Below are 56,900 nucleotides of genomic sequence, written 5' to 3'. Positions count from 1 at the left end.
CTTCCAGTGCGCGCAGCTGCCAGTTGGCCAGCCAATGATGCATGCCCTGTAGGCAGTACGGATCGTCGAGTTGCGCGGCAACCACCGGGGTGATGCCGAGAGTGACCAGGTGCGTGCGGTTCTCGGCGGCCAAGCCGCGCAGCACGCGGGTCAGCGACACATAGCAGGCCGCCCAGGACTGGTACAGCCATTCCTCGCCGACCGGCCAGCGGCCGTGGTGGGCCAGCCACGGCAGATGGGTGTGCAGGACGAGGGTGAACAGTCCCGGGACAGGGTCGTCGCCGGTGGTCGTCACGGCCGCACCGCGATCGCTACCAGGTCCAGGCTGTCATCGATGTCGCGGCCGGGTCCGTGCGGCACCACGTCGAAATCGTCGACGTCCACCGAGGCGACGTCGGCCAGCAGGTCGGCGGGCCAGGGGGCGTCGGCCAGGGCACGGGCGATCTGGGCGTCGATGATCGAACCACCGTGGCGCGCATCGAGTTCGGCGAGACGGGCACCGTGGAAAACGCCCAGCATCGACTCCATCCGCAGCCCCGCCGACTCGATCAGATCGGTCAGCTCCGCGGCGTTGAGTTCGCGGGTGTGGAACGGGTTGACCGGGGTGTCCCGGCCGGGGGAGAACGTGATCCGGTTCGGGGTCGACATCAACAACACGCCACCGGGCCGCAACACGCGTCGGCATTCGGCGACGAACTGCCCCTGGTCCCACAGGTGTTCGATGACCTGGAAGTTGACCACGACGTCGACGCAGGCGTCCTCGAGCGGCAGTTGTGCGAGATTGCCGTGACGCATGTCGACGCGCGGGTAGCGAGCGCGGACGTGCGCGACGGCGGACTCGTCGTAGTCGAGTCCGATCACCGCGCGTGCGACGTCGGCGATGAGATCAGCCCCGTAGCCCTCGCCGCAGCCCGCTTCGAGCACGACCCGGTCACGGCAGTGGTCGACCAGACGCCGGTAGACCACTTCGTGGCGACGGAACCAGTAGTTCTCCTCGGCGATGCCGGGGACGGTCCGTTCACCGGTCAGGGCCATGGGTGCCTCGGCGGGCTGGTCTCCACGGGAGCTGTTGGCAACAGATGCGCTCATCGGAAGGCAGGCTAACCCGTAACCGTCCGATGACGAATAGTTCGCTCATCTATGGGCTGACAGAAACCCGAAGCCGACCAGTTATGGTGTTCTGGCGAACCACCGCAAGTTACCCGCGGGTAACATGGTGGTGATTGCTCCAAGCGTGGTATTGCAGGCCGAACTTTTCGGCCCCTTCGAGGAGGACGAACCAGAGCTATGACGAATATCGTGGTCCTGATCAAACAGGTCCCTGACACCTGGTCCGAGCGCAAGCTGTCCGACGGTGACTACACGTTGGACCGCGAAGCCGCCGACGCGGTGCTCGACGAGATCAACGAGCGCGCCGTCGAGGAAGCGCTGCTGATCAAGGAGCGCGAGGGCGGCGACAGCACGGTCACCGTGCTGACGGCCGGTCCCGAGCGCGCCACCGAGGCGATCCGCAAGGCGCTGTCGATGGGCGCCGACAAGGCGGTGCACCTGGTCGACGAGGGCATGCACGGTTCCGACATGGTCCAGACCGGGTGGGCACTGGCCCGCGCGCTGGGCACCATCGAGGGCACCGAGCTCGTCATCGCCGGCAACGAGGCCACCGACGGTACCGGCGGCGCCGTCCCGGCCATCATCGCCGAGTACCTGGGCCTGCCCCAGCTCACCCACGTGCGCAAGCTGACCGTGGAGAACGGCAAGGTCGTCGCCGAGCGCGAGACCGACGACGGTGTGTTCACCCTCGAGGCTTCGCTGCCTGCGGTGGTCAGCGTCAACGAGAAGATCAACGAGCCGCGCTTCCCGTCCTTCAAGGGCATCATGGCCGCGAAGAAGAAGGAAGTCACCAAGCTCACGCTCGCCGAGATCGGTGTGGAGGCCGACGAGGTCGGCGTCGACAACGCCGGTTCCAAGGTGCTCTCGTCGACCCCGAAGCCGCCCAAGACCGCCGGCGAGAAGGTCACCGACGAAGGCGACGGCGGCAGCAAGATCGCCGAGTACCTGGTCGGCCAGAAGATCATCTAGCAGAACTTTTCCGTTACCTCCAGAAACGAGAGACATTTCCATGGCTGAAGTACTCGTGCTCGTCGAGCACGCTGAGGGTGCGCTGAAGAAGGTCACCCAGGAACTCATCACCGCCGCCCGCACGCTGGGCGAGCCCGCCGCGGTGGTCGTCGGCAAGCCCGGCACCGCCGAGGGCCTGACCGACGGGCTCAAGGCCGCCGGTGCGGCCAAGATCTACGTCGCCGAGTCCGACGACGCGGAGAACTACCTGATCACCCCGTATGTCGACGTGCTGGCCTCGCTGGCGGAGTCGGCCAGCCCGGCTGCCGTGCTGCTGGCGGCCAACGCCGACGGCAAGGAGATCGCGGGCCGCCTGGCCGCCCGTATCGGATCCGGCCTGCTCTCCGACGTCGTGGAGGTCAAGGAGGGCGGCAAGGGCGTCCACTCGATCTTCGGTGGCGCGTTCACCGTCGAGGCCGAGGCCGTCGGGGACACCCCGATCATCACGGTGCGTGCCGGTGCCATCGACGCCGAGCCCGCCGACGGCGCCGGTGAGGTCGTCTCGGTCGAGGTGCCCGCGCAGGCCGAGAACGCCACCAAGATCGTCTCGCGTGAGCCCGCCGTGGCGGGTGACCGTCCCGAGCTGACGGAAGCCACCGTCGTCGTGGCCGGTGGCCGCGGTGTCGGCAGCGAGGAGAACTTCAAGATCGTCGAGGAGCTCGCCGATGCACTCGGCGGCGCCGTCGGTGCGTCCCGCGCCGCCGTCGACTCGGGTTACTACCCCGGCCAGTTCCAGGTGGGTCAGACCGGCAAGACGGTCTCGCCGCAGCTGTACATCGCGCTGGGCATCTCCGGAGCGATCCAGCACCGCGCCGGCATGCAGACCAGCAAGACGATCATCGCGGTCAACAAGGACGAAGAGGCGCCGATCTTCGAGATCGCCGACCTCGGCATCGTCGGCGACCTGTTCAAGGTCACCCCGCAGCTGACCGAGGCGGTCAAGGCTCGCAAGGGCTGAGTCCTCCTCGCCACCAGACGCAAAGTCGCCCTTTTCCTCCGGGAATTGGGCGATTTTGCGTCTGCTCGGCCGAAAAGGCGGGCCCGACTCGTCACCTGACGCTCATCGACACGTCACTGCGCCGACAGCGCGCGGTGACCCCGCTGCGCGACCGTGCTGAGCGTGAGCACCGCCTCTGTCCTCATCCGATCCGACAGTCCTGCGCCACAGACCCCCGCACCGAGCTACTCGCTGCTGCTGAGCAGCGACGGCGACGACATCGCGGCGGCCCAACGGCTGCGCCATCACGTCTTCTCCACCGAACCCGGATTCACCCTCGCCGGCGACACCGACCGCGACGCCGACCCGTTCGACGAGTTCTGTGACCACCTGCTGGTCCGCGACGACGCGACCGGCGATCTGGTCGGCTGCTACCGGATGCTGCCGCCACCTGCGGCGATCGCGGCGGGCGGCCTCTACATGTCCACCGAGTTCGACGTCACCGGTCTCGACGAGCTGCGACCGACGCTGGTGGAGATGGGCCGCGCGGTCGTGCGGGCCGACCACCGCAACGGCGCGGTGATCCTGTTGATGTGGAGCGGGATCCTGGCCTACCTGGACCGCTGCGGCTACGACCACGTCGCGGGCTGTGTGTCGGTCCCGTTGCACGACCCCGCCGGCGACGGTGCACCGGGCAGTGCGCTGCGCGGGGTCCGCGACTTCGTGCGCCGACGCCACGCCGCGCCGGTCCGCCACACCGTCTTCCCGCACCGTCCCGTCGTCCTCGACGGCCGCACCCTCGACGACATCGCCGCGCCGCCGCGGGTGACGGTGCCTCCGCTGTTGCGCGGTTACCTGCGGTTGGGTGCGCAGGTGTGCGGGGAACCGGCGCACGACCCGATCTTCGGCGTGGGCGACCTGCCTGCGCTGCTGGACAAACGTCGCGCCGACATTCGCTACCTGCGCAGACTGCGGTCCGTTCAGCACGCCGCGGGTGCGCGATGACCTCGCACGCCTGGTTGCCGACCGCGACGTGCGGCCGGGACTGCGTCGCCGCCCGCCCGGGTGGTCGGCGCCTGCAGATCGTCACCCGGGTCGGGCTCCGCGCTGCCGCGCTGACGCTTCTGCTGCCGTTGATGCCGCTGCTGGCGGTGCCGGCGCCGGGGCGCCGCGCGTGGCAACGGCGCTACTGCCGCGCCGTGTTGCGCTGCCTGGGGATCCGGGTCTCGGTCTCCGGTGGACCGATCCGCAACGTGACGGGCGTCCTGGTGGTCGCCGGGCACGTGTCGTGGGCGGATGTCTTCGTCATCGGGGCGGTGCTGCCCGGCGCGTTCGTCGCGAAGGCCGAGATGCTGCGGTGGCCCGCGCTGGGTCTGGTGGCCCGCCTGGTCAAGGTCATCCCGATCGACCGGGCCGAACTGCGCAGCCTGCCCGACGTGGTGTACGCGGTCGCGGATCGCCTGCGTCGGGGCCGCACCGTGGTCGCCTTCCCCGAGGGCACCACCTGGTGCGGCCGGGCGCACGGTGACTTCCGGCCCGCGCTGTTCCAGGCCGCGATCGACGCACAGCGGGCCGTCCAGCCGCTGCGGTTGAGCTATCACGACAGCGACGGTGCGCTGTCGACGGTGCCCGCCTACATCGGCGACGACACCCTGTTCGCGTCGCTGCGCCGGATACTCTCGGCCCGCCGCACGGTCGCGCGAGTACACGTCGAGTCGTTGCAACTGCCGGGTTCGGACCGCCGCGAACTCGCGCAGCGCTGCCAGCGGGTGGTGCGCGGCTCCGACGTCGAGCCGGTGCGTGCGCCGGCACACCCCCGACGACGCGCCCCGGTCGCCTGACCGGCGTCGAGCTGCGGTGACTGAGGTCCGACCGTCCCGGACGGCTATCCTGGAACGGCTATGTCCCTGCCCGCGCCGGTCTATCTCGACCACGCCGCCACCACTCCGATGCGTCCCGTCGCCATCGAGGCGATGAGTGCTGTGCTCGGCACGGTCGGTAACGCATCGTCACTGCACGGTTCCGGACGCGTGGCCCGGCGTCGGCTCGAGGAGTCGCGGGAAGCGCTGGCGCACCTGCTGGGGGCGCGCCCGTCCGAGGTCATCTTCACCGCAGGCGGCACCGAGAGCGACAACCTCGCGATCAAGGGGATGTACTGGGCGCGGCGCGACGCCGATCCGCGGCGCCGCCGCATCATCACCACGCCGGTGGAACACCACGCGGTTCTCGACGCGGTGCAGTGGCTGGTGGAACACGAAGGCGCCGAGGTGACCTGGCTTCCGGTGGACGCGGTCGGCGCTGTGAGCGCGGCCTCGTTGCGTGCGGCCCTCGACGACCCCACCGACGTGGCCCTGATCTCGGTGATGTGGGCCAACAACGAGGTCGGCACGGTGCTGCCGATACATGAATTGGCCGCGGTGGCAAGAGAATTCGGCATCCCCATGCACAGCGACGCCGTCCAGGCGGTGGGGCAGCTGCCGGTGGACTTCGCGGCCAGCAATCTGTCGGCGATGAGTGTCACCGCCCACAAGTTCGGTGGCCCCACCGGTGTCGGCGCACTCCTGCTGCGCCGCGACGCCGACTGTGTGCCGCAGTTGCACGGCGGCGGTCAGGAACGCGACGTGCGATCGGGCACCCAGGACGTCGCCGGCGCGGTGGCGATGGCGGCCGCTGCGCGCGATGCGGTCGAGACGATCGACGCCACGGCCGCACGGTTGCGTTCATTGCGTGACCGGCTGGTCGACGGCGTGCTCGGCGCCGTCGACGACGTGTACCTCAACGGTGCGCGCGGGGCGGGACGACTGCCGGGCAACGCGCACTTCACCTTCCGTGGATGCGAGGGCGACTCACTGCTGATGTTGTTGGACGCCAAGGGCATCGAATGTTCGACCGGCTCGGCCTGCACCGCCGGGGTGGCGCGGCCGTCACACGTGTTGACCGCCATGGGCGCCGAGTCGGCCAGCGCCCGCGGGTCCCTGCGGTTGTCTCTGGGGCACACCAGCACCGACGGCGACGTCGATGCCGCGCTCGCGGTACTCCCGGCCGCGGTCGAACGGGCGCGCCAGGCCGCGCTGGCCGGAGCCGGCGATCGATCCGGAGCAGGCCGCCCGTGAAGGTCCTCGTCGCGATGAGTGGGGGCGTCGACTCCTCGGTGGCCGCCGCCCGGATGGTCGACGCCGGCCACGACGTCACCGGTGTGCACCTGGCGTTGTCCTCGGCGCCGGGGACCCTGCGCACCGGATCGCGGGGCTGCTGCTCGAAGGAAGATGCCGGCGACGCCCGTCGCGTCGCGGACGTTCTCGGAATCCCGTTCTACGTCTGGGATTTCGCCGAGCGGTTCCAAGAGGACGTCATCGACGACTTCGTCGAGTCCTACGCTCGCGGCGAGACGCCGAACCCATGTGTGCGCTGCAACGAGCGCATCAAGTTCTCCGCGCTGGCGGCCCGGGCACTGGCGCTGGGCTTCGACGCGCTGGCCACCGGCCACTACGCGCGGCTGTCCGACGGTCGACTCCGTCGTGCCGTGGACGCCGACAAGGATCAGTCCTACGTGCTGGCGGTGCTGAGCGCAGAACAATTGCGGCACGCGCTGTTCCCGATCGGTGACACCCCGAAGACGCAGATCCGCGCCGAAGCGGCCCGGCGGGGTCTCGCGGTCGCCGAGAAGGCCGACAGCCACGACATCTGTTTCATCCCGACCGGGGACACCCGCGCGTTTCTCGGCGCGCGGATCGGCGTCCGCCGCGGCTCGGTGGTCGACGCAGCCGGCGTCGTACTGGCCGAACACGACGGGGTGCACGGATTCACCGTCGGTCAACGCAAAGGGCTCGGTATCGCCGGGCCGGGACCCGACGGTCGGCCGCGCTACGTCACCGGCATCGACGCCGCCACCGGCACCGTGCGGGTCGGTGACATCACCGATCTCGACGTCACCACGCTGGTGGGCGACACCCCGGTGGTCACCTCCGGCGTGGCGCCGGACGGACCGCTGGAATGCCAGGTGCAGGTGCGCGCGCACGGGGGTGTCGTCGACGCGGTCGCCCACGTCGCCGAGGACAGCGTCACCGTCGACCTGCGCACACCGCTGCGCGGTGTGGCGCCGGGCCAGACGCTGGTGCTCTACCGCCCCGACCCCGACGGGGACGAGGTGCTGGGCTCCGCGACCATCCGCGCCGCCGGCTAGCGGGGGATATTGCTCATGATGTTGGTCATGACGGTGTCGGACACGGAGTCGGCGAAGGCGCAGAACGTGATCTCGGCCAGCACTTCGGCTTTGATCCGGTAGTCCCGCCCGCAACTGCCGGGCCGGGTCCGTGCCGTGTCCTCGGTGGTCGTCACCGGGCCCACCAGGGCCGGTCCTGCGGGCGTGTCCGCGCAGCGTCGGATCGAGTCGACCAGCCCCCCGAACGCGCGCCGAGCGGTGTCGACGTCGCGGTACCCGGCGGCCGCCTGGGAGATCAGCGCCCCGTCGGGTGGGTTCTGGTAGGACGTCTTGTGGAACTCCTCGACCTCGTCGCCGAACACCTGGGTCTCGGCCACCAGCCAACTGCATTGCGCGGGAACGGTTCCCAGGAGATGGTCGACATCGACGGGCATCTTGGACTCCATGCCGGGAATCGGGGTCAGGTCGGCGCCCGCGCCGGTGAGCGCCTGCATCTGTTGCCGGTCGAGAAGGACGGTGTCCACGTCGACGGGTGACCGGGATTTCTCGTCGGGCAGCGGGGCCGTGCGTGCCGCTGTCCCGCCGACGGTGTGGGTGCATCCGGCCAGCAGTACCGCCGCCGCCACCGCCGGCGACCACCGACGCCATCTGCCGCGGGCCGTCATGGCTCGACTGTAGTGGGTGCAATATCGTCGGGCGGTGACTGTCTTCGCCACCGCGACCGGCATCGGATCGTGGCCCGGTACCTCCCCGGCCGAGGCCGCCGAGGTGGTGATCGGAGAACTCCACCAGATGCCCCACCTCGTGGAGTTGCCCGCGCGCGGCGTGGGCGCCGACCTGATCGGACGCGCCGGCGCGCTGCTCGTCGACCTGCCCCTCGACACCGTGCCGCGGGGCTACCGGATCGCGTCGGGACGCAGCTCGGCGATGCGGCGCGCGGCCAGCCTGCTCGACGAGGACCTCGACGCGCTCGAGGAAGCCTGGGAGAAGGCCGGTCTGCGCGGCGGGGAGCGGGTCGTCAAGGTTCAGGGTCCGGGCCCGGTGACGCTGGCGGCGCAGCTCGAACTGGCCAACGGGCACCGCGCCATCACCGATCGCGGTGCGTTCCGCGATGTGGCGATGTCACTGGCCGAGGGTATGGCTGCGCATCGTGCGGAGGTCTCGCGACGGCTGCAGACCCGCGTGGTGGTGCAGCTCGACGAGCCGTCGCTGCCGGCCGCGGTGGCGGGAGACCTCTCGGGGGTGACGAGTCTGAGCCCGGTGGCCGCGGTCGAGGAGTCGTCGGTCACCGCGCTGCTCGACGACTGCGCCGCGATCATCGGCCCGGACATCGCACTGCACTGTTGTGCTTCCGGTCTGCCCTGGAATGCGTTGCGCGACTGTGTGGTCGACGCGATCGCGGTGGACATGCACACCCTGAGGACTGCCGACCTCGACGGTATCGGCGAGTTCGTGGAGACCGGTCGGACCGTGCTGCTCGGTGCGGTGGCGTCCACCGAACCCGCCGGGCGCCGGTCGGTCGAAGAGGTCGCCGCCGCGGTCGCGACGATCACCGACCGCCTCGGATTCCCGCGCTCGGTGCTGGCCGAGCGCATCGGGATCACCCCGGCCTGCGGGTTGGCCGCGGCGACCCCCCGGTGGGCGCGGACGGCGGTCGAACTCGCGCGCAAGACCGCAGAAGCCCTCCGCGCCGATCCGGACGCCATCTGACCGCTGGGCCGCGACGGAAAACAAGTGTTCAGCAGCTCCCGATCCTGCTCTATTGTCGGAAGCAACTGAGCCGACCCGATGTGCGGAAAGGGGAGACGGCAGCCGATGAGCGTGGGGTCTGCGCGTCCCTCCGACGCCGAGCACCTGCAGGTGCTGCGTTCCTACGACATTCTCGACACCCCGGCCGAGACCGCGTTCGACAACCTCACCGCACTCGCCGCCGAGGTCTGCCAAGCACCGATGGCGGCATTGAGCTTCCTCGACGTCGACCGGGAATGGGTGAAGTCCGGTGTGGGTGTCGAACTCACGGAAATCCCGCGCGCGCAGTCGCTGTGCGCCCATCTGATCGGCCCGGCGGTACCGGCATGGGTCACCGATGTCCTCGACGACGCCCGCACAGCGCAGTTGATCAGTCCGGCTCCCGGCGCGCGCTTCGTCGCCGCAGTACCGATCCTCAGTCCCGCAGGGTTCGTCGTCGGGGCGCTCAGCGTCATGGACGTCATGCCGCGGCCGGTGCAGTCGGCCACCCACAGGCACCTTCAGACGGTGGCCGACCAGGTACTCGCGCTGCTCGAGTTGCGTCGCCGCAATCGGGACGGCGCCGAGAGGTCGGCGTCGCGCCGGTCGGCGTCGGCGGCGCTGCGGCGCCAGCTGAGGTTGCTCGACGGGGTGCTCAAACACGCCGACGTCCTCATCTACGCCAAGGACACCGACGGCCGGATCCTGATGGCGAATCCGGCGCTCGAACACGTCACCCGCAATGCGAGTCTGATCGGGCGCACCGACCACGAGCTGTTCCCCCGCATGGTCGCCGACCGCTTCCGCCGCAGCGACGTCGAGATCATGACCACGCAGCGGTGGCAGGTGTTCAGCGAGGAGGTCGTCCATCCTGACGGCACGACCCACACCTACCGCACGACGAAGTTCCCGTTGATCGGCGACACCGGAGAGGTGATCGGTGTCGGTGGGATGTCCACCGACGTCACCGAACTCGCGGCCGCCCGGGCCGCCCATGCCCAGGCCGAGCAGCGCTGGCGGGCATTGATCGAACAGTCACCGGTCGCCGTGGTCGTGGTCGACGACCGCGGACAGATCCTGTACGCCAACCCGGCGGCCGACGCGCTGTGCGGCACCGCGCTGGCGTCGACACCGGGGCTCGAGCTGGTGCATCCGCAGCTGCGCGACGCTGCGCAGACCATGCTGCGAGAGATCATCGGTGGCGGGCCGGCGCTGCGCGGGCAGCGCGGCACGCTGCTCCGTTCCGACGGTGCGGAGCTCACGGTCGAATTCAGTGCCACCGCGGTCAGTCACGAGGGCATCCCGAGCGTGCAGCTCGAAGTGCGCGACATCTCCCACCTGGCCGCCGCCCATGCCGCCCTGAAACAGTCGGCCTCCACCGATGCGCTGACCGGCCTGTGGAACCGGCAGGCGTGGGACGAGCAGGTGTCGCAGATCCTCGACAAGTCGACCGGCGCCGCGCTCACCATCGCGGTGATCGACCTCGACAACTTCAAGTACTTCAACGACACCCGCGGCCACACCGCCGGTGACGCGCTGCTGCGGCGTTTCGCCGCCGAGGCCGAGAGTTCGCTGCGGCGCGATGACGTGCTGGCCCGTTGGGGCGGGGAAGAGTTCATCGTCGCGATGCCGTCGACCACCCCCGCGCAAGCCGAAACAGTCCTGCAGCGCATCCAGCGCTGTGTGCCGTCGGGCCAGACATGTTCTATCGGCTACACCGCCCACGACGGTGCAGAACCGTTGACCGACACGGTTGTTCGCGCGGACACGGCGCTCTATCAGGCCAAGCGCCGGGGACGCAACCAGCTGTCGCGTCTGTGACGACCGCTCACTGCGAGCGCAAGTCCTTGCGCAAGATCTTGCCCGCCGCCGACTTCGGGACGGCGTCGATGAAGGCCACCCGGCGCACCTTCTTGTACGGGGCCACCTGACCGGCGACGAATTCGATGACCTCCTCGGCGGTGAGCTCGCTTCCGGGTTGGGTCACCACGAAGGCCTTCGGAACCTCTTCGCCGTCGTCGTCGGGTACGCCGACCACGGCGGCGTCAGCGATCTGCGGATGCGTCAGCAGTACCGCCTCCAACTCGGCCGGCGGCACCTGGTAGCCCTTGTACTTGATCAGCTCTTTGAGCCGGTCGACGATGTAGACGCAGCCGTTCGCGTCGACCTGCGCGAGGTCCCCGGTGTGCAGCCAGCCCTGCGCGTCGATGGTCGCGTTGGTGGCCTCCTCGTTGTTGAGGTAACCGGCCATCACGTTCGGCCCTTTGAACCACAGTTCACCGGTTTTGCTCAGACCCTCTGCGGGCGGGTCGATTTCGTCGCCGGTCTCGGGGTCGACGATCTTGGAGGCAGCGTTGGACACCGTCCAGCCGACCGAGCTCAGTGGTGCCTCGATGAGCATGTTGACCCGGCCGCCGTCGAAGGGAGTGATGTGGCTGACCGGGCTGAGTTCGCTCATGCCGTATCCTTGAACCACCTTGCAGCCCAACCGTTGTGCGACCGCATGTCCGAGGTCGGCGTCCAGGGGAGCGGCCCCGGACATCACCACCTTCAGCGACGACAGGTCGTAGTCGTCGACCAGCGGGTGTTTGGCCAGTGCGACGGCCACCGGCGGGGCGATGAACGCGATCGTGCACCGGTGTTCGGCGATGTTGCCCAGGAACTCGGCGAGGTCGAAACTCGGCATGATGACCAGCTGGGCGCGCGCATGCACCGCGGCGTTGAGCAGCACCGTCATCCCGTAGATGTGGAAGAACGGCAGCACGGCCAGGACCACGTCGTCGGGTTGCATGCCGTGCAGCGGACGAATCTGCGCCACGTTGGCCACCAGGTTGCGGTGGGTCAGCATCACGCCCTTCGGGTTCCCCGTGGTTCCCGAGCTGTAGGGCAGCACCGCCAGGTGAGTCGACGGCGCGAAGTCCACCCGCGGCGCGGCGGGCGCGCCGGCCAACAGCTCCTCGGCGTTCGGATGGCCGTCGACGTCGCGGCCACCGCCGTCGAGCACCACGAGGTCCTCGTCGGAGATGCCGGCCTGGGCTGCACCCTCCTTGGCGGCCGCCAACAACGGTGTGACCGTGATGAGCATCCTCGCCTTCGCGTCACGGAGTTGTTTGGCGACGTCCTTGCCGGTGAACAGCGCATTGATCGTGGTCGCGGTGGCCCCGCAGCGCAGGATGCCGTGGAACGCGATCGCGAAGGCGGAGCTGTTCGGCGCGAGCAGCCCGACCACGTCGCCGACACCGACCCCACGCGCGGCCAGCGCCCCGGCGAAGGTGTCGATCCGGCCGATCATCTCGCGGTAGGTGGTGTGGCGGCGGGTCTTCGCGTCGACGAGGGCGACACGGTCGAGGGTGGCGTCGTCGATGCCGTCGAACAGGTAGTCGAAGACGCTGGCTGTGGGGATGTCCACTTCGGGGAACGGGCTGGAGAAACTCATGATGGTCCGATCGAAGCACGTTCGGTGCCCGCCCGGGTCAACGTTGGTCGAGCTCCTTGAGCAATTTCTTCGACGCCACCATCCGGTAGGACGCGTCGAGCAGTTCGCCGACCTCGGTCCAGTCCACGGCGGCCGCGGTCAGGTCCAGACCCAGCCAGCCGAACGGGCCCAGGTAGGCGGGGAAGAAGAAGCGGCGGTCCTGCTCGAGTGCCCGACGGTCGGACTCGTCGACCTTGACCAGGACGGCATGCGGGAACTGGCGATGTTCGCGCGAGCCGTCGACCTTGAGGCTGCCGCCGTAGACGGCGAACATCTTCGGGGCGCAGAACACCGGCCGCCCCCACGAGACCTTCTCCGTGGCGCCGGGAAACCCCAACGCAATCTCGCGCACCTGCGCGAGTCCCGGATCGTCGTCACCGAACATGATCGGGTGCGGCATGGAAGAGCAGCCTACGGCGTCGGCAGGCTGTCGGGACAGCGCGATAGCCTGCCAGGGTGAGTCGCGAGGTGACCCCGGATCCCGAGGCGGTGCTGGCCGAACAGGCCGACGACGCCCCCGACGCCGACCTGCGCCGCCGATGGCAGGAGCTCGCCGACGAGGTCCGTGACCATCAGTTCCGCTACTACGTGCGTGACTCGCCGATCATCTCCGACGCCGAGTTCGACGCCCTGCTGCAGCAGCTGCAGACCCTCGAGGACGAGCACCCGGAGCTGCGCACCCCCGATTCGCCGACGCAGCTGGTGGGAGGCGCCGGGTTTTCCACCGACTTCGCCGCCGCCGAGCATCTCGAGCGAATGTTGAGTCTGGACAACGTCTTCACGCCCGACGAGCTGGCGGCATGGGCGGCACGCATCAAGACCGAGATCGGCGCCGACGCGCACTACCTGTGCGAGCTGAAGATCGACGGGGTGGCCTTGTCGCTGGTCTACCGCGACGGTCGTCTGGAACGCGCCGCGACCCGCGGCGACGGCCGCACCGGCGAAGACGTGACGCTCAATGCCCGCACCATCGACGACATTCCCGAAAAGCTCAGCGGCACCGAGGAATTCCCGGTCCCGAAGGTGCTGGAGGTCCGCGGTGAGGTGTTCTTCCGGGTCAGGGATTTCGAGGACCTCAACGCCGGGTTGGTCGCCGAGGGCAAGCCGCCCTTCGCCAACCCGCGCAACAGTGCCGCCGGGTCGCTGCGGCAGAAGAACCCCGCGGTCACCGCACGACGCCGCCTGCGGATGATCTGCCACGGGGTCGGGCGCGTCGAAGGCGCCGGAGCGACCCCGTTCGCCACGCTGCACGACGCCTACCGCGCGCTGAAGACGTGGGGGCTGCCGGTGTCCGACCACACCACCCGGGTGCAGGGGCTCGAAGCCGTCACCGAACGCATCGCCTACTGGGGTGAGCACCGCCACGAGGTGGAACACGAAATCGACGGCCTGGTGGTCAAAGTCGACGAGGTGGCGCTGCAGCGGCGTCTCGGCGCCACCTCCCGGGCGCCGCGCTGGGCGGTGGCTTACAAGTACCCGCCCGAAGAGGCGACCACCAAGCTGCTCGACATCCGCGTCAACGTCGGCCGCACCGGACGCGTCACCCCGTTCGCCTACATGGAGCCGGTGAAGGTCGCGGGCTCCACCGTCGGGCTGGCCACCCTGCACAACGCTTCCGAGGTCAAACGCAAAGGTGTCCTGATCGGCGACACCGTCGTCATCCGCAAGGCGGGCGACGTCATCCCCGAGGTGCTCGGACCGGTCGTCGACCTGCGTGACGGCACCGAGCGCGAATTCGAGATGCCCACCCACTGTCCGGAGTGCGGCACCGCGCTGGCCCCCGCCAAGGAGGGCGACGCCGACATCCGCTGCCCGAACTCCCGCACCTGCCCCGCGCAACTGCGCGAGCGGGTGTTCCACGTCGCCGGGCGCGGTGCCTTCGACATCGAGGGGCTCGGTTACGAGGCCGGGATCGCGTTGCTGCAGGCGCAGGTGATCACCGACGAGGGCGACCTGTTCGACCTCACCGAGGACGACCTGCTGCGCACCGACCTGTTCACCACCCAGAAGGGTGAACTCTCGGCCAACGGGCGCCGGCTGCTCAACAACCTCGGCAAGGCCAAGAGCCAACCGCTGTGGCGGGTGCTGGTGGCGCTGTCCATCCGCCACGTCGGGCCCACCGCCGCGAGGGCGCTGGCCACCGAGTTCGGCAGCCTGGACGCGATCGTCGCCGCATCGGAGGAACAGCTGGCCGCCGTGGAAGGCGTCGGCCCGACCATCGCGGCCGCGGTCACCGACTGGTTCACCGTGGATTGGCACCGCGCGATCGTGGAGAAGTGGCGCGCTGCCGGGGTGCGGATGGCCGACGAACGCGACGCGAGCATCGCCCGTACCCTCGAGGGCCTGTCGATCGTGGTGACCGGCTCGCTGGCGGGCTTCAGCCGCGACGACGCCAAGGAGGCGATCATCGCCCGCGGCGGTAAGGCGGCCGGCTCGGTGTCGAAGAAGACGGCCTACGTGATCGCCGGTGACGCACCGGGTTCCAAGTACGACAAGGCGATCGAGCTGGGTGTGCCCGTGCTCGACGAGGACGGTTTCCGCCGGCTGCTCGAGGGTGGACCCGACGCCGTCTGAGAAAGCCCTCAGCTGTAGCCCCGCCGGATGTCCTCGACGACGCGGGGATGCTCCAGAGTCGACGGCGGCAATGAGAGCGGCGGCCGGTCGTCGGGGAACACGGTGGCCGCGTCGAGCACCCGTCGGTCCAGGAAGCGCAGCGCCGGGGAGTTCGCCGGCACGGTCGGTCGCGGCGCCTCTCGGCCGCGGTGGGCCAGCACGAAACCCCAGTCGCCGAACGTCGGTACGTGCACGTGGTAGGGCGTCGTGCCGAACCCGGCCGAGCCGACGGTGGACACGGTGCGCCAGAACGCCGTTGGTGTGGAGTAGGGGCTGCCGGCCTGCACGACCATCCGGCCGTCCGGGGCGAGCACCCGGGTGATCATCACGTAGAACTCGGTCGAATAGAGCCGGCCGAGCGCGGGGGTGTCGGGGTCGGGGAGATCCACGATCACCGCGTCGAACCCGCCTGGCGGCCGGGCGTGGGGTGCGCGCAGCCAGGTCATCGCGTCGGCGACCACCACGTGCACCCGCGGGTCGTCCAGCGCACCGCGGTTGACCGGGCGCAGCGTGGTGCGCCCGAGATCGATGACGGCGGGGTCGAGTTCGACCTGCACGATCCGCTCCAGGGTGGGGTGCCGCAGCAACTCGCGGGCCGCCAGCCCGTCACCGCCGCCGAGCACGAGCGCCGTACGGGTCCGCTCGTCCAGCGCCGGGTACACCAGACTCTCGGTGTACCGGTGTTCGTCGCGCGTCGAGAACTGCAGTCCGCCATCGAGATACAACCGCATGTCGTCACCGCGGCGGGTCAGGACGATCTCCTGGTAGGCCGAGCGTTGGTAGGCCACGATCGGATCGGTGTAGAGCCGCTGGCGGGTGGTGGTTTCGATGCCGTCGGCGCGCACCATCAACGTGGCGAGCAGACCCAACGCCGCGGCCAGCACGCCCAGCGCCGCGGCCAGTTCGCGTCGGCTGATGATGTGCCGCAACAGGAACACCGCGACCACGGCCGCGGCGACGAGGTTGATCATGCCGGTGACCGCGGCGCCGCGCATCATGCCCAGATGCGGCAACAACAGGAACGGCCAGGTCAGCCCGCCGAGCAGCGCGCCGAGGTAGTCCGCGGCGTTGAGATTGGCCAGCACCCGGCCACTGTCGGTGGCACCGGCGACGCGGCCCCGCTGCAGCAGCGTCATCAGCAGCGGCACCTCGGCCCCGACCAGGCATCCGATCACGACCGTGCCGATGACCAGCACCCACAGCGAACCACCGATGAAGGCGAACGCGACGTAGAGAGCGGCCGCCGAGAGTCCACCGATGATGCCGAGCAGCGTCTCCACCGCGATGAACGTGATGGCCGCCCGGCCCAGCAGCGGTTTGACGAGCAATGCGCCCACCCCGAGCGCCGCGACGTAACCGGCCACGATCAGCGAGGTCGCGACGATACCGCCACCGTGCACGCTGGCCGACAGTGTCAGCAGCGCCAGCTCATAGATGAGCCCGCACGCCGCGCACGCCGCCACCGCCGCGAGCAGCAGCGCCCGCCAGCGTGTGCCGGGCGGGGCGACCTCCTCCCCGGTGATGCCGCCGCCGGTGCGTTCCGGGGAGGCCGAGGTCATGACAATGCGGCGGCGTTGACCGCTCCCACGGCCAACAGCACCACCGCGGTCGCGATCGCCGCCGGGTGCAGTCGTTCGTCGGTGATCAGGTCCCGGAACCGGCCGGGCACCACGACCTCGAGCACCACCAGCGCGACCCCCTGCAGGGCGACGCCGACCAGACCGTAGACCGCGGCGTCGACGAGTCCCTGCCCGAGATCAGCCGAACTGGCAACGATCGCGGTGGCGACCACCGCGGCGAGCGCCAGGTACATCCCCGAGGCGACGGCGACCGCGTTGGGCCGACGCTCGACGAACACCAACTGGCGCAGGTTGCCAGGGGTGAGTAGGTCGACCATCACGAAACCGGCCGCCAGGACGACGACGCCGACCACGAAGTAGAGCAGCGCAGCGACCACGTTCTGGGCGAGGGCGTCGCCGCTGACTGTGCCGAACTCGATCGCGGCCTGATACATGCGGATCTCCTTTGACTGGTTGTCGTGGGGTCATTTCCCGCCGCCAGGGCCGCCGGTACTGCCGCCCGAGCCGCCTGACGGAGCTCCGGGGAAGAAACCGGGGCCCAGGAAGATGAAGCCGCCCCCGGTGTAGCGGCTCCCTTGGACGTCCTCGACCCGGATGGTGCACGGCCGCGCGCCGTCGGGTCCGACGATCACGATGTCGTCGTTGTAGCGCAGGTACTCCACGCCGCCGTCGTTGGCCCGGGCCTCGGGCCGCTGGTAGTTCGCCAACTGCTCGGCCACGCGCGCCGGGGACCCCGAGCACTCGTAACTCGACGCCTCGGAGCCGTGTGAATAGGCCGGGTAGTTCTCGGCGACGTGTGTCCGAATGTCCTTGTCGATCATGGAGATTCCGAGCACCAGGCACAGGATGCCGCCGATCGCAAGTGCGCCGGACAACAAGAAGAGTCGGGTGCTGCTCAAGGACACCACCGGCTCTCGGTGTACACCACGGTCCCGCCCGTGGCTTCCGGATACAGGTGCCATGTCTGCCACCGCCAGCCGGCACCGTCGGGCTCGGCGGTCAGCGCGGTCAGGGCCGCGTCGTCACCGGGGAAGGCGCCGCCTAGCCACGCCGCGTCGGTCGCGCAGCGGTCCCGGAGGTGGTTGGCGAGCCTGCGGAAGTCCGGCTCGTCGTGGGTGGTCATGCGGGACTGCAGTCGGTAGCCGGGGGCGTCGGCCCGCTGGGGGAGGGCGCCTTCGGCGGCTCGGACCGCACACGAAACCTCTTCGGAGAACGACACTTCGGAGTCCTCCACGGTGATCACGTGCGACGCGCCCAAGACCCCCAGCTGCAGCGCGCTGCCGGTGGGATGGCGCAGGCGCAGCGTCGCCAGCGGTGGTGGGGCGGGCGCGTTGAGTGCCAGGCCCAGGCCCGTGCCGCTGACGTCGGTCGGCGACACGGCGAGCTCGTGCAACGGCAACAGCGGTCCTATGCGTCCGGAGAAGGCGCGGGATACACGGTCAGCTCACCGGGCGACATCGACCTGCCGTGCGAGATCTCCCACTGCATGCCGGCACCCCACCGTTCGAAGCCCAGGAACGTCGTCCCGTCGGCGGCGGCGTAGTCGACATAGTCCATGTCACCGCCGGCCGGCAGCCCCGTCGTCCCTTCGGTCGTGTAGGACGCCTGGCCGCGTTCGGTCTCGGTGAACGTCACACCGTCGACGGTGTGGGGTCCGCCGGGCTGCAGCGCGAGGTCCTTGCGGCGCAGCCACCAGGTCAACTCGAGGCGGCCTTCGTCCTCCTCGACGCTGAACCAGACCGGCTCCGGACCGCCCTCCAGGAGATGCTCCCACCAGACGAACGGACCTTCGCGCAGCGTCACCGATCCGCGCACGACGTAGTCGATGCCGCCGTGGCTGACGATGGCGCCCGGCGCGAGCTGTCGGGGCCCGAACGTCTGCATCTGGCCCGCTTTGAGCGGATCCTGCCGCTGGGCAGGCTGCTTCGGTTCCTTCGCCCGGCGCATGGCTTTGACGAAGACGACGACCGCGGCGATGAGCAACCCGATCGCGAGCAAGATCAACAGCGTTTCCACGCGAACCCTTTCGTCGTTTTCGACGCTAGCAGCTGAGCTCAGCGCAGGATGGTCGCGACGATCCCGGCCAGGTAGCCCAGGCGCGCGACCTCGCTGGGACGGAATGCCGGGCCGCCGGGGCGGCCCAGCACGACCGCGGTGTGCGGATCGCCCAGCGGTGCCGCGGCGAGCGTGGTGTCCATGTCGCGCCAGACCTGAGGCACCCACGGAGCCGTCTCGTCGAGCGCCTGGGCACGGTCCAGCGGCAGCCACGGGGTGTCGGCGGCCACCGTCTCCGGAGCGCCGGCACTGCCCGCGATCCGCTGCGGCCCGGTGTCGGTCAGCGCGGTCACCGTGCACCACCCCACGCGCAGCACCCGGGGCGCCTCGTCGGCGAGCACCTGCAGGCGGGCGGCGCGGCCGTCGACGGCGGCGACATGGTCGATCAGCTCGAGTTCGCGGTGCGCCTCCAGCAGCCCGGTGTGCGGGCGGACCGAGTCGACGTAGACGCCCTCGAGTCGTTCGGCGGCGGTGATCAGCATGTCGGGCATCGCGCCGGCGGGCAGTTCGACCACCAGGTCGTCGACGGCGTAGCCGCCGGTGCGTTCCACCACGTCCAGCGACAGGATGTCCGCGCCCGCGGTGCCGAGCGCCACGGCCAGCGAGCCCAGGCTTCCCGGCCTGTCCTCGAGCTCGACGCGCAACAGATAGGTGGGCACGGCGAACACTGTGTCACGGGAAGGCGCCGGTGGGCGACTCGACGGAGGGCACGGAGACCAGCGTCAACTAGGCTGCGTGGTCGTGTCCCAGATCTCTCGCGACGAGGTTGCCCACCTGGCGCGGCTGGCTCGGCTCGCCCTGACCGACGACGAACTCGACAGCTTCGCCGGTCAGCTCGACGCCATCATCGGTCATGTCGGCCAGATCGCGGCGGTCGACGTCACCGGCGTCACGGCCACCGACAACCCGCTCAAGGACGTCAACGTGTTCCGACCCGACGAGGTGACGCCCGGGCTGAACCAGGACGAGGCGTTGGCGTCGGCGCCGCGCGCCGAGGACGGCCGCTTCGCGGTGCCGCGGATTCTCGGGGAGGCGGAATGACCGACCTGATCAGGCAGGACGCGGCCACACTCGGCGCCCGGATCGCCGCCAAGGAGGTGTCGTCGACGGAGGTGACCCAGGCGTGCCTGGACCAGATCGCCGCCACCGACGACCGCTACAACGCGTTCCTGCACGTCGCCGGTGACGAGGCGTTGCAGGCGGCCGCCGCGGTCGACAAGGCGCTCGCCGACGGCGTGGAGCTGCCGTCGCCGCTGGCCGGGGTGCCGCTGGCGCTCAAGGATGTCTTCACCACCGTCGACATGCCCACCACCTGTGGGTCGAAGATCCTCGAGGGGTGGACGTCGCCGTACGACGCGACGGTCACCGCGCGGCTGCGCGCCGCCGGGATCCCGATCCTGGGCAAGACCAACATGGACGAGTTCGCCATGGGCAGCTCGACGGAGAACTCGGCGTACGGGCCCACCCGCAACCCGTGGGACGTCGACCGGGTGCCCGGCGGGTCCGGTGGCGGCAGCGCCGCCGCGCTGGCGGCCTTCCAGGCGCCGCTGGCCATCGGCTCCGACACCGGCGGATCCATCCGCCAGCCGGCGGCGCTGACCGCCACCGTCGGGGTCAAGCCGACCTACGGCACGGTCTCGCGCTACGGCCTGATCGCGTGCGCCTCGTCGCTGGACCAGGGCGGACCCTGCGCGCGCACGGTGCTCGACACCGCGCTGCTGCACGCCGTGATCGCCGGGCACGACCCGCGCGACTCGACGTCGATCCACGCCGCCGTCCCCGACGTCGTCGGTGCCGCGCGGGCCGGAGCGGGCGGTGACCTGGCCGGGGTACGGATCGGTGTGGTCAAGCAGCTGGCTCAGGGAGAGGGCTACCAGCCGGGAGTGCTCGCGTCGTTCAACGCCGCCGTCGAGCAGCTGACCGCGCTGGGCGCCGAGGTCACCGAGGTCGACTGCCCGCACTTCGACTACTCGCTGCCCGCCTACTACCTGATCCTGCCGTCGGAGGTGTCGTCGAACCTGGCCAAGTTCGACGGGATGCGCTACGGACTGCGGGTCGACGACGACGGCACCCGCAGCGCCGAGGAGGTGATGGCACTCACCCGGGCCGCCGGTTTCGGCCCAGAAGTCAAGCGCCGCATCATGATCGGTACGTATGCGTTGTCGGCCGGCTACTACGACGCCTACTACAACCAGGCGCAGAAGGTGCGCACCCTGATCGCGCAGGATCTGGAGAAGGCCTACGAGAAGGTCGATGTGCTCGTCTCCCCGGCGACCCCGACCACGGCGTTCCGGTTGGGGGAGAAGGTCGACGACCCGCTGTCGATGTACCTGTTCGACCTGTGCACGCTGCCGCTGAACCTGGCCGGGCACTGCGGGATGTCGGTCCCGTCGGGGCTCAGCGCCGACGACGGACTGCCGGTCGGACTGCAGATCATGGCGCCGCCGCTGGCCGACGACCGGCTCTACCGGGTGGGCGCGGCCTACGAAACCGCTCGGGGACCGCTGCCGAACGCGCTCTGACAGGGTAAGGATGGACGCATGCGTATCGGAGTCCTGACCGGCGGCGGTGACTGTCCTGGCCTCAACGCGGTGATCCGCGCCGTGGTCCGCACCTGTGATGTCAGGTACGGCTCCTCGGTGGTGGGTTTCCAGGACGGCTGGCGCGGGCTGCTGGAGAACCGCCGCATCCAACTCAAGAACGACGACCGCAACGACCGGCTGCTGGCCAAGGGCGGGACCATGCTCGGCACCGCCCGGGTCAACCCGGACAAGCTGCGCGCCGGGCTCGACCAGATCAAGCAGACCCTCGAGGACAACGGCATCGACGTGCTGATCCCGATCGGCGGGGAGGGCACGCTGACCGCGGCGCACTGGCTGTCGGAGGAGAACGTCCCCGTCGTCGGGGTGCCCAAGACCATCGACAACGACATCGACTGCACCGACGTCACTTTCGGCCACGACACGGCGCTGACCGTGGCCACCGAGGCCATCGACCGGTTGCACAGCACCGCCGAGTCGCATCAGCGCGTGATGCTGGTGGAGGTGATGGGACGCCACGCCGGCTGGATCGCGCTCAACGCGGGGCTGGCCTCCGGGGCGCACATGACGCTGATCCCCGAGCAGCCCTTCGACGTCGAGGAAGTGTGCCGTCTGGTCAAAGAACGGTTCGTGCGCGGGGATTCGCACTTCATCTGCGTGGTCGCCGAAGGCGCCAAACCGGCCGAGGGCTCGATGCAGCTGCGCCAGGGCGGGGTCGACGAGTTCGGCCACGAACGCTTCACGGGGGTGGCCCAGCAGCTCGCGGTCGAGGTGGAGAAGCGGATCAACAAGGACGTCCGCGTCACCGTGCTCGGGCATGTGCAGCGCGGCGGCACCCCGACGGCCTACGACCGGGTGCTGGCCACCCGCTTCGGCGTCAACGCCGCCGACGCCGCGCACGCGGGCGAGTTCGGGATGATGGTGTCGCTGCGCGGCCAGGAGATCGGCCGCGTGGCGCTGGCCGACGCCGTGCGCCAGCTCAAGCTGGTGCCGCAGAGCCGCTACGACGACGCCGCCGAGTTCTTCGGCTGAGCCCGGTTCACTAGGATCTGGGGCATGTCTGTCGCCACCGCTGACCTGCTCGACTACGACGAGGTCGTCGTCACCTACGAGCCCGTCATGGGCATGGAGGTCCACGTCGAGCTCTCCACCGCGACCAAGATGTTCTGCGGGTGCGCCAACCGGTTCGGCGCCGAACCCAACACCCAGGTCTGCCCGGTGTGCCTGGGCCTGCCCGGATCGTTGCCGGTGCTCAACGAGGCCGCGGTCGAGTCGGCCATCCGCATCGGCCTGGCGCTGAACTGCGAGATCGCGTCGTGGTGCCGCTTCGCCCGGAAGAACTACTTCTATCCCGACCAGCCGAAGAACTACCAGATCTCCCAGTACGACGAGCCGATCGCGTTCAACGGCTACCTCGACGTGCCGCTGGACGACGGCAGCACCTGGCGGGTGGAGATCGAACGCGCCCACATGGAAGAGGACACCGGCAAGCTGACCCACCTGGGCAGCGACACCGGTCGCATCGCCGGTGCCACCACGTCGCTGGCCGACTACAACCGCGCCGGCGTGCCGCTGATCGAGATCGTCACCAAACCGATCGAAGGCGCCGGTGACCGCGCACCCGAGATCGCCCGCGCCTACGTCACCGCCCTGCGAGACCTGTTGCGCACCTTGGGTGTATCCGATGTCCGGATGGACCAGGGGTCGATGCGCTGCGACTCCAACGTGTCGCTGCGGCCGATCGGTCAGACGGAATTCGGCACCCGCACCGAGACCAAGAACGTCAACTCGCTCAAGAGCGTCGAAGTCGCCGTGCGCTACGAGATGCGCCGCCAGGCCGCGGTGCTGCAGTCCGGCGGGCACGTGGTGCAGGAGACCCGGCACTTCCACGAGGATGGCCACACCTCCCCGGGCCGCAGCAAGGAGGAGGCGCAGGACTACCGCTACTTCCCGGAACCCGACCTCGAGCCGGTGGCCCCCAGCCGCGAGCTCGTCGAGCGGCTGCGCCAGACCATTCCCGAGCTTCCGTGGTTGTCGCGCAAGCGGATTCAACAGGAATGGGGTATCTCCGACGAGGTGATGCGCGACCTGGTCAACATCGGCGCGCTCGACCTGATCGCCGCGACCGTCGCCCACGGCGCCTCCAGCGACGCCGCGCGCGCCTGGTGGGGCAACTTCCTGGTGCAGAAGGCCAACGAATCCGGGGTGGAACTCGACGCATTGTCGATCACGCCGGCCCAGGTCGCCGCGGTGGTGAAGCTGGTCGACGACGGCAAGCTGTCCAACAAGCTGGCCCGCCAGGTCGTCGAGGGAGTGTTGGCCGGTGAAGGCGAACCCGAACAGGTGATGACCGACCGTGGGCTGGCCGTGGTGCGCGACGACTCGTTGATCCAGGCCGCCGTCGACGAAGCTCTCGCCGCCAACCCGGACGTCGTCGAGAAGATCCGCGGCGGCAAGGTGCAGGCTGCCGGCGCGATCGTCGGGGCGGTGATGAAGGCGACCAAGGGGCAGGCCGACGCGGCCCGGGTGCGCGAACTGGTCATGGCCGCCTGCGGCCAGGGCTGACCCGCATGCGGATACCGCCGCTGCCGCACGACGAGTGGGACGACGACAAAGTCCAGGACGTCATCGCGAAGTCGACCTCGCCGGACCGGCGCGCACCGGGTGCGTCCGGCAACGCCATCGCCACCCTGGTCCAGCATCCGGACCTGGCCGGGGCGTACCTACCGTTCTCGGCGTACCTGCTGGCCGGATCCACCCTGCCGCCGGCGCTGCGCGAGCTGGCCATCCTGCGGGTGGCCCACCGCGCCGACTGCGCCTACGAGTGGAGCCACCACGTCCCGATGGGCCGTCGCGCCGGCCTGACCGACGCCGACATCGAGGCCGCGCGCGGCGCAGACACCGGCGACCACCTGCACCGCCTGGTCATCGCCGCGGTCGACGAATTATACGACCGCACAACGGTTTCCGAGCAGACCTGGCAGGGGCTGGCCGGCCACCTCGAACGGCGCCAAGTGATGGACCTGGTGTTCACCGTCGGCGGCTACCTGACCTTGGCCATGGGGCTCAACAGCTTCGGGGTGCAACCGGAGAGCGACGACTGGCGCGAAGACGCGCACAGCGCCTGAGCAGGCGGGCCTACTAGGTCAGTTCGTCCTCGGTGCGCGGGAAGCCGCCCTGCGGGAACAGCGGGAACACCACGTCGTCGAGCTTCTCGGCGTCTCCGGCGGTCTTGTTGATTGTCGCGCCCCACACGTTGCCGTCGGCAGAGACCTGCAACGCCCACACGTGGCCACGCTGATCCTGGCGCACCACCTCCGGGTCGCCGGTCACCGCTCCGGTGTCGGCCGAGAGTCGCACCGCGACGGTCTGCTTGGTGTCGATCAGGTTGACCAGGACCGTGCCGTCCATCGCGGCGCACCCCGCCACCCCGGGCCGGTCCGGCCAGGTCCACACCGTCGACACCTGCGAGTCCTTGGTGATGCGTTGCAGCCGGTCACCGGTCGGGGTCCGGTCGGTCACGTACAGCGAGTCGTCCGATGGGTCCTTGCACACTCCGCCGCCGGCTCCGAGGCCCGACAGCGCCGTCGTGGTCGGTGCCTGGTTGACGGTGGTGGGCTGCTCTATGCGCAGCAACTTGCCGGCCAGGGATCCGGGGTCGGCGGCCAGCGCCGGGTCACCCGCGTCACCGGTCTGCACCAGCAGCGTGGTGGGGCTGCTGAAGATCAGCGAGCCGGTGTTGCCGGTGGCGCCCTTGGGGATGCCGGTCAGGATGGGTTTGGGGATGTCCCCGTCGGCGATGCGGATCACCTGGTTGTCGGACGGGGTGCTGATGTAGGCGTACATCAGCCGGTCCTGCGCATACGTCGGCGACAGCACGATGTCCATCAGGCCGCCGTCCCCGGCCGGATCGACCGGGATCACGGTCTTGACCTTCGGTTCGGCGCGCACCGCGATCTCCTTGACCGCCCCGGTGAGACGCTCGGCCACCAGCGCCGACTGGCTGTCGGGCAGCATGATCAACCCGCTGGTGCTCTCCAGACAGCCCTGCATGACGCCCGGGGCGGGGCACTCCTTCGGGAACGGGGTGCCCGGAAGCGGCGGCGGCGGTGGCGGCGAGGACTTCGGTCCCGGCGCCAACTCGGGTTCGGTGGTGAACGGCTGGGACTGGGCCGAATCGAAGCGCGCACATCCGGCACCGGCGAGCACGACGGCGCTCAACACAACGGCGAATGCCCGCAACGACCGGCGCTGACTCATGGCAGTCAGGTTACGGATCGCGGCGCACCATCCGCCACGCACGCCCCGTCACCTGCGTCCCGGCCGGAAAAGACGTGCTCAACGCGCCGAGTCAATACCCGGGTGGAACCGTGACTTGCCCTTACCCTGGCACCTGTGACCAGTCCCCACGATTCCGGACTCTGGCAGCGACCCGACGACACCAGCGGTCGGCCCGCGTCCGCACGCCTGGTCGACCCCGAGGACGATCTGTCCGCGCCGCACTACGGCGGGGATTTCGAGACGACGGCGATTCCGCGCTACGACACCGGAAAGCCCGCCGCCGCCCAGCCGTTCACGCTGGGTGCCGATCCGGAGCCGCTGCCGTACGTGGCGCCGGCCGGCGGCCTGGCGGCGGGCGCGTACGGCACGCCGGCGACCCCCACCGAGGTGGCCGTCGACGAGAGCCGCCGCGACGGCGACCGGCGCGGCACCCAGAACCTGGGACTGCTGCTGCTGCGCGTGGCGATCGGGGTGCTGTTCATCTCCCACGGCCTGCAGAAGATGTTCGGCTGGTTCGGCGGCGAAGGTATCGGCGCATTCCGCGACTACCTCACCGACGTCGGGTTCCGCCACGCCGACATCCTCAGCTACGTGGCCGCCGGCGGACAGATCGTCGCCGGCGTGCTGCTGGTGATCGGTGTGTTCACCCCCGTCGCCGCGGCCGGGGCGCTGGGTTACCTGGTCACCGCTGTCCTCGCCGAGGCGATGGACGCCCAGAACGAGGGTCGGCTGTCGACGTTCCTCAACGACGGTCACGAGTACGAGGTGCTGTTGCTGGCCGTGGTCGCCGCGCTGGTGCTCGTCGGACCGGGGCGCTACGCCGTCGACCGGGGCCGGGGTTGGGCCCGACGCCCCTTCGTCGGCTCGTTCGCCGCGCTCGTGCTGGGCATCGGTGCGGGCGTCGCGATCTGGGTGTTGCTCAACGGGGCCAACCCGCTGGGCTGACCCGCGGATCACTCGTACGGGTTGGGCACCCGGCCGCCGGAGGCCAGCGTCAGCGACGGAAGCGTGTTGAACGTCACCGCGGGCAGCAGAACCTCGGAGCCATCTCGGAGGTGGGCGACCGCCCACAGCTTGCGGCCGAAGCGCAGTCCGTCGATCTCCTCCCAGCGCACGGTGCGGCTGCCCCAGAGGTTGCGCGCGGTGACGGTCTCCCGGTCGGCCGTGGTGCGGTAGCGCACGATCGCCACCGACAGCAACGCGGGTATCACCAGCAGGACCGCCGTCCAGGACGGTGTGGCCATCACGATCGACATCAACGCCATTGCCAGGAACAGCGGCATCAGGTGGGCCATCTGGGAGATCTTGATGACGATCGGCGCATCCACCGTCGGTTCAGCCATGCCCCCATCATCCCATCGGGACGCCGGCGCTCCGGGCGCGGTGAGCGGCAGCGCAGCGATTTGACCTCGGGCCAGGTCAGAGGCTACCGTCGTCTGCTATGCAGACCCCGGGCACGCTCGTAGTAATTGGGTTGCGCGTTGATTCCGCGCTAGCCCCAAGTCGGGCGTAGCACAACCGGATCGACGCGCAACCCTCGTACAGCCGCTGGGCTGACGGGGGTTTTTTGTTGCCCAGCACCACGCAGGATCGGCACGACAGGCCACACCGGCCAGAAGGATCAAGAGGACATCGTGAGCGCACCCACGACACGACCCCCCGAACAGTCGGCGACCCCGGCCAACGGGACCCCCACACCGGGCACCCACAAGGTGAACTCCGGTTCCGGGCACCCCAAAAAGGTTGCCCCGCAACAGCTCACCGGCGCCCAGGCGGTGGTCAGGGCACTGGAGGAGCTGGACGTCGACGTCATCTTCGGTATCCCCGGCGGCGCCGTGCTGCCGGTGTACGACCCGCTGTTCGACTCGCAGAAGGTCCGGCACGTGCTGGTCCGCCACGAGCAGGGCGGCGGCCACGCCGCCAGCGGGTACGCCCACGCCACCGGCCGGGTCGGGGTCTGCATGGCCACCTCGGGCCCCGGCGCGACCAACCTGGTGACCCCGCTGGCCGACGCGTACATGGACTCCATCCCGGTGGTCGCCATCACCGGGCAGGTCGGTCGCTCGCTGATCGGCACGGACGCGTTCCAGGAAGCCGACATCTCCGGGATCACCATGCCGGTCACCAAGCACAACTTCCTGGTCCGCGACGGCGACGACATCGCCCGGGTGATCGCCGAGGCGTTCCACATCGCCGCCAGCGGCCGGCCCGGCCCGGTGCTCGTCGACATCCCCAAGGACGTGCTGCAGGGGGAGTGCACATTCAGTTGGCCGCCGCAGTTCGAGCTGCCCGGTTACAAGCCCAACACCAAGCCCCACAACAGGCAGGTGCGCGAAGCGGCCAAGCTGATCGCCGCCGCGCGCAAGCCGGTGCTCTACGTCGGTGGCGGAGTGATCCGCGGCGAGGCGACCGAGGAGTTGCGGGCCCTGGCCGACCTGACCGGGATCCCGGTGGTCACGACGCTGATGGCGCGCGGAGCCTTCCCGGACAGCCACCCGCAGAACCTCGGCATGCCGGGTATGCACGGCACGGTGGCGGCCGTTGCGGCGTTGCAGCGCAGCGACCTGCTGATCGCGTTGGGCACCCGGTTCGACGACCGCGTCACCGGCAAGCTGGACTCCTTCGCGCCCGAGGCCAAGGTGATCCACGCCGACATCGACCCGGCCGAGATCGGCAAGAACAAGCACGCCGACGTGCCGATCGTCGGTGACGTCAAGGCGGTGATCACCGATCTGATCGAGGCCCTGCGCCGGGACGGCGCGCTCGGATCCGCCGACATCGGGCCGTGGATGGAGCAGCTCAAGGGCATCCAGGCCACCTATCCGCTGAGCTATGGACCGCAGAGCGACGGCAGCCTGAGCCCCGAGTACGTCATCGAGACACTGGGCAAGATGGCCGGACCCGACGCGATCTACGTCTCCGGCGTGGGCCAGCACCAGATGTGGGCGGCGCAGTTCATCTCCTACGAGAAGCCCAAGACATGGCTGAACTCGGGCGGGCTGGGCACGATGGGCTACGCCGTGCCGGCCGCGCTGGGCGCGAAGATGGGACGCCCGGACGCCGAGGTGTGGGCGATCGACGGTGACGGCTGCTTCCAGATGACCAACCAGGAACTGGCCACGTGCGCGATCGAAGGCGTGCCGATCAAGGTCGCCCTGATCAACAACGGCAACCTCGGCATGGTCCGCCAGTGGCAGACCCTGTTCTACGAGGAGCGCTACAGCCAGACCGACCTGGCCACCCACAGTCGGCGGATCCCCGACTTCGTCAAGCTGTCCGAGGCGTTGGGCTGCGTCGCACTGCGCTGCGAGCGCGCCGAGGACGTCGTCGACGTGATCAACCAGGCCCGCGCGATCAACGACCGCCCGGTGGTGGTGGAATTCGTCGTCGGCGCTGATGCGCAGGTGTGGCCTATGGTTGCTGCCGGCACCAGCAACGACGAGATCCAGGCCGCACGAGGTATTCGGCCCTTGTTCGACGACCCGGAAGAGGGCCACGCATGAGTACGACCCCCGCCCCGCGGCGCACCCACACCCTGTCGGTGCTCGTCGAGGACAAGCCGGGTGTGCTGGCGCGCGTGGCGTCGCTGTTCTCCCGGCGCGGCTACAACATCCAGTCGCTGGCGGTCGGCGCGACCGAGCAGAAGAACCTGTCCCGGATGACGATCGTCGTCGACGTGGAGGAATCCCCGCTCGAGCAGATCACCAAGCAGCTCAACAAGCTCGTCAACGTGATCAAGATCGTCGAGCAGGAAGAGGACAACGCCGTCTCCCGCGAGCTGGCGCTGATCAAGGTCCGCACCGATGCCGTGACCCGAGGACAGGTCATCGAAGCGGTGAACCTGTTCCGCGCGAAGGTCGTCGACGTGTCCAACGAGTCGTTGACGATCGAGGCCACCGGGACGCCGGGCAAGCTCGAGGCGCTGCTGCGGGTGCTCGAGCCCTACGGGATCCGCGAGATCGTCCAATCCGGTGTGGTGTCGCTCTCGCGCGGCCCGCGCGGAATCACCACCAAGTGAAAACACAAGTCAAGTAAGGAAGATTCACGAATATGGCAGTTGAGATGTTCTATGACGACGACGCGGACCTGTCGATCATCCAGGGTCGCAAGGTCGGCGTCATCGGCTACGGCAGCCAGGGCCACGCGCACTCGCTGAGCTTGCGCGACTCGGGCGTGCAGGTGAAGGTCGGTCTCAAGGAGGGCTCCAAGTCCCGCGAGAAGGTGACCGAACAGGGCCTGGAGGTCGACACGCCGGCCGAGGTGGCCAAGTGGGCCGACGTGATCATGCTGCTGGCGCCCGACACCGCGCAGGCCGAGATCTTCACCAACGACATCGAGCCCAACCTCGAAGACGGCAACGCGCTGTTCTTCGGCCACGGACTGAACATCCACTTCGACCTGATCCAGCCGCCGGCCAACGTCACCATCGGCATGGTCGCGCCCAAGGGCCCCGGCCACCTGGTGCGCCGCCAGTTCGTCGACGGCAAGGGTGTGCCGTGCCTGATCGCCATCGACCAGGACCCCAAGGGCGAGGGCCAGGCGCTGGCGCTGTCGTACGCCAAGGGCATCGGCGGCACCCGCGCCGGCGTGATCAAGACCACGTTCAAGGACGAGACCGAGACCGACCTCTTCGGTGAGCAGGCCGTGCTGTGCGGCGGCACCGAGGAACTGGTCAAGACCGGCTTCGACGTGATGGTCGAGGCCGGGTACGCACCTGAGCTGGCCTACTTCGAGGTGCTGCACGAGCTCAAGCTCATCGTCGACCTGATGTACGAGGGCGGCATCGCACGGATGAACTACTCGGTGTCCGACACCGCCGAGTTCGGTGGCTACCTGTCCGGCCCGCGCGTCATCGACGCCGACACCAAGAAGCGCATGCAGCAGATCCTCGCCGAGATCCAGGACGGCACCTTCGTCAAGCGGCTGGTCGCCAACGTCGAAGGTGGCAACAAGGAACTCGAGGGCCTGCGCATGCAGAACGCCGAGCATCCCATCGAGGTCACCGGCAAGAAGCTGCGCGACCTGATGAGCTGGGTGGACCGCCCGATCACCGAAACCGCATAGTCACCGATCGCCGAAATTGCATTCCACGCGAGGTTTTTCGCGTTTGACGCGCGTGGAATGCAATTTCGGCGCAAGTCAGGGGGCCAGAGCGGGCATCTGCTTGATGCCGAACTCGCGGCGCAACAGCGAGCGGGCGGCGTAGTAGCCGGCCATGCCGTGCACCCCGCTGCCGGGCGGCACCGCCGACGAACACAGGTAGGCCTTGTCGATGGGCGTCGACCAGGGATCCCAGCGCAACGCCGGCCCGGTGAACGCGCTGAACATGTTCGCCCCACCCACCCCGATGTCGCCGCCCACGAGATTGGCGTTGTGGTCGGACAGGTGGGCCGCCGGAACGCTGCGCGCCGCGACCACCACGTCGCGGAAGCCGGGCGCGAAGCGTTCGATGACGCCGATGATGGTCTCGGCGGCGTCGACGGTGGATCCGGCGGGCACGTGCGCGTAGGTCCACAGCGGCCGCCGCCCCTGCGCGTCGATCCGGGACGGATCCACCAGGTGGGGCAGCGCCGCCAGGGTCATCGGCCACTCGGCGTGGCGGCCCCGGGCGATGGCGTGTTCCGCGGCCGCCATAGTGGCCCGGTCCCCGCCCAGGTGCAGGGTCGGAGCCTGGGCCAATCGTGAATCACGCCAAGGGATTTCGCCCGACAACACGAAGTCGACCTTGGCCACGCCGGGACCGTAACGGTAGCGGCGCAGCGTCTTCGCGTAGCCCGCGGGGAGCTCGTCGCCGTAGATGCGCAGCAGCGCAGTGGGCGCGGTGTCGTAGAGCACCACGCCGCCCGGTGGGCTGGTGACCTCCTCGCCGACGACGATCTCGCCGCCGTGAGCGCGGAGGTCGGCGGCGAGCGCGTCGGGGATGGCTTGGGAACCCCCCGCCGGTACCGGCCACCCCGCGGCATGGGCCAGCGCGGCCAACATGAGCCCGGCGCCTGCGGTCACCAGCGACGGCATACGCGAAATAGCGTGCGCTGCAACGCCGCTGAACAGTGCACGGGCGTCCTCGCCGGCCAGCGTGTTCCACGCGGGGCTGCCCTGGATCAGCAGCCTCGGCCCGAACTGCAGTGCCGCGGTGATGCTCGGCGGGATCGAGCGCTTGTCGCCGAGGATCAATCCGACGACGCCGTCGGCGTTCTCGCTCAGCGGCCCGAGCAGCCGGCGCCACGAGGCGCCGTCGTCGAGCTCGGCGCACGTGCGGTCCAGATCCCGATAGGCGACGGCCGCCGGTCGCCCCGCCAGCGGATTGGCGTAGGACACGTCGGGAACATGCAGCGTCACCCCACGCGCCTGCAGGTCGAACGCGGCGAAGAACGGGGAGGCCAGCCCGAGCGGATGCACCGCCGAGCAGATGTCGTGGGCCACCCCGTCGAACTCCGGGTCGGGCAGGGTGCGGGCGCCGCCGCCGAGGGTGGGTTGCGCCTCGAGCACCCGCACCGAAAGGCCGGCCCTGGCGCAGACCACCGCGGCGGCCAAACCGTTCGGACCACTCCCGACGACGGTGACGTCGACATCCATGGTTGGTTGGTCTCCCTGCCCTCGGTTGCAAAGGTCGTACCGCCCGCTCACCGTCGAAAGTACCGCCCTTTAGGCTGGGCGGGTGAGTCTGCCTGTTGTACTGATCGCCGACAAGCTGGCGCAATCCACGGTGGAGGCCCTGGGCGACCAGGTCGAAGTCCGCTGGGTTGACGGCCCCGACCGGGAGAAACTGCTGGCCGCGGTGGCCGACGCCGACGCGCTGCTGGTGCGCTCGGCCACCACCGTCGACGCCGAGGTCCTGGCTGCGGCACCGAAACTCAAGATCGTCGCGCGCGCCGGCGTCGGTCTCGACAACGTCGACGTGGACGCCGCCACCGCGCGCGGTGTCCTGGTGGTCAACGCGCCGACCTCCAACATCCACAGTGCCGCCGAGCATGCGCTTGCGCTGCTGTTGGCTGCGGCACGTCAGATCCCGGCCGCCGATGCGACGCTGCGCGAGCGCACCTGGAAGCGGTCGTCGTTCTCGGGCACCGAGATCTTCGGCAAGACCGTCGGGGTGGTCGGGCTCGGCCGCATCGGCCAGCTGGTGGCCCAGCGGCTGGCCGCGTTCGGCGCGCACATCACCGCCTACGACCCGTACGTGTCCCAGGCCCGGGCCGCGCAGTTGGGCATCGAGCTGCTGTCGCTGGACGACCTGCTGGCGCGCGCCGACTTCATCTCGGTACACCTGCCGAAGACCAAGGAGACCGCGGGGCTGATCGGCAAGGACGCGCTGGCCAGGACCAAGCCCGGTGTGATCATCGTCAACGCCGCCCGCGGCGGCCTGATCGACGAGCAGGCGCTGGCCGACGCGATCCGCAGCGGCCACGTGCGCGGGGCCGGACTCGACGTGTTCGCGACCGAGCCGTGCACCGACAGCCCGCTGTTCGACCTGCCGCAGGTCGTGGTGACGCCCCACCTGGGCGCGTCGACCGCCGAGGCGCAGGACCGGGCCGGGACCGACGTCGCGGCCAGCGTGAAGCTGGCACTGGCCGGCGAATTCGTCCCGGACGCGGTCAACGTCGGTGGCGGCGCCGTCGGCGAGGAGGTGGCGCCGTGGCTGGATCTGGTGCGCAAGCTGGGCCTGCTGGCCGGTGCGCTGTCCAGCGAGGCGCCGGTATCGCTGACCGTGCGCGTCTGCGGCGAGCTGGCCTCCGAAGAGGTTGAGGTACTGAAGCTCTCGGCGCTGCGGGGACTGTTCGCCGCGGTGGTCGAGACTCCGGTCACCTTCGTCAACGCGCCGGCGATCGCCGCCGAACGCGGCGTCGAGGCGTCGCTGACCACGGCCTCGGAGAGCCCGAACCACCGCAGCGTGGTCGACGTGCGTGCGGTCGGCGCCGACGGCAGCGCGGTCAACGTCGCCGGAACTCTGTCCGGACCGCAGCTGGTCGAGAAGGTGGTGCAGATCAACAGCCGCAACTTCGACCTGCGCGCCGAGGGTGTGAACCTGATCATCAACTACGACGACCAACCCGGCGCGCTCGGCAAGATCGGCACGCTCCTAGGCAGCGCCGGCGTGAACATCCTTGCCGCCCAGCTCAGTCAGGACGCCGACGGGCAGGGCGCGACCATCATGCTGCGCATCGACCGGGAGGTGCCCGGTGACGTGCTGGCCACCATCGGCCGCGATGTCGACGCCGTGACACTGGAAATGGTGGATCTGTCATGACACAGGATCTGAAACTGGCCGTCATCGCCGGCGACGGGATCGGTCCCGAGGTCATCACGGAGGCGCTGAAGGTCCTCGACGCGGTGCTGCCCGGTGTCGAGAAGACCGAGTACGAACTCGGCGCCCGCCAGTACCACCGCACCGGTGAGGTGTTGCCGGAATCGGTTCTCGAAGAACTCAAGGGTCACGACGCGATCCTGCTCGGCGCCATCGGCGATCCCTCGGTGCCCAGCGGCGTGCTCGAGCGCGGTCTGCTGCTGCGGATCCGGTTCGAGTTGGACCATCACATCAATTTGCGTCCCGGACGGCTCTATCCCGGTGTGGCCAGCCCGTTGGCCGGCGATCCCGAGATCGACTTCGTGGTGGTGCGCGAGGGAACCGAAGGCCCGTACACCGGGAACGGCGGAGCCATCCGGATCGACACCCCCCACGAGGTCGCGACCGAAGTCAGCGTCAACACCGCCTACGGGGTGCGCCGGGTGGTCCAGGATGCGTTCGGTCGCGCGATGCAACGACGCAAGCACCTGACCCTGGTGCACAAGAACAACGTGCTCACCTACGCGGGGTCGTTGTGGTGGCGCACCGTGCAGTCCGTCGCCGCGGAGTACCCCGAGGTCGAGATCGCCTACCAGCACGTCGATGCCGCGACCATCCACATGGTCACTGATCCGGGCCGGTTCGACGTCATCGTCACCGACAACCTGTTCGGCGACATCATCACCGACCTGGCCGCCGCCGTCTGCGGTGGGATCGGGTTGGCGGCCAGCGGCAACATCGATGCCACGCTGACCAATCCGTCGATGTTCGAACCGGTGCACGGCAGTGCCCCCGACATCGCCGGCCAGGGCATCGCGGACCCCACGGCCGCCGTGATGTCGGTGTCGCTGCTGCTGTCGCACCTCGGCGAGATCGACAAGGCCGCCCGCGTGGATGCGGCCGTCGCGCAGCATCTGGCCACCCGCGGCGACGCGAAGCTGGGCACGTCCGCCGTCGGTGACCGAATCCTGAGTCTGCTCTAGGGTTTCGGCGCCGGATCGGCGCGGCGATCTACCGGCACCGCCGGGATCGCCAGCAGCGGGCACAGCGCGCAGACCGCGAAGGCGACCGGGAAGCCGGCGATCCCGATCAGGCCGCCGAACAGCGGCGGCACGATGCCCTGGGTGAGAAGCTGATTGGTGTTCTGGGTGCCCAGTGCCCGACCGCTCCAGAACGGTCCGGCGAACTCGGCGATCGCGGTGAACGCCAGGCCGTTGTCGGAGACGGTGACCACCGAGGCGATCACCATCACCGCGACGCTGACCGGTGTGTCCAGCCAATCGGTGACGGCCAGCAGCGCCATCGACACCGCCGCCGCGGCGGCGATCACGCGGATCGGTCGCAGGCGCGACTGCAGGATGTCGCCGGATCGGCGCAGCACGGCGTCCGACCACCGTCCCGCCGCGATCCGTCCGCCGGCACCGAGGAACTGCGCGACCATCACCATCGTCCCGGCGGACTCCGGAGACCAGTCTCGCTCGGCGATCAGCCACACCAGGGTGAACGTCCAGATCATGGCCTGCGGGACGACGAGCAGGACCGACGTGACGTGGATCCGCCACAGCAGGGCCGACCCGCGATAGGGGTTGGCCAGATCGGCCTGGGCCGCCTCGGCCCTCGGGGGCCGGGGCGGGTCGAGCACCAGGACCGCGCACATCACCGCCGCTGCCGCGCACACGATGGCCGGGAACAACAGGGCGGTTGCGACACCGGACTCGGCAAGACGGGGGATGACCAGGGCGCCGACCCCGACACCCAGCGGTTGCGCCGTCTGGCGGATGCCCATCACCAGGCCACGGCGTCCGGCGTCGAACCACCCCACCACGAGTCGGGCACTGGCGGTGTTGCTGCTGGCGGCGGCCATGCCCCCGAGGAACAGGAACACACCGATCACTGTCAGCGAATCCGCTGTTGCCGCACCGAAACCGGCCGCGGCGGTCAGCGCGGATCCCAGCGTCAGCACGAGGCGTTCCCCGACCAGGTCGACGATGTAGCCCCAAGCGAACAGAGTCACCACCATGCCCAGACTCGGCAGTGCCGACATCAGGCCCGCGGCAGCGAGATCCAGACCGCGTTCATCGTGCAGCGTCGGGATGAGGAACGCCACACCGTTGATGAACACGTTGGCGCACAGCGTCGCCAACAGCGCCACCACCAGCATCGACCACCGTCGTGGCGTGCTGAGGGAGGACGGGGACATGCGGTCATCGTCCCATACGGTTCCCAACATGCTGTATTGCTGTCCCATGATATGAGACACGCGGGAGGGCGGAGCGGCCGCCAGAGCGGGCATTAGGCTGAACCCATGCGTCTCGGTCGAATAGCCAGCCCCGACGGGGTCGCCTTCGTCGCCGTCGAAGGCCCGCCCGACGACCCGGCCGCGGCGATCGTGCGCGAGATCGCCGAACATCCCTTCGGCACGCCGACGTTCACCGGCCGGCAGTGGCCGCTGGCCGACGTCCGGTTACTCGCGCCGATCCTGGCGAGCAAGGTCGTGTGCATGGGCAAGAACTACGCCGCGCACATCGAGGAGATGGGCGGCGGAACCTTCGATGATCCGATCATCTTCCTCAAGCCCAACACCGCGATCATCGGGCCCAACACCGCGATCCAACTTCCGGCAGACGCCGACCCGGTGCACTTCGAAGGCGAACTGGCCGCTGTGATCGGCCGGCCGTGCAAGGACGTGCCGGCGTCCCGAGCCGCCGAGAACATCCTGGGATACACCATCGCCAACGACGTGTCCGCGCGTGACCAACAGCGCAAGGACGGGCAGTGGATGCGTGCCAAAGGCCACGACACGTTCTGCCCGGTCGGTCCGTGGATCGTCACCGACGTCGATCCCGACGACCTGGAGATCCGCACCGAGGTCAACGGCGAGGTCAAGCAGCGCAGTCGGACCTCGCTGATGATCCACGACATCGGCGCGATCGTCGAGTGGGTGTCGGCGGTGATGACCTTGTTGCCCGGCGACCTGATCCTGACCGGAACCCCCGAGGGGGTGGGTCCCCTCGAGCACGGTGATGAAGTCAGCATCACCATCGAAGGGATCGGAACATTGACCAATCCTGTAGTGCGAAAAGGGAAATCGTGACCGTTCGGGTGAGATTCTGTCCGTCGCCGACCGGCGTCCCCCACGTCGGTCTGATCCGGACGGCGCTGTTCAACTGGGCCTATGCGCGGCACACCGGGGGCACCTTCGTGTTCCGCATCGAGGACACCGACGCCCAGCGCGACAGCGAGGAGAGCTACCTGGCGCTGCTGGATGCCCTGCGGTGGCTGGGATTGGACTGGGACGAAGGTCCCGAGGTCGGCGGACCGTACGGGCCGTACCGGCAGTCGCAGCGCCGCGAGATCTACACCGACGTCATCCGACGACTGCTGGCCGCAGGCGAGGCGTACGAGGCGTTCTCGACCGCCGAGGAGGTCGAGGCCCGTCACCTGGCCGCCGGCCGTAATCCCAAGCTGGGCTACGACAATTTCGACCGCGACCTGACCGACGACCAGCGCGCGGAGTTCCGCGCCCAGGGCCGCTCACCGGTCGTGCGGCTGCGCATGCCCGAGACCGACATGACGTGGGACGACCTCGTTCGTGGGACGACCACCTTCCCGGCCGGATCGATCCCGGACTTCGCGCTCACCCGCGGCAACGGCGAACCGCTCTACACGCTGGTCAATCCCGTCGACGACGCGATGATGAAGATCACACACGTGCTGCGGGGTGAGGATCTGCTGCCGTCCACGCCACGGCAGTTGGCGCTGTACGCGGCATTGACCCGGATCGGGGTGGCCGAGGCGACACCGCAGTTCGCGCATCTGCCCTCGGTGCTCGGCGACGGGAACAAGAAGCTCTCCAAACGGGATCCGCAGTCCAACCTGTTCCTGCATCGCGAACGCGGGTTCATCCCGGAGGGACTGCTGAACTATCTCGCGCTGCTGGGCTGGTCGATCGCCGATGACCGCGATGTGTTCACCCTCGAGGAGATGGTGGGCGCGTTCGACGTCGCCGACGTCAACTCCAACCCGGCGCGCTTCGACCAGAAGAAGGCCGACGCCCTCAACGCCGAGCACATCCGGTTGCTCGACGAGGACGAGTTCCGGGCCCGGTTGTCGCGCTATTTCACCGCCCAGGGTCACGAGACCGGCCTCGACGACGCCGGCTTCGCCGAGGCGTGCCGATTGGTGCAGACCCGCATCGTCGTGCTCGCCGATGCGTGGGACCTGTTGAAGTTCCTCAACGATGAGTCGTTCGCCCTCGACGAGAAGTCTGCGGGCAAGGAGCTGCGCGCCGCGGCGGTCCCGGTGTTGACCGCGGCGTTGGAGGCGGTCGAGGCTGTCGAGCAGTGGGATGCCGCACACCTGGAGGAGGCGCTGAAAACCGCCCTGGTGGACGGTTTGGAGCTCAAACCGCGCAAGGCGTTCGGACCCGTGCGGGTGGCCGTGACAGGATCCTCGGTGAGTCCGCCGCTGTTCGAGTCGATGGAGTTGCTCGGACGTGCGCGCAGCATCGACCGGTTGCAGGCAGGCCGCGACCACGCGTCGGCGTCCGCGGCGGGGGAGGCGTGAAAAACCACTCCGAAATCTTTGGTAGTCTGCTCGTCGGCCCGGGAAAAGGGCGCACCACGGCAACGCTGGGGTGTGTCGGGCCGAGAAGGATCTGTGACCAGCGGTGACAGATGCTCATTGGGGTATGGTGTAATTGGCAACACAGCTGATTCTGGTTCAGCCATTCTAGGTTCGAGTCCTGGTACCCCAGCGACTGAGGTGATTAGGTCGGTACTCGCACCTGAGATATGCTGACCCACCGAAGAACAGTTCTGGCCCCCGTCGTCTAGCGGCCTAGGACGCCGCCCTCTCACGGCGGTAGCGTGGGTTCGAATCCCATCGGGGGTACAACATCGGCTCTGGACCGCAACGGTCCAGAGCCTTTTTCTCTGTCCGGCGCTAGAGTCGCCGGGTCAATGCGTCGGCTGCTGCCACCAGGTCGGCGGCCCACCGCGCACCCGGTCGCCGTCCCATACGGTCGATCGGTCCCGACACCGACACCGCCGCGATCACCGCGCCGCGGGCGTCGCGCACCGGAGCCGACACGCTCGCCACGCCGGGCTCGCGCTCGGCGGCGCTCTGCGCCCAGCCGCGTCGGCGGACCTCGGCCAGAGTCCGTTCGGTGAACATCGCCGTCGGCAGCACCGCCTGTTGGGTCGCGCTGTCGGCGTAGGCAAGCAGGACCTTGGCCCCCGAACCCGCCGTCATCGGCAGCCTGGTGCCGACCGGAACCGTATCGCGAAGTCCGGCAGGGGGTTCCAGTGCGGCGACGCAGACACGCGAGGTGCCTTCCCGACGGTACAACTGCACGCTCTCGCCGGTCAGCTCCCGCAGGCGGGGGAGGACCACCGTCCCGGCCGCCAGCAATGGGTCACGGACGTGGGCGGCCAGTTCGGTGATTGCGGGACCCAGCCGCCACTGGCCGTCGGCGTCGCGGGTCAGCAGCCGGTGCACCTCCAGGCCGACGGCCAGGCGGTGTGCGGTGGCGCGGGGCAGCCCGGTGCGTTCGCACAGATCTGCCAGCCCGCAGGGCGACTCGGCGATGGCATGAAGTACGCCCACCGCTTTGTCCAGCACGCCGATGCCGCTATCCTGTCCCATAGAGAGATATTAGCTTCCCAGAATGTGAGATCGTCAAATGACTGCCACAGCGTCACGCCGCACACTCGCCGAGAAGGTGTGGAGCGATCACGTCGTCGTATCGGGTAGCGGTGAGGGCGCCGCCCGCGAACCGGACCTGATCTACATCGACCTGCATCTGGTCCACGAGGTCACCAGTCCACAGGCTTTCGACGGGCTGCGACTCGCCGGGCGTCCGGTGCGCCGGCCCGACCTGACCATCGCGACCGAGGACCACAACGTCCCGACCGTCGACATCGACAAGCCGATCGCCGACCCGATCTCGCGCACCCAGGTGGAGACACTTCGGCGAAACTGTGCAGAGTTCGGCATCCGACTGCACTCGATGGGCGATGCGGAACAGGGCATCGTGCACATCATCGGACCTCAACTGGGCTTGACGCAGCCGGGAATGACGGTGGTGTGCGGCGACAGCCACACCTCCACCCACGGTGCCTTCGGTGCACTGGCCATGGGGATCGGAACGTCGGAGGTCGAGCATGTGCTTGCCACGCAGACACTTCCGCTGCGCCCGTTCAAAACGATGGCGGTCAACGTCGACGGCGAGCTGCCGCCGGGAGTCAGCGCCAAGGACATCATCTTGGCCGTCATTGCCAAGATCGGCACCGGCGGCGGTCAGGGCTACGTCATCGAATACCGCGGCAGTGCCATCGAATCGCTGTCGATGGAAGGCCGGATGACGATCTGCAACATGAGTATCGAAGCCGGCGCGCGCGCCGGGATGGTCGCACCCGACGACACCACGTTCGAATTCCTGCGGGGCCGCCCCCATGCCCCGACCGGCGCCGACTGGGATGCCGCGGTTGCGGCGTGGCGCCAGTTGCGTACCGACGAGGGTGCGGTATTCGACGCCGAGGTCTACATCGACGCCGCGACGCTGAGCCCGTTCGTCACCTGGGGAACCAATCCCGGACAGGGTGTACCGCTGGCCGACTCCGTGCCCGACCCCGAGATGATGACCGACGACGCCGAGCGTCACGCCGCGGAAAAGGCCTTGGCATACATGGACCTTCGGGCGGGTACTCCGATGCGCGACATCGCCGTCGATGCGGTGTTCGTCGGATCGTGCACCAACGGCCGGATCGAGGATCTGCGGGTGGTGGCCGACGTGCTGCGTGGACGAAGAGTGGCCGACAGCGTCCGCATGCTGATCGTGCCGGGCTCGATGCGGGTGCGCGCGCAGGCCTGCGAGGAGGGGCTCGACGAGATCTTCCTGGCCGCCGGAGCCGAGTGGCGGCAGGCCGGATGCTCGATGTGCCTGGGCATGAACCCCGATCAACTGTCCCCGGGCGAGCGGTGCGCGTCGACGTCGAACCGCAATTTCGAGGGCAGACAAGGCAAAGGTGGCCGAACTCACCTGGTATCACCGGCAGTTGCGGCGGCCACCGCGGTGCGGGGGACGTTGTCCTCACCGGCCGACCTCGACCCCGTGACCGCTCGCTGAGCCCGGACAAGGAGAACTCTCGATGGAAGCCTTCACCACACATACCGGGATCGGAGTCCCGCTGCGGCGCTCCAACGTCGACACCGACCAGATCATCCCGGCGGAGTACCTGAAGCGGGTGACTCGAACGGGATTCGAGGACGGTCTGTTCGCCGGCTGGCGCAGAGATCCCGAGTTCGTGCTCAATCAGCCGCCGTTCGACCGGGGTTCGGTGTTGGTGGCCGGCCCGGATTTCGGGACCGGTTCCTCACGCGAGCATGCGGTCTGGGCGCTCATGGACTTCGGGTTCCGCGTCGTCATCTCCTCGCGGTTCGCCGACATCTTCCGGGGCAACGCCGGCAAGGCCGGACTACTGGCCGCCGAGGTCTCCCAGGACGATGTGGAAATCCTGTGGAAGCACATCGAGAGTCATCCCGGTGCGGAAATCACTGTGAATCTTCAAGATCGGACAATTGCCGCGGGAACCATCGTGGTGCGGTTCAACATTGACGATTACACCGCTTGGCGATTGCTCGAAGGACTCGACGATATAGGCCTTACGCTGCGGAAATCGGCAGAAATCGAAGAGTACGAGACTCGTCGCCCAACCTGGAAACCACGAACCCTGCAGGCGTGACAGGGTCGGCCTGACGGGTCGAAATTACCGAAATCGCCCGGCTGCGATCTGCATTTCGCGGCCTCCGGTAGGACAATATGTGCGGCAAGCGGATTGAAAAAAGTTCGCTGGCATCGCCTGAAATTGCGCGTGGCTCTTGGAAATCAGCAGCCAATGGGTTTACCGTGTCCTCTAGTCGGTCCAAGGAGGACCACTGTTATCCGGAGGTTTTGCATGAATAAAGCAGAGCTCATCGACGTACTCACGGAGAAATTGGGCTCGGATCGTCGGCAGGCGACTGCCGCGGTGGAGAACGTCGTCGACACGATTGTGCGCGCTGTGCACAAGGGCGACAGCGTGACCATCACCGGCTTCGGTGTTTTCGAGCAGCGCCGTCGCGCCGCCCGGGTCGCGCGCAACCCGCGCACGGGTGAGACGGTGAAGGTGAAGCCGACCAACGTTCCGGCGTTCCGTCCCGGCGCTCAGTTCAAGGCCGTTGTGTCCGGCGCCCAGAAGCTTCCGGCCGAGGGCCCCGCGGTCAAGCGCGGCGTCACCGCCGGCGGCACTGCGCGCAAGGCGGCCAAGAAGTCTCCGGCCAAGAAGGCCGCCGCCAAGAAGTCGGCGCCCGCCAAGAAGACCGCGGCGAAGAAGGCTCCGGCGAAGAAGGCAGCCACCAAGACCGCAGCCAAGAAGGCTCCGGCGAAGAAGGCAGCCACCAAGACCGCAGCCAAGAAGGCTCCGGCCAAGAAGGCAGCCACCAAGACCGCAGCCAAGAAGGCTCCGGCCAAGAAGACCGCAGCCAAGAAGGCTCCGGCCAAGCGCGGTCGCAAATAGATTCAGTTCCACCGGACACGCCGCGGGTCGTCATGACCCGCGGCGTTTCTGGTGTTCGGGCGGCTCAGCTCTTCGCAGGCAACGCACTGTCGAGGTGATCGGCGGCGACCAGTCGACCGCCGGCCAGCGACAGCACCCAGACGCTGCCCTTACGGTTTCGTGACTTGTCCGGCCGGACGCCGTCGCGGCCGCACCACCACCCGATCAGGTCCGGAATCACCTTGCCCTGGGTGCAGACCACCGGAGTCCTGGCGTGCTCGGCGATCTCGAGCATCCGGTGACGCGCCGGCTTCGGTTTGTCGGCGTACGCTTCCTCGGTCAGCGTCGGCTCGTCGTGGATGTCCACGCAGAGTTCCTCGGCCAGCGGGGTCAACGTCTGCCGGCAACGCTCCCGGCTGGCGGCGAACAGGTCCTGCGCCCCGAACGCGCCCAGCAACGGCACCAGAGCCTCGGCCTGGGCGCGACCGTGCTTGTCCAGCGGGCGTTTTCGGTCGTCCCCGCGCCACCTCGATTTGCTTCCCGCGGTGGCGTGCCGGACGACGAGCACCGTGGCCGTGTCGGCGGGCAGCTTCGCGAAACGCCGCAGCACCTTGCGGTCCTGCGCGTAGCCCAGCTGTTCCATGGCTGCACGGACCGGCAGCCACTTCAGTTCGTCGACCTCGTCGTTGACGACGAAGTCCCCGCCGACCGCCTGCGCCGCCCAGTAACAGACCTTCTTCACGCCCTCGTCGACGGGGTAGCTCACCGAGACCAGGCGCCGCCCCAAACGCGCGTGATACCCGGTTTCCTCGGCGATCTCGCGTACCGCGGTCACGGGCTCGGTCTCACCGGGGTCGACCTTGCCCTTGGGCAGCGACCAGTCGTCGTAGCGCGGGCGGTGGATGACGGCGATCTCGGGTTCGTCGGCGTTCGGCACGGCGCGCCAGAGCACGGCACCGGCGGCGCGCACGATCTTCGACCCGGAGCGATCCTTGGACACTCAACCCTCACATCTCGTCACGGCACAACAACTCTGGGAATCCACGGTCACGGCTGGCGGTGGCGTTTCATCATCGACACCTGGTGGTCGCGCACGGTGTGACCTTCGCGCGGAGACGCCGTCCACCGGCCGTCGGCGCCGAGTTCCCAGCACCGGGTGGACGGATCCATGGCCGATTCGAAGATGTCGTCGAGTTGCGTGCCGAGCCGCGGGTCCTTCACCTGGGCCATGACTTCCACGCGCCGGTCCAGATTGCGGTGCATCATGTCGGCGCTGCCGATCCAGTACTCGTCGATCGCGCGGAAGTGGATGATCCGGGAATGCTCGAGGAATCGCCCCAGAATCGAGCGCACCGTGATGTTCTCGGAGTACTCGGGCGCCCCGGGACGCAGCGCGCAGATGCCGCGGACCACCACCTCGACGCGGACCCCGGCCTGCGAGGCGCGGTACAGCGCATCGATGACCTGTTCGTCGACCAAGGCGTTGGCCTTCAGCCGGATCCGGCCGTCGGCTCCGTCGCGGGTGGCGGCGATCTCCCGCTCGATCCGTTCGATGATGCCCTTGCGCACACCGTAGGGAGCGACCAGGAGATTGCGGTAGGAATCCTTGCGCGAGTAGCCGGTCAACGAGTTGAACAGGTCGGTCAGGTCCGCGCCGATGTCGGGCGCCGCGGTCAACAGCCCGATGTCCTCGTACAGTCGCGCCGTCTTCGGGTTGTAGTTCCCGGTACCGACATGGCAGTAGCGGCGGATGACCGAACCCTCACGGCGCACCACCAGACAGGTCTTGCAATGTGTCTTCAACCCGATCAGGCCGTAAACCACATGCACACCCGCCTGTTCCAGCGTGCGGGCCCATTTGATGTTGGCTTGTTCGTCGAACCGCGCCTTGATCTCGACCAGGGCGACGACCTGCTTGCCCGCCTCGGCGGCGTCGATGAGGGCGTTGACGATGGGCGAGTCACCGGAGGTGCGATACAGCGTCTGTTTGATCGCCAGCACATTCGGGTCCGCCGCGGCCTGCTCGATGAAGCGCTGCACGGTCGTGGAGAACGAATCGTAGGGATGGTGGACGAGGACATCACCGTCACGCAGCGCGGCGAAGATGCTCTTGGGGGTCTCCCGTTCGCCGAACGCAGGTGGGGTGGCAGGCACGAACGGCGGGTCCTTCAACGCCGGGCGGTCCACGTTGTAGATCTGCCACAGCGACGAGAGATCCAGCAGACCAGGCACTTCGACGACGTCACCGGGAGCGACGTCGAGTTCGCGCAACAACAGCTCGAGCATGCCCTCGGTCATGTCGTCGGAGACCTCCAGGCGCACCGGGGATCCGAAGCGGCGTCGGGCGAGTTCGCGTTCAAGTGCCTGCAGCAGGTCCTCGTCGCGGTCCTCCTCGACCTCGAAATCGGCGTTGCGGGTGATCCGGAACGCGTGGTGCTCGACCACTTCCAGGCCCGGGAACAGCACCGGGAGAAACGCGGCGATCAGCTCCTCCATCGGCAGGAAGCGCACCTCGTCGTCGTTTCCGGGGCCGCCCTGCAGCTCGACGAACCGATCGACGTTGTCGGGCACCTTGATCCGGGCGAAGTGCTGACCGCCGTCATCGGGGTGCTTGACGGTGATGGCCAGGTTCAGACTCAGACCGCTGACGAACGGAAACGGGTGGGCCGGATCGACGGCCAGCGGGGTCAGTACCGGGAAGACCTGTTCGTGGAAGTACGTCGACAGCCGGGAACGTTCGGAATCGTCGAGCTCGTTCCACGTCACGATCACGATCCCGTGGTCGGCCAGCGCCGGACGCACCGAGTCGAGGAACACGCGGGCGTGGCGGCTGGCGATCTGCTGCGTGCGCTCGCTGATGCGGCGCAGTTGTTCACGCGGGGACAGGCCGTCGGCCGAGCGGACCGACAGCCCCATCTCGTCGCGGCGTTTCAGGCCGGCGACGCGCACCATGTAGAACTCGTCGAGATTGGAGGCGAAGATCGCGAGGAACTTCGCGCGTTCGAGAAGCGGCAGCGACGGGTCGGCGGCGAGCGCGAGGACCCGCGAATTGAAGTCCAGCCAACTCAGTTCCCTGTTGAGGTACCGATCGTCGGGCAGCGGGTTCTCGATGGTCGGCGCGGTCGCCGCCGGCGGCGCCACCGGAGTCGAATCGGCGGCGGCCGGCGCGGCATCGGCGACATCCGAGTTCGGCGTCCCGATCTGGGCTTCGGTCATGAGTCGATGATTCCCTATGTACGCGCGGTCCGGCCAGCGCAGCCGTCGATGTCCGTCAGACGTTCACCGATGCGACGTCAGCGCCTTGGTGGTGGCCGGGCCCACTCCGATGCGCTGGGCAGCCTCCAGATCTTCTGGAGTGTCGATGTCACATCGAAGACCGGGCCACCGGCCCTGCAGTTCGACCGCCCCCGAACGGCGGTGCCGATTCGCGGAATCGGCGCCGAAACACGGGGCCAGTGGGGTGCCGAAAGCCAGCAGCGCCGCGGTGCCGTCGCCGTGCCGATCGGCGACGAAGGCGCGGCCCACGGCCCGTGCCGAGGCAATCGCCTCGGCGAGTTCATACGGCTGCAGGGCAGGCAGATCTCCTTGCAGCGCAACGATGTTCGGACCTTCCCGCGCGGCCAGGTCCGCAGCCGCGGTCAGGGCGTTGTTGAGCGGGTCGGAGTGGCCCGAAGGGGTGGGGTCGGTCAGCGCGCGGGCGCCGACCTGCTCGGCCGCGTCGGCGGCCATCCGGTCGGGGGTCACCACCAGCACCGTCGCTACGGCGGGGACGGCCAGAGCGGCGGTGACGGTGTCGACGAGCATGGCCAGCACCACCTCTTCGCGGTCGGGCGCCGAAAACATCGGCGCCAGCCGCGTCTTGGCTGCCGCGAGCCGCTTGACCGCGACCACCACGCCGACGTCGGCCTGGTGAGCCGGCGGTCGGGCGGCCGCGGTGGGGTCGGTGCCGCTCACGAAGGCCATCCTGCCAGTCCGCGCTCGCCGGTTACGCTGAAGCGGTGGTCGAAGCGGCGGTGATGGGTGCCGGAGCGTGGGGGAGCGCTCTGGCCAAGGTGTTGGCAGACGCCGGGAACGACGTCACGTTGTGGACGCGCCGTCCCGAACTCGCCGACGAGATCAACCGCACGCACCGCAACGCGGCCTACCTCGACGTCGCTCTCCCCGAATCGATCCGCGCCACCAGCGACCCGGCCGACGCGCTGTCCGGTGCGTGCACCGTGCTGCTCGCGGTGCCTGCGCAGACCATGCGCGACAACCTTGCTCGTTGGACCGATGCCCTCGGCGCGGACGCCACCCTGGTCAGCCTGGCCAAGGGCATCGAGTTGAACACGTTGATGCGGATGAGTCAGGTGATCGTGCAGGTGACCGGCGCCGACCCCGGTCGGGTGGCGGTGGTCAGCGGACCCAACCTGGCCCGCGAGATCGCCGAAGAGCAACCCGCCGCCACGGTGGTGGCCTGCACGGACTCCGGTCGCGCCGTCGCCCTGCAACGCGCGTTGTCCACCAGCTATCTGCGGCCTTACACCAACGCCGACGTGATCGGCACCGAGATCGGCGGCGCGTGCAAGAACGTCATCGCGTTGGCGTGCGGGATGGCCGCCGGTGTGGGGCTCGGTGAGAACACCGCCGCGGCGATCATCACGCGCGGTCTGGCCGAGATCATGCGGCTGGGAATCGCGTTGGGCGCCAAGTCGGCGACCCTGGCTGGGCTCGCGGGGATCGGCGACCTGGTGGCCACCTGCATGTCGCCGTACTCGAGGAACCGCTCGTTCGGCGAACGGTTGGGCGGTGGCGGCACGATGGAAGCGGCATTGGCCGCGACCGGAGGTCATGTCGCCGAGGGTGTCACCTCGTGTGTGTCGGTGCTCGCGCTGGCCTCGAGCTACGACGTGGAGATGCCACTGACCGAGGCCGTGCACCGCGTGTGCCACCAGGGGCTCTCCGTCGACGAGGCGGTGTCGTTGCTGCTGGGGCGCACCACCAAGCCGGAGTGAGACGTTGACCCCGCACTACGGTGACTCCACCCGCAGCGTGAAAGCCACCGACAACGAACGCTTTCCGGGCGCGCCGGTCGCCCCCTACCCGGTCCCGGCCGCGGCCTACCACCTCGACGCGGCCGAGGACGACTCGACCGACACGTACGGGCGACGCTCCAATCCCACCTGGCGACAACTCGAATCCGCCCTCGCGGCTCTCGAAGGTGCTTCTACCGCAGTGATTTTCGGCTCGGGAATGGCCGCCGTCAGCGCTGCGCTGCGGGTGCTGGTCCGGCCCGGCCACACCGTGGTCGTACCGGCCGACGGGTACTACCAGGTCCGCACCTACGCCCGCGACTACTTCACCCCGCGCGGCGCCACCGTCGTGGAGGCGCACTGGGACCAGATGTGTACCGCCGCCGAGCACGCCGACGTGGTGCTGGCGGAGACACCGTCGAACCCGGGTCTGGACGTGGTGGACCTGCATCGGTTGGCGCTGACGTGCCGTGCCCGCGGCGCGACCCTGGTGGTCGACAACACCACGGCGACGCCGCTGGGGCAGCAACCGTTGTCGCTGGGCGCCGACCTCGTGGTGGCCAGCGCCACCAAAGCCCTGGCCGGCCATCACGATCTGCTGGCCGGATACGCCGCCGGCAACCAGCCCGACCTCATGGAGCGGCTGCGGACCGAGCGACTCCACACCGGTCCCGTGCTCGGCGCGTTCGAAGCCTGGCTGTTGCTGCGCAGCCTGGGCACGTTCGGACTGCGGTTCGAACGGCAGTGCCAGAACGCGGCGGCCGCCGCCGTGATGCTGCGCACCCATCCGGCGGTGCGCGCCGTGCGTTACCCGGGGTTGCCCGAAGACCGTGCGCACTCGGTGGCCTCGGTGCAGATGCGCCGGTTCGGCGGGGTGGTGGCCGTGGAACTCGACGATGCCCGGGCCGTGCACGAACTGGTCGAGCGCAGCGCGTTGCTCGTCGCCTCGACCAGCTTCGGCGGGATCCACACCTCGGTCGACCGCCGCGCCCGATGGGGTGATGCCGTGCCCGACGGGTTCGCCCGCATCTCGCTGGGCATCGAGGACACCGACGACATCCTGGCCGATCTCGCGGCGGCGCTACCCGGGCCGTGACCGGTCGCATCCCGGGCCGTGCCCGGGCGGCCGGTAGCCTCTCTAGGTTGTGACTGCCCGCACCCGCGTTGCCGTCGTCTACGGCGGACGCAGCTCCGAACACGCGATCTCGTGTGTTTCCGCAGGCAGCATCCTGCGCAACCTCGACCCGCAGCGGTTCGAGGTGGTCGCGGTGGGGATCTCCACCGACGGCGCCTGGATGCTGACCGACGCCCGGCCCGAGACGCTGGCCATCACCGACGGCAGGCTGCCCGCCGTCGACCCGTCGTCGAGCACCGAGCTGACCCTCGTCGCCGACCCGCGCCGGCAGGGGCAGCTGGTGTCCCTCGGCGCGGACGCCGGAGAGATGCTCGCATCGGTCGATGTGGTGTTCCCCGTGCTGCACGGTCCGTACGGGGAGGACGGCACCATCCAGGGTCTGCTCGAGCTGGCCGGTGTTCCTTATGTCGGCGCAGGGGTGCTGGCCAGTGCGGTCGGGATGGACAAGGAGTTCACCAAGAAGCTGTTGGTGGCCGCGAACCTGCCGATCGGTGACCACGTGGTGTTGCGCGGTCGCCGCGCCGACCTGACGCCCGAGGAACGCGAACGGCTCGGGCTGCCCGTCTTCGTCAAACCGGCCCGTGGCGGTTCGTCGATCGGCGTGAGCCGGGTGACCTCCTGGTCGGAGCTGGGCGACGCGGTCGACGAGGCCCGGCGGCACGACCCGAAGGTCATCGTCGAGGCCGCGATCCCCGGACGCGAACTCGAGTGCGGGGTCCTCGAGTTCCCCGACGGCCGGGTCGAGGCCAGCGCCGTGGGCGAGATCCGGGTCGCCGGTGTGCGCGGCCGGGAGGACGGCTTCTACGACTTCCAGACGAAGTATCTGGCCGACGCCGCCGAACTCGACGTGCCGGCCAAGGTCGAGGACCGGGTCGCCGAGGAGATCCGGGCGTTGTCGGTGCAGGCCTTCGCCGCGATAGACTGCCAGGGCCTGGCGCGGGTGGACTTCTTCCTGACCCCCGACGGTCCGGTCATCAACGAGATCAACACCATGCCCGGGTTCACCACCATCTCGATGTATCCGCGAATGTGGGCGGCCAGCGGCGTGGACTATCCGACCCTGCTGGCCACGATGGTCGACACCGCGCTGGCCCGCGGCACCGGCCTGCGCTGACCGGGGCTCAACGCGCCGGGGCCGGGTCGATCGGGCGTTCGGGCAGCGACGCGGTGATCGCCGCCGACAGCTCCTGGATCGGTGCCGGACCCGAATCCGCGGGCAGCGTCAGCGCGACGTAGACCGGCCGGTCCACCGTGAACCAGGTGGTCCGTCCGTCGCTGTCGGTGACTCCGTCCTCGCCGATCCGCAGCCAGGAGACCGCGTCGACCATCTGCAGGGGCGCGCCGACGACGAATTCGGCGGGCCGGGCCAGGCCGCAGCGCAGGATCACCGGTTCGCCGCCGTCGTCCCGCTGCCACGCGGCGGCGCCGGGCGGTGCGGGCTCGGCCAGGTCGGCCCGCCGGTGATCGCCGAGTTGGTCGGGTAGTGCCGCGAGCAGGTCGCGGCAGGACTGGCTCTCGGATTCCGGGGCAGGCAGACCCGCCACCGGGACGGGCGCGCGCCCGGCCTGATGCTGCAGGACGGCGACGGCGACGACGACGGCCACCACCGCGCCGATCGCGACCACCAGCGTCGCGACCAACACCCCGCGCGAGGGTCCGTCTTCGGATGGATTCGTCACCGGCGCACCCTCAGCGCAGCGCGCCGGAGCCGTATTCGGCGGAGCGCACCCCGCTGCACCCGGTCAGCGCTGCGGCGACGGCTTCGGCGCGCCCGACCTCGGTCCGGATCAGGACGAAAGCCTCGACCACTGGCGTCCCTCCTTCGTTCACCTGCATAGACTGCACGCCGCAGGGCACCAAACCTACCGCAGGTCGCGCCGACCTCCAGGCCACGACGCCGACCCGAGGAGCTGACATGACGGCCGACGAGCACGACCCGACGCTCGCGCAGACCGGCGAGTTCGCGGTGATCGCGCGGCTGGTCGGTGACCGCCGTCAGCCACCGGGCGTGGCCGTCGGACCCGGTGACGACGCGGCGGTGGTGGCCGCGCCGGACGCACGTGCCGTCCTGTGCACCGACATGCTGGTGCAGGACCGGCACTTCCGGCTGCATTGGTCCTCTCCGCACGACATCGGCCGAAAAGCCGTCGCGCAGAACGCCGCCGACATCGAGGCGATGGGCGCCCGGGCCACCGCCTACGTCGTCGGGTTCGCCGCGCCCGCCGAAACCCCCACCGCGCGTGCGGTCGAACTGGCCGACGGTCTGTGGCACGAGGCCGATCTGACCGGTGCCGGGGTGGTCGGGGGAGACATGGTGCGGGCCCCGCTGTGGGTGATCTCGATCGCCGCGATGGGCGACCTCGAGGGCCGGGCTCCGGTGCAGCGCAGCGGCGCGCGGGTGGGTGACACCGTGGCGGTCTGCGGCGAACTGGGTCGTTCGGCGGCGGGGCATGCGCTGTGGGACAGCGGAATCGACGAATTTCCCGATCTGCGTCGCCGCCACCTGGTGCCCGAACCGCCCTACGGTCAGGGCCGCGTCGCCGCACAGTGGGGCGCCCGGTCGATGATCGACGTCTCCGACGGCCTGCTGGCCGACCTGGGCCATGTCGCGGTGGCCTCGGGTGTGCACATCGACCTGGTCGCCGACGCGTTGACCGAAGACGTCGATGCGGTTTCCGGGGCGGCCCGCGCGGTCGGGGCAGACCCCCGCGACTGGGTGTTCGGCGGGGGAGAAGATCATGCGCTGGTCGCGACCTTTCCCGCTGCGGCGCCACCGGGATGGCGGCCGATAGGGCGGGTCTCGGCCGCCGACGGCACCGCGCGGGTGAGCGTGGACGGCGCCGAGTGGGGTGGGGCCGTGGGCTGGCGGTCCTACTGACCGCTAAGTTGGCCTCTCGTGACTGCGCGACCTCTCACCGAACTGATCGACCCCGTCTGGGCCCGTGAACTGGCTCCCGTCGAGCCCCAGGTCACCAAGATGGGGGAGTTCCTGCGCGCCGAGCTGGCCGCCGGTCACCGCTATCTGCCGGCCGGGCCGAATGTGCTGCGCGCGTTCACATTTCCGTTCGACGCCGTGCGCGTGCTGATCGTCGGGCAGGACCCCTATCCGACGGTCGGACATGCGGTGGGGCTGAGCTTCTCGGTCGCGCCCGACGTCCGTCCGCTGCCGCGCAGCCTGGACAACATCTTCAAGGAGTACTGCGAGGACCTCGGCCTGCCCCGCCCTGCCACCGGTGATCTGACGCCGTGGGCGCAGCAGGGGGTCATGTTGCTCAACCGAGTTCTGACGGTCCGTCCCGGCACTCCGGCGTCGCACCGTGGCAAGGGCTGGGAGGCGGTCACCGAATGCGCGATCCGTGCGCTGGTGGCACGCAACCGACCGTTGGTGGCGATCCTGTGGGGACGCGACGCCGCCACGTTGAAGCCGATGCTCGGCGACACCCGCACGATCGAGTCGGCGCACCCGTCGCCGTTGTCGGCGTCACGCGGGTTCTTCGGGTCGAGACCGTTCAGTAGAGCCAACGGCCTGCTCGAACAGATGGGCGCCGAACCGGTGGACTGGCGCCTGCCCTGACGATGCAGACGCTGCGCGGAACTAGCCGCGCGAGACCTTCCCGGCCTTCAGGCAGGAGGTGCAGACGTTGACGCGCTGCTTGTTGCCGCCCGGACGCGTCACCGCACGCACGGACTGGATGTTCGGGTCCCACCGACGGCTGGTCCGGCGATGGGAGTGCGACACCGACTTACCGAAGCCGGGGCCCTTCCCGCAGATCTCGCACACGGCAGCCATATGTGAAACTCCTCGAGTCAGTTCTTGGGGTTCGGGTCCTCGGAGCCGCCGAGATGGCGGCGCGACCCGACAACCCGATCAGGATACCGGCTGATCCAGAAGGACCAAAATCGCCGGACGGGCGGTCATCCACAGCGCCGAGGACGGGTCTTCGGCGGTGTCGCCTCCACTGACTAGGCTGACGCGCACGGCGGCGGCGGTCCGACCCGGTTTTCGATGCGCAACGCGCGGGTGGTGTGGGAGGTGCGATGGCGGCTCGGCGGCTCGACGCCCCCGCTCTGCGCCGCTGGGCGCACTCCGCGGTGGCCGACCTGATCACCCACACCGACGAGATCAACCGACTGAACGTCTTCCCGGTCGCCGACGCCGACACCGGCACCAACATGCTGTTCACCATGCGTGCCGCGTGGGCGCAGGCGGACGGCTGCGAAGACGACGACCTCGCGACGCTGACCGCCGCGATGGCCGACGGCGCGTTGCGGGGTGCGCGCGGCAACTCCGGGGTGATCCTCTCGCAGATTCTGCGCGCGCTGGCCGACGTCTCCCGCGTCGCGGCAGCTCAGCGCGGTGGCCGGCTGACCGAGGTCGACGCGGCACTGGTGGCCGACGCCCTGCGGCACGCCGTCGATCTGGTCGCGGCCTCGATGGGGGAGGTGGTCGACGGCACCATCGTCTCGGTGCTGCAGGCAGCCGCATGCGGCGCCGAGGCGGCGCTGAGCCACCACCGGGGACCGGCCGAGGTGGTCGGCGCGGCCGCGGACGCAGCCGCCGACGCGCTCGAACGCACCCCGACCCAGCTCGACGTCCTCGCCGAGGCAGGCGTGGTCGATGCGGGCGGCCGCGGCCTGCTGGTTCTTCTCGACGCGCTCACCGTCACCCTGGCCGGGCATGCGCCGAAACGGCGCACGTACGAACCCGCCCACGTCGATGCGGCGCCCGCCGACGGGACACCCCAGTTCGAGGTGATGTACCTGTTGGCCGGATGCGACCCCACCGACGTCGAGGAGTTGCGCGCCTGTCTCGACGAGCTCGGTGACTCGGTGGCCATCGCCACCTCGGCCGCCGGTGACGGCGCGCCGCCGCGGTACTCGGTCCACGTGCACGCCGACGACGCCGGCGCCGCCGTCGAACTCGCGCTGCGTTTCGGTACCCCCAGCAACATCCAGATCACCTCGCTGCACGGGGGCGGCCACGGCGCCGGGGCGTGGACCCGGGAACGCGCCGTGCTCGCCGTCGTCGACGGAGAAGGCGCCGAACGCCTCTTCGGCGGCGAAGGGGCGCACGTGCTGCCGTTCGACCCGGAGGTGCCGATCAGCGCGCAGCAGCTGTTGCACGCGCTGGTCAACACCGGTGCCGCACAGGTGGTGGTGCTGCCCAACGGCTACGTCGCCGCCGAGGAACTGCTCGCCGGCTGGGCGGTCGCCTCGGACTGGGGAATCATGATGGTTCCCGTGCCGACGGGCTCGATGGTGCAGGGCCTGGCCGCGCTGGCGGTACACGACCCCGACCGGCCGCTGGTCGACGACGGCTACACCATGGCCCGCGCCACGGGTGGGGCCCGCTGCGGCTCGGTGCGCGTCTCCACCGAGGAGGCGCTGACGTGGGCCGGACCGTGCCGGCCCGGGGACGGACTGGGCATCACCGGTGACGAGGTGGTCATCGTCGGCGCCGACATCGTCGCCGCCGCCTCGGGGCTCATCGACCTGCTGCTGGCCGCGGGCGGCGAGCTGGTCACGGTGCTGCTGGGCGTCGGTGTGGGCGCAGACGTCGGAGACGCGCTGGCCGAGCACATGCATGCGCGTCATCCGGGCACCGAACTGACGGTCTTCCACACCGGGCACCGCAGTGACGCGCTGCTGATCGGGGTCGAGTGAGATGGCGCGCCTCGACGACCGCCTGGACTTCGTGATCGGCCGCAAGGCCGCCGATCAGCTCGAAGAACACCTCGGCCTGCACACCGTCGCCGACCTGCTGCGTTACTTCCCCCGCAAGTACAGCGACGCGATGACCGTGCGCGGCGAAGGCGAGGACCTCGATCTCGAGGAAGGTGAGCACGTCACGTTCATCGACGTGATCACCAAGGCCGAGTTGAAGTACACCAACCGCACCCCCAAGCGCGAGTTCCTGGTGGTCACGCTCGGCGACCGGCGCCCGAAGGTCACCGCGACCTTCTTCAACGCGAAATATCTCAAGCACTCGCTCAAGGCGGGCGCCAAGGTGATGCTCTCCGGGGTCGTCGGCTACTTCCGCGGTGTCCTGCAGCTGACGCACCCGGCGTTCTTGGTGCTGGAGTCGCCCGAAGGGAAGACCGGCGGGTCCAAGTCGCTGGCCGCCATCGCCTCCAGCGCGGAGAAGACCGGAGAGGATCTGCTCGCCGCGTTCGAGCGCGACTTCTTCCCGATCTACCCGGCCAGCGCGAAGGTGCAGACCTGGGACATCTACGCGTGCGTGCGGCAGCTCCTCGCGGTGCTGGACCCGGTACCCGAACCGCTGCCGGATTGGTTTGTGCGCGAACACGATCTGATGGCCGAAGACGATGCGCTGCGTGCGGTTCACCTCGCCGACAATCAGCGGGACCGGACCCGCGCGATCACCCGGCTGACCTACGACGAAGCCATCGGCCTGCAGTGGGGCCTGGTGGTGCGGCGGAACCGCGAACTGCACGGCACCGGTCCGGTCGCACCGCCGCGCGACGACGGTCTGGCGTCGGCGATGGGCGCGCAGTTGCCATTCGACCTGACCGCGGGTCAGCGCGAGGTGCTCGAGGTGCTGTCGGCGGAACTGGCCGCGTCCCGGCCCATGAACCGGATGCTGCAGGGTGAGGTCGGCTCGGGCAAGACCATCGTGTCGCTGCTGGCCATGCTGCAGATGGTCGATGCCGGCTACCAGTGCGCGTTGCTCGCACCCACCGAAGTGCTCGCCGCCCAGCACGCCCAGTCGATCCGCGCGATGATGGGACCGCTGGCCATGGCGGGTCAGTTGGGCGGAGCGGAGCTCGCGACGCGGGTCGCGCTGTTGACCGGATCGATGTCGGCCGCGCAGAAGCGCGAGGTGCGTGCGGTCGTCGCGTCGGGGGAAGCCGGGATCGTGATCGGGACACACGCGCTGCTGCAGGATGCGGTGGAGTTCGACCGCCTGGGCATGGTGGTCGTCGACGAACAGCACCGGTTCGGGGTGGAGCAACGAGATCGCCTGCGCGCCAAGGCTCCTGAGGGCATCACCCCGCATCTTCTGGTGATGACGGCGACCCCGATCCCGCGGACCGTCGCGCTGACGGTCTACGGCGATCTGGAGACCTCCACGTTGCGGGAGTTGCCCCGCGGGCGTCAGCCGATCACCACGCGGACCATCTTCGCCCGGGAGAAGCCGACCTGGCTGGATCGCGCGTGGGCCCGCATCGCCGAGGAGGTGCGCGAGGGCCGGCAGGCCTATGTGGTGGCCTCCCGCATCGACGAGGGCGACCAACCCGGGGGCATCGATTCCGACAAGGAACCGGACAGGGCCAAGTCCGCGAAAAAGTCCGCCCCGCAGGCACAGTCCGGTGGCCCGCCGCCGGTGACCGTCGTCGAGCTGTTCGAGCGACTGCAGCGCGGACCACTGCGGGGACTGCGGCTGGGGCTCATGCACGGCCGGTTGCCCGCCGACGAGAAGGACGCGGTGATGGCCGCGTTCCGCGCCGGTGACATCGACGTGCTGGTGTGCACGACGGTCATCGAGGTCGGGGTGGACGTGCCCAACGCGACCGTCATGGTCGTGATGGACGCCGACCGGTTCGGCATCAGCCAGTTGCACCAGCTGCGCGGGCGGATCGGGCGCGGCGCCCACCCGAGCCTGTGTCTGCTGGCCACCAACCTGCCGGAGAGTTCCAAAGCCGGACAACGCCTTCAGGCCGTCGCCGGCACGTTGGACGGTTTCGCCCTGGCGGATCTGGACCTGCAGGAACGCAGCGAGGGCGATGTGCTGGGCTACCACCAGTCGGGCCGCGCGGTGTCGCTGCGGTTCCTGTCGCTGGCCCACCACCTCGACATCATCCTGGCCGCGCGCGAACTGTGTGAAACCGTCTACCGGTCCGATCCCGAACATCCCGGCATGACGATGCTGTCGGCCCCGTTCACCGACACCGACCGCGTGGCATTCCTGGACATGTCGTGACCCGCAGACACCTCCTGTGGCTGGCCGTGGCCACGGTGCTGTCGGTCATCGTGGCCTACCAGGTCACCACCACCGCGGGGCGGCCGTCGGAATACATCGCGCACGCCGATCTGCCGACCGTCGCGCCGGGCACCGACGTACTGGGCGGCCTCGCGCAGGTCGAGGCCCGCGTGCGCAGCCACGACTACCGGCGCGACGCGTTCGGCGAGTCCTGGACCGACGAGACCTCTGCACCCGGCGGCCGCAACGGCTGCGACACCCGCAACGACATCCTCGAGCGGGACCTGCTCGACAAGACCTACGTCGCGATCTCGCGGTGCCCGACGGCGGTGGCCACCGGAACGCTGCTGGACCCGTACACCAACGCGACGGTGCCGTTCGTGCGCGGCGCACAGACCGGCGCAGCGGTCCAGATCGACCACCTTTTATCCGCAACTCACACGCACAGATTCGATGTTTTCCCTGTTCTGGGCGTCGATGCCATGCCGCTGACTGTCAGCGTCC

General features: G+C 69.3%; 53 protein-coding genes, 2 tRNA genes and 1 pseudogene (1 of these 56 running past the window's edge). 35 read left to right on the top strand and 21 right to left on the bottom strand.

Annotation, left to right across the window (positions count from 1 at the left end):
• Both ACAG25_RS21415 and ACAG25_RS21410 read right to left on the bottom strand, forming a co-directional pair.
• A protein-coding gene (locus tag ACAG25_RS21415) for a 1,4-alpha-glucan branching protein domain-containing protein (protein WP_370490487.1) crosses the window boundary here: on the bottom strand, positions 1–295 show its beginning. It extends 1,268 nt beyond the left edge of the window; the window shows 295 of its 1,563 coding nt (coding positions 1–295); the start codon lies at positions 293–295; its stop codon lies off the left edge, out of view.
• A complete protein-coding gene (locus ACAG25_RS21410; RefSeq protein WP_370490486.1) occupies positions 292–1,089 on the bottom strand; it encodes a class I SAM-dependent methyltransferase in 798 nt (265 codons plus the stop codon). Before ACAG25_RS21410 ends, ACAG25_RS21415 begins: the two co-directional genes overlap by 4 nt.
• A 198-nt stretch (positions 1,090–1,287) precedes the next feature.
• Here ACAG25_RS21410 and ACAG25_RS21405 point away from each other — a divergent pair, with 198 nt between their 5' ends.
• From ACAG25_RS21405 to mnmA, 6 genes are all read left to right on the top strand, one after another.
• A complete protein-coding gene (locus tag ACAG25_RS21405) occupies positions 1,288–2,079 on the top strand; it encodes an electron transfer flavoprotein subunit beta (protein ID WP_370490485.1) in 792 nt (263 codons plus the stop codon).
• A 40-nt stretch (positions 2,080–2,119) separates the two neighbouring features.
• Positions 2,120–3,076: an electron transfer flavoprotein subunit alpha/FixB family protein gene (locus ACAG25_RS21400; RefSeq protein ID WP_370490484.1), complete on the top strand. Its 957-nt coding sequence runs from the start codon at positions 2,120–2,122 to the stop codon at positions 3,074–3,076.
• A 162-nt stretch (positions 3,077–3,238) separates the two neighbouring features.
• Positions 3,239–4,060, top strand: coding sequence for a GNAT family N-acetyltransferase (locus tag ACAG25_RS21395; RefSeq protein WP_370490483.1), 822 nt, complete (start codon positions 3,239–3,241; stop codon positions 4,058–4,060).
• Positions 4,057–4,896, top strand: a complete 840-nt coding sequence (locus tag ACAG25_RS21390; protein WP_370490482.1) for a lysophospholipid acyltransferase family protein — start codon at positions 4,057–4,059, stop codon at positions 4,894–4,896. Before ACAG25_RS21395 ends, ACAG25_RS21390 begins: the two co-directional genes overlap by 4 nt.
• Before the next feature lie 60 nt (positions 4,897–4,956).
• On the top strand, positions 4,957–6,168 hold the full coding sequence (locus ACAG25_RS21385; RefSeq protein ID WP_370490481.1) for a cysteine desulfurase family protein: 1,212 nt from the start codon (positions 4,957–4,959) through the stop codon (positions 6,166–6,168).
• Positions 6,165–7,238 (top strand): tRNA 2-thiouridine(34) synthase MnmA, encoded by a 1,074-nt coding sequence (mnmA, locus tag ACAG25_RS21380; RefSeq protein WP_370490480.1) that lies wholly within the window; start codon positions 6,165–6,167, stop codon positions 7,236–7,238. The genes ACAG25_RS21385 and mnmA overlap by 4 nt, the downstream gene beginning before the upstream one ends.
• Here the strand turns inward: mnmA and ACAG25_RS21375 are convergent.
• Complete coding sequence (locus ACAG25_RS21375) at positions 7,235–7,882, bottom strand: sensor domain-containing protein (protein ID WP_370490479.1); 648 nt, start codon at positions 7,880–7,882, stop codon at positions 7,235–7,237. The two genes, mnmA and ACAG25_RS21375, sit on opposite strands and share 4 nt — an antisense overlap.
• Positions 7,883–7,916: 34 nt before the next feature.
• Between ACAG25_RS21375 and ACAG25_RS21370 the strand changes: the two genes are divergently transcribed.
• Positions 7,917–8,927, top strand: coding sequence for a methionine synthase (locus ACAG25_RS21370; RefSeq protein WP_370490478.1), 1,011 nt, complete (start codon positions 7,917–7,919; stop codon positions 8,925–8,927).
• A gap of 105 nt (positions 8,928–9,032) precedes the next feature.
• Positions 9,033–10,766 carry a diguanylate cyclase domain-containing protein gene (locus ACAG25_RS21365; RefSeq protein WP_370490477.1) on the top strand — a complete coding sequence of 578 codons (1,734 nt, stop codon included), beginning with the start codon at positions 9,033–9,035 and terminating at the stop codon, positions 10,764–10,766.
• A 7-nt stretch (positions 10,767–10,773) separates the two neighbouring features.
• On the opposite strand, the gene ACAG25_RS21360 is transcribed toward ACAG25_RS21365, so the two are convergent.
• Positions 10,774–12,381 (bottom strand): 4-coumarate--CoA ligase family protein, encoded by a 1,608-nt coding sequence (locus tag ACAG25_RS21360; protein WP_370490476.1) that lies wholly within the window; start codon positions 12,379–12,381, stop codon positions 10,774–10,776.
• Between the two features lie 37 nt (positions 12,382–12,418).
• The gene (locus tag ACAG25_RS21355) at positions 12,419–12,820 is read right to left on the bottom strand and encodes an MmcQ/YjbR family DNA-binding protein (protein ID WP_370490475.1); all 402 of its coding nucleotides are present in this window, start codon (positions 12,818–12,820) and stop codon (positions 12,419–12,421) included.
• A gap of 89 nt (positions 12,821–12,909) precedes the next feature.
• On the opposite strand from ACAG25_RS21355, the gene ligA reads away from it, so the two are divergent.
• Positions 12,910–14,994, top strand: coding sequence for an NAD-dependent DNA ligase LigA (gene ligA, locus ACAG25_RS21350; protein WP_370490507.1), 2,085 nt, complete (start codon positions 12,910–12,912; stop codon positions 14,992–14,994).
• Positions 14,995–15,002: 8 nt separating this feature from the next.
• Here the strand turns inward: ligA and ACAG25_RS21345 are convergent, their stop codons facing one another.
• Genes ACAG25_RS21345 through ACAG25_RS21320 form a run of 6 tightly spaced genes read right to left on the bottom strand, consistent with a single transcriptional unit; the run spans position 15,003 to position 19,327 of the window.
• Positions 15,003–16,592 carry a polyamine aminopropyltransferase gene (locus ACAG25_RS21345; protein ID WP_370490474.1) on the bottom strand — a complete coding sequence of 530 codons (1,590 nt, stop codon included), beginning with the start codon at positions 16,590–16,592 and terminating at the stop codon, positions 15,003–15,005.
• Positions 16,589–17,047, bottom strand: a complete 459-nt coding sequence (locus ACAG25_RS21340; RefSeq protein WP_370490473.1) for a DUF350 domain-containing protein — start codon at positions 17,045–17,047, stop codon at positions 16,589–16,591. The genes ACAG25_RS21345 and ACAG25_RS21340 overlap by 4 nt, the downstream gene beginning before the upstream one ends.
• Before the next feature lie 30 nt (positions 17,048–17,077).
• On the bottom strand, positions 17,078–17,512 hold the full coding sequence (locus ACAG25_RS21335) for a DUF4247 domain-containing protein (protein WP_370490472.1): 435 nt from the start codon (positions 17,510–17,512) through the stop codon (positions 17,078–17,080).
• Positions 17,509–18,012, bottom strand: a complete 504-nt coding sequence (locus tag ACAG25_RS21330) for a DUF2617 family protein (protein ID WP_370490471.1) — start codon at positions 18,010–18,012, stop codon at positions 17,509–17,511. The genes ACAG25_RS21335 and ACAG25_RS21330 overlap by 4 nt, the downstream gene beginning before the upstream one ends.
• 8 nt (positions 18,013–18,020) lie before the next feature.
• A complete protein-coding gene (locus ACAG25_RS21325; protein WP_370490470.1) occupies positions 18,021–18,629 on the bottom strand; it encodes a DUF4178 domain-containing protein in 609 nt (202 codons plus the stop codon).
• Positions 18,630–18,667: 38 nt separating this feature from the next.
• Positions 18,668–19,327: an amino acid-binding protein gene (locus ACAG25_RS21320; RefSeq protein ID WP_370490469.1), complete on the bottom strand. Its 660-nt coding sequence runs from the start codon at positions 19,325–19,327 to the stop codon at positions 18,668–18,670.
• A gap of 82 nt (positions 19,328–19,409) precedes the next feature.
• Here ACAG25_RS21320 and gatC point away from each other — a divergent pair, with 82 nt between their 5' ends.
• The 5 genes from gatC to ACAG25_RS21295 are packed head-to-tail and all read left to right on the top strand — an operon-like array spanning position 19,410 to position 24,336.
• Positions 19,410–19,709: an Asp-tRNA(Asn)/Glu-tRNA(Gln) amidotransferase subunit GatC gene (gatC, locus tag ACAG25_RS21315; protein WP_370490468.1), complete on the top strand. Its 300-nt coding sequence runs from the start codon at positions 19,410–19,412 to the stop codon at positions 19,707–19,709.
• Positions 19,706–21,190: an Asp-tRNA(Asn)/Glu-tRNA(Gln) amidotransferase subunit GatA gene (gatA, locus tag ACAG25_RS21310; RefSeq protein WP_370490467.1), complete on the top strand. Its 1,485-nt coding sequence runs from the start codon at positions 19,706–19,708 to the stop codon at positions 21,188–21,190. The genes gatC and gatA overlap by 4 nt, the downstream gene beginning before the upstream one ends.
• An 18-nt stretch (positions 21,191–21,208) precedes the next feature.
• Positions 21,209–22,240: an ATP-dependent 6-phosphofructokinase gene (locus ACAG25_RS21305; protein WP_370490466.1), complete on the top strand. Its 1,032-nt coding sequence runs from the start codon at positions 21,209–21,211 to the stop codon at positions 22,238–22,240.
• A gap of 24 nt (positions 22,241–22,264) precedes the next feature.
• A complete protein-coding gene (gene gatB, locus ACAG25_RS21300) occupies positions 22,265–23,773 on the top strand; it encodes an Asp-tRNA(Asn)/Glu-tRNA(Gln) amidotransferase subunit GatB (RefSeq protein ID WP_370490465.1) in 1,509 nt (502 codons plus the stop codon).
• Positions 23,774–23,778: 5 nt separating this feature from the next.
• Complete coding sequence (locus ACAG25_RS21295; protein WP_370490464.1) at positions 23,779–24,336, top strand: carboxymuconolactone decarboxylase family protein; 558 nt, start codon at positions 23,779–23,781, stop codon at positions 24,334–24,336.
• Positions 24,337–24,349: 13 nt separating this feature from the next.
• Here the strand turns inward: ACAG25_RS21295 and ACAG25_RS21290 are convergent, their stop codons facing one another.
• On the bottom strand, positions 24,350–25,468 hold the full coding sequence (locus ACAG25_RS21290) for a sorbosone dehydrogenase family protein (protein WP_370490463.1): 1,119 nt from the start codon (positions 25,466–25,468) through the stop codon (positions 24,350–24,352).
• A 135-nt stretch (positions 25,469–25,603) separates the two neighbouring features.
• Here ACAG25_RS21290 and ACAG25_RS21285 point away from each other — a divergent pair, with 135 nt between their 5' ends.
• Positions 25,604–26,434, top strand: a complete 831-nt coding sequence (locus tag ACAG25_RS21285) for a DoxX family protein (protein WP_370490462.1) — start codon at positions 25,604–25,606, stop codon at positions 26,432–26,434.
• Positions 26,435–26,442: 8 nt separating this feature from the next.
• Here ACAG25_RS21285 and ACAG25_RS21280 read toward each other — a convergent pair whose 3' ends face one another.
• Positions 26,443–26,832, bottom strand: a complete 390-nt coding sequence (locus ACAG25_RS21280; RefSeq protein ID WP_370490461.1) for a PH domain-containing protein — start codon at positions 26,830–26,832, stop codon at positions 26,443–26,445.
• A gap of 291 nt (positions 26,833–27,123) precedes the next feature.
• On the opposite strand from ACAG25_RS21280, the gene ACAG25_RS21275 reads away from it, so the two are divergent.
• From ACAG25_RS21275 to ilvC, 3 genes are read left to right on the top strand one after another with little or no spacing between them, the layout of a single operon-like run.
• Positions 27,124–28,992, top strand: coding sequence for an acetolactate synthase large subunit (locus ACAG25_RS21275; protein ID WP_370490460.1), 1,869 nt, complete (start codon positions 27,124–27,126; stop codon positions 28,990–28,992).
• Positions 28,989–29,507, top strand: a complete 519-nt coding sequence (gene ilvN, locus ACAG25_RS21270; RefSeq protein WP_370490459.1) for an acetolactate synthase small subunit — start codon at positions 28,989–28,991, stop codon at positions 29,505–29,507. Before ACAG25_RS21275 ends, ilvN begins: the two co-directional genes overlap by 4 nt.
• A 44-nt stretch (positions 29,508–29,551) precedes the next feature.
• Positions 29,552–30,553, top strand: a complete 1,002-nt coding sequence (ilvC, locus tag ACAG25_RS21265; RefSeq protein ID WP_370490506.1) for a ketol-acid reductoisomerase — start codon at positions 29,552–29,554, stop codon at positions 30,551–30,553.
• 75 nt (positions 30,554–30,628) lie between these two features.
• On the opposite strand, the gene ACAG25_RS21260 is transcribed toward ilvC, so the two are convergent.
• The gene (locus ACAG25_RS21260; RefSeq protein ID WP_370490458.1) at positions 30,629–32,065 is read right to left on the bottom strand and encodes a phytoene desaturase family protein; all 1,437 of its coding nucleotides are present in this window, start codon (positions 32,063–32,065) and stop codon (positions 30,629–30,631) included.
• Between the two features lie 82 nt (positions 32,066–32,147).
• Here ACAG25_RS21260 and serA point away from each other — a divergent pair, with 82 nt between their 5' ends.
• Positions 32,148–33,734 (top strand): phosphoglycerate dehydrogenase, encoded by a 1,587-nt coding sequence (gene serA, locus ACAG25_RS21255; protein ID WP_370490457.1) that lies wholly within the window; start codon positions 32,148–32,150, stop codon positions 33,732–33,734.
• An 8-nt stretch (positions 33,735–33,742) separates the two neighbouring features.
• Positions 33,743–34,753, top strand: coding sequence for a 3-isopropylmalate dehydrogenase (locus ACAG25_RS21250; RefSeq protein ID WP_370490505.1), 1,011 nt, complete (start codon positions 33,743–33,745; stop codon positions 34,751–34,753).
• Here ACAG25_RS21250 and ACAG25_RS21245 read toward each other — a convergent pair.
• Complete coding sequence (locus ACAG25_RS21245; RefSeq protein ID WP_370490456.1) at positions 34,750–35,970, bottom strand: MFS transporter; 1,221 nt, start codon at positions 35,968–35,970, stop codon at positions 34,750–34,752. The two genes, ACAG25_RS21250 and ACAG25_RS21245, sit on opposite strands and share 4 nt — an antisense overlap.
• Before the next feature lie 105 nt (positions 35,971–36,075).
• On the opposite strand from ACAG25_RS21245, the gene ACAG25_RS21240 reads away from it, so the two are divergent.
• The 4 genes from ACAG25_RS21240 (at position 36,076) to ACAG25_RS21225 (ending at position 38,663) form a co-directional block, all read left to right on the top strand.
• Positions 36,076–36,864: a fumarylacetoacetate hydrolase family protein gene (locus ACAG25_RS21240; RefSeq protein WP_370490455.1), complete on the top strand. Its 789-nt coding sequence runs from the start codon at positions 36,076–36,078 to the stop codon at positions 36,862–36,864.
• Positions 36,861–38,336, top strand: a complete 1,476-nt coding sequence (gene gltX / locus ACAG25_RS21235; protein WP_370490454.1) for a glutamate--tRNA ligase — start codon at positions 36,861–36,863, stop codon at positions 38,334–38,336. Before ACAG25_RS21240 ends, gltX begins: the two co-directional genes overlap by 4 nt.
• 118 nt (positions 38,337–38,454) lie before the next feature.
• Positions 38,455–38,526 (top strand) — tRNA-Gln (locus tag ACAG25_RS21230).
• A gap of 64 nt (positions 38,527–38,590) precedes the next feature.
• Positions 38,591–38,663 (top strand) — tRNA-Glu (locus ACAG25_RS21225).
• Positions 38,664–38,714: 51 nt separating this feature from the next.
• On the opposite strand, the gene ACAG25_RS21220 is transcribed toward ACAG25_RS21225, so the two are convergent.
• Positions 38,715–39,416, bottom strand: coding sequence for an IclR family transcriptional regulator (locus ACAG25_RS21220; protein ID WP_370490453.1), 702 nt, complete (start codon positions 39,414–39,416; stop codon positions 38,715–38,717).
• 37 nt (positions 39,417–39,453) lie between these two features.
• Here ACAG25_RS21220 and leuC point away from each other — a divergent pair, with 37 nt between their 5' ends.
• The 3 genes from leuC (at position 39,454) to ACAG25_RS21205 (ending at position 42,328) form a co-directional block, all read left to right on the top strand.
• On the top strand, positions 39,454–40,899 hold the full coding sequence (gene leuC / locus ACAG25_RS21215; protein WP_370490452.1) for a 3-isopropylmalate dehydratase large subunit: 1,446 nt from the start codon (positions 39,454–39,456) through the stop codon (positions 40,897–40,899).
• Between the two features lie 22 nt (positions 40,900–40,921).
• The gene (leuD, locus tag ACAG25_RS21210) at positions 40,922–41,515 is read left to right on the top strand and encodes a 3-isopropylmalate dehydratase small subunit (RefSeq protein WP_370490451.1); all 594 of its coding nucleotides are present in this window, start codon (positions 40,922–40,924) and stop codon (positions 41,513–41,515) included.
• Between the two features lie 213 nt (positions 41,516–41,728).
• Complete coding sequence (locus ACAG25_RS21205) at positions 41,729–42,328, top strand: HU family DNA-binding protein (RefSeq protein ID WP_370490450.1); 600 nt, start codon at positions 41,729–41,731, stop codon at positions 42,326–42,328.
• Positions 42,329–42,392: 64 nt separating this feature from the next.
• Here the strand turns inward: ACAG25_RS21205 and ACAG25_RS21200 are convergent, their stop codons facing one another.
• The 3 genes from ACAG25_RS21200 to cofC form a co-directional block, all read right to left on the bottom strand.
• The gene (locus ACAG25_RS21200; RefSeq protein WP_370490449.1) at positions 42,393–43,307 is read right to left on the bottom strand and encodes an NUDIX domain-containing protein; all 915 of its coding nucleotides are present in this window, start codon (positions 43,305–43,307) and stop codon (positions 42,393–42,395) included.
• Between the two features lie 47 nt (positions 43,308–43,354).
• Positions 43,355–45,523: an RNA degradosome polyphosphate kinase gene (locus ACAG25_RS21195; RefSeq protein WP_370490448.1), complete on the bottom strand. Its 2,169-nt coding sequence runs from the start codon at positions 45,521–45,523 to the stop codon at positions 43,355–43,357.
• A 63-nt stretch (positions 45,524–45,586) separates the two neighbouring features.
• Positions 45,587–46,261: a 2-phospho-L-lactate guanylyltransferase gene (cofC, locus tag ACAG25_RS21190; protein ID WP_370490447.1), complete on the bottom strand. Its 675-nt coding sequence runs from the start codon at positions 46,259–46,261 to the stop codon at positions 45,587–45,589.
• Positions 46,262–46,323: 62 nt separating this feature from the next.
• Here cofC and ACAG25_RS21185 point away from each other — a divergent pair, with 62 nt between their 5' ends.
• From ACAG25_RS21185 to ACAG25_RS21175, 3 genes are read left to right on the top strand one after another with little or no spacing between them, the layout of a single operon-like run.
• Entirely contained in the window at positions 46,324–47,301 is a 978-nt protein-coding gene (locus ACAG25_RS21185; protein ID WP_370490504.1) for an NAD(P)H-dependent glycerol-3-phosphate dehydrogenase, read from the top strand.
• A 4-nt stretch (positions 47,302–47,305) separates the two neighbouring features.
• A complete protein-coding gene (locus ACAG25_RS21180; protein WP_370490446.1) occupies positions 47,306–48,415 on the top strand; it encodes a cystathionine gamma-lyase in 1,110 nt (369 codons plus the stop codon).
• Positions 48,416–48,464: 49 nt separating this feature from the next.
• Positions 48,465–49,568 (top strand): D-alanine--D-alanine ligase family protein, encoded by a 1,104-nt coding sequence (locus ACAG25_RS21175; protein WP_370490445.1) that lies wholly within the window; start codon positions 48,465–48,467, stop codon positions 49,566–49,568.
• A gap of 7 nt (positions 49,569–49,575) precedes the next feature.
• Here the strand turns inward: ACAG25_RS21175 and ACAG25_RS21170 are convergent, their stop codons facing one another.
• Positions 49,576–50,133 (bottom strand): DUF3515 domain-containing protein, encoded by a 558-nt coding sequence (locus tag ACAG25_RS21170; RefSeq protein WP_370490444.1) that lies wholly within the window; start codon positions 50,131–50,133, stop codon positions 49,576–49,578.
• A 236-nt stretch (positions 50,134–50,369) separates the two neighbouring features.
• Here ACAG25_RS21170 and ACAG25_RS21165 point away from each other — a divergent pair, with 236 nt between their 5' ends.
• Both ACAG25_RS21165 and ACAG25_RS21160 read left to right on the top strand, forming a co-directional pair.
• Positions 50,370–51,332, top strand: a complete 963-nt coding sequence (locus ACAG25_RS21165; protein WP_370490443.1) for a thiamine-phosphate kinase — start codon at positions 50,370–50,372, stop codon at positions 51,330–51,332.
• An 18-nt stretch (positions 51,333–51,350) separates the two neighbouring features.
• Entirely contained in the window at positions 51,351–52,028 is a 678-nt protein-coding gene (locus ACAG25_RS21160) for a uracil-DNA glycosylase (protein ID WP_370490442.1), read from the top strand.
• A gap of 21 nt (positions 52,029–52,049) precedes the next feature.
• On the opposite strand, the gene rpmB is transcribed toward ACAG25_RS21160, so the two are convergent.
• On the bottom strand, positions 52,050–52,244 hold the full coding sequence (rpmB, locus tag ACAG25_RS21155; protein ID WP_152516595.1) for a 50S ribosomal protein L28: 195 nt from the start codon (positions 52,242–52,244) through the stop codon (positions 52,050–52,052).
• 248 nt (positions 52,245–52,492) lie between these two features.
• Between rpmB and ACAG25_RS21150 the strand changes: the two genes are divergently transcribed.
• From ACAG25_RS21150 to ACAG25_RS21140, 3 genes and pseudogenes are all read left to right on the top strand, one after another.
• Positions 52,493–54,118: a DAK2 domain-containing protein gene (locus tag ACAG25_RS21150; protein ID WP_370490441.1), complete on the top strand. Its 1,626-nt coding sequence runs from the start codon at positions 52,493–52,495 to the stop codon at positions 54,116–54,118.
• 1 nt (position 54,119) lies between these two features.
• Positions 54,120–56,396 carry an ATP-dependent DNA helicase RecG gene (recG, locus tag ACAG25_RS21145; protein WP_370490440.1) on the top strand — a complete coding sequence of 759 codons (2,277 nt, stop codon included), beginning with the start codon at positions 54,120–54,122 and terminating at the stop codon, positions 56,394–56,396.
• Positions 56,393–56,900, top strand: a pseudogene (locus ACAG25_RS21140) (hypothetical protein); the annotation flags it as partial. The gene recG and the pseudogene ACAG25_RS21140, both read left to right, overlap by 4 nt.

The sequence above is a fragment of the Mycobacterium sp. pV006 genome (genome assembly GCF_041287115.1).
Classification (GTDB): Bacteria; Actinomycetota; Actinomycetes; order Mycobacteriales; family Mycobacteriaceae; genus Mycobacterium.
Note: the sequence above shows the minus strand (reverse complement) of the source record. Positions and strands in the feature narration are given on the sequence as shown.

What these genes read in the sequence shown, in the direction of transcription:
- ACAG25_RS21410 (WP_370490486.1), bottom strand. Translation starts at nt 1,089, where the DNA reads ATGAGCGCATCTGTTGCCAACAGCTCCCGTGGAGACCAGCCCGCCGAG.
- ACAG25_RS21405 (WP_370490485.1), top strand. Translation starts at nt 1,288, where the DNA reads ATGACGAATATCGTGGTCCTGATCAAACAGGTCCCTGACACCTGGTCC.
- ACAG25_RS21400 (WP_370490484.1), top strand. Translation starts at nt 2,120, where the DNA reads ATGGCTGAAGTACTCGTGCTCGTCGAGCACGCTGAGGGTGCGCTGAAG.
- ACAG25_RS21390 (WP_370490482.1), top strand. Translation starts at nt 4,057, where the DNA reads ATGACCTCGCACGCCTGGTTGCCGACCGCGACGTGCGGCCGGGACTGC.
- ACAG25_RS21385 (WP_370490481.1), top strand. Translation starts at nt 4,957, where the DNA reads ATGTCCCTGCCCGCGCCGGTCTATCTCGACCACGCCGCCACCACTCCG.
- ACAG25_RS21375 (WP_370490479.1), bottom strand. Translation starts at nt 7,882, where the DNA reads ATGACGGCCCGCGGCAGATGGCGTCGGTGGTCGCCGGCGGTGGCGGCG.
- ACAG25_RS21365 (WP_370490477.1), top strand. Translation starts at nt 9,033, where the DNA reads ATGAGCGTGGGGTCTGCGCGTCCCTCCGACGCCGAGCACCTGCAGGTG.
- ACAG25_RS21360 (WP_370490476.1), bottom strand. Translation starts at nt 12,381, where the DNA reads ATGAGTTTCTCCAGCCCGTTCCCCGAAGTGGACATCCCCACAGCCAGC.
- ACAG25_RS21355 (WP_370490475.1), bottom strand. Translation starts at nt 12,820, where the DNA reads ATGCCGCACCCGATCATGTTCGGTGACGACGATCCGGGACTCGCGCAG.
- ACAG25_RS21345 (WP_370490474.1), bottom strand. Translation starts at nt 16,592, where the DNA reads ATGACCTCGGCCTCCCCGGAACGCACCGGCGGCGGCATCACCGGGGAG.
- ACAG25_RS21340 (WP_370490473.1), bottom strand. Translation starts at nt 17,047, where the DNA reads ATGTATCAGGCCGCGATCGAGTTCGGCACAGTCAGCGGCGACGCCCTC.
- gatA (WP_370490467.1), top strand. Translation starts at nt 19,706, where the DNA reads ATGACCGACCTGATCAGGCAGGACGCGGCCACACTCGGCGCCCGGATC.
- ACAG25_RS21305 (WP_370490466.1), top strand. Translation starts at nt 21,209, where the DNA reads ATGCGTATCGGAGTCCTGACCGGCGGCGGTGACTGTCCTGGCCTCAAC.
- gatB (WP_370490465.1), top strand. Translation starts at nt 22,265, where the DNA reads ATGTCTGTCGCCACCGCTGACCTGCTCGACTACGACGAGGTCGTCGTC.
- ACAG25_RS21295 (WP_370490464.1), top strand. Translation starts at nt 23,779, where the DNA reads ATGCGGATACCGCCGCTGCCGCACGACGAGTGGGACGACGACAAAGTC.
- ACAG25_RS21290 (WP_370490463.1), bottom strand. Translation starts at nt 25,468, where the DNA reads ATGAGTCAGCGCCGGTCGTTGCGGGCATTCGCCGTTGTGTTGAGCGCC.
- ACAG25_RS21280 (WP_370490461.1), bottom strand. Translation starts at nt 26,832, where the DNA reads ATGGCTGAACCGACGGTGGATGCGCCGATCGTCATCAAGATCTCCCAG.
- ilvN (WP_370490459.1), top strand. Translation starts at nt 28,989, where the DNA reads ATGAGTACGACCCCCGCCCCGCGGCGCACCCACACCCTGTCGGTGCTC.
- ilvC (WP_370490506.1), top strand. Translation starts at nt 29,552, where the DNA reads ATGTTCTATGACGACGACGCGGACCTGTCGATCATCCAGGGTCGCAAG.
- ACAG25_RS21260 (WP_370490458.1), bottom strand. Translation starts at nt 32,065, where the DNA reads ATGGATGTCGACGTCACCGTCGTCGGGAGTGGTCCGAACGGTTTGGCC.
- ACAG25_RS21245 (WP_370490456.1), bottom strand. Translation starts at nt 35,970, where the DNA reads ATGTCCCCGTCCTCCCTCAGCACGCCACGACGGTGGTCGATGCTGGTG.
- ACAG25_RS21240 (WP_370490455.1), top strand. Translation starts at nt 36,076, where the DNA reads ATGCGTCTCGGTCGAATAGCCAGCCCCGACGGGGTCGCCTTCGTCGCC.
- ACAG25_RS21220 (WP_370490453.1), bottom strand. Translation starts at nt 39,416, where the DNA reads ATGGGACAGGATAGCGGCATCGGCGTGCTGGACAAAGCGGTGGGCGTA.
- leuC (WP_370490452.1), top strand. Translation starts at nt 39,454, where the DNA reads ATGACTGCCACAGCGTCACGCCGCACACTCGCCGAGAAGGTGTGGAGC.
- leuD (WP_370490451.1), top strand. Translation starts at nt 40,922, where the DNA reads ATGGAAGCCTTCACCACACATACCGGGATCGGAGTCCCGCTGCGGCGC.
- ACAG25_RS21205 (WP_370490450.1), top strand. Translation starts at nt 41,729, where the DNA reads ATGAATAAAGCAGAGCTCATCGACGTACTCACGGAGAAATTGGGCTCG.
- ACAG25_RS21195 (WP_370490448.1), bottom strand. Translation starts at nt 45,523, where the DNA reads ATGACCGAAGCCCAGATCGGGACGCCGAACTCGGATGTCGCCGATGCC.
- ACAG25_RS21185 (WP_370490504.1), top strand. Translation starts at nt 46,324, where the DNA reads ATGGGTGCCGGAGCGTGGGGGAGCGCTCTGGCCAAGGTGTTGGCAGAC.
- ACAG25_RS21165 (WP_370490443.1), top strand. Translation starts at nt 50,370, where the DNA reads ATGACGGCCGACGAGCACGACCCGACGCTCGCGCAGACCGGCGAGTTC.
- rpmB (WP_152516595.1), bottom strand. Translation starts at nt 52,244, where the DNA reads ATGGCTGCCGTGTGCGAGATCTGCGGGAAGGGCCCCGGCTTCGGTAAG.
- ACAG25_RS21150 (WP_370490441.1), top strand. Translation starts at nt 52,493, where the DNA reads ATGGCGGCTCGGCGGCTCGACGCCCCCGCTCTGCGCCGCTGGGCGCAC.
- recG (WP_370490440.1), top strand. Translation starts at nt 54,120, where the DNA reads ATGGCGCGCCTCGACGACCGCCTGGACTTCGTGATCGGCCGCAAGGCC.